Raw genomic sequence first — 56033 nt, 5'->3', positions numbered from 1 at the left:
ACGGTGATGGGGACGACGGACCTGCACGGGAACGTCTTCAACTGGGACTACTTCACGGATGCGGAGTTCGACGACAAGGCGCACAACGATGTCGGTCTGGCGAAGATCTCGACGTTGGTGGATCGGGTGCGGGCGGAGAAGGGGCGGGGGAACACGCTGCTGATCGACGCGGGTGACACGATCCAGGGCACGCAGTTGTCGTACTACTACGCGAAGGTGGATCCGATCACGGCGCGGCGTGGGCCGGTGCATCCGATGGCGCAGGCGATGAACGCGATCGGTTATGACGCGGCGGCGCTGGGGAACCACGAGTTCAATTACGGGATACCGGTGCTGCGGAAGTTCGAGGAGCAGTGTGATTTTCCGCTGCTGGGGGCGAACGCGCTGGATGCGAAGACGCTGCGGCCGGCGTTCGCGCCGTACAGCATGCATTGTCTGCGTACGCCGTGGGGGCGGGATGTGAAGGTGGCGGTGCTGGGGTTGACGAATCCGGGTATCGCGTTGTGGGACAAGGCGAACGTGCAGGGGAAGATGGTGTTCCCGGGCTTGGAGGAGCAGGCGGCGAGGTATGTGCCGCGGCTGCGGTCGATGGGTGCGGACGTGGTGATCGTGTCGGCGCATTCGGGTTCGAGCGGTACGTCGTCGTACGGGGATCAGTTGCCGTACGTGGAGAACGCGGCGGCTCTGGTGGCGGAGCAGGTTCCGGGGATCGACGCGATCCTGGTGGGGCACGCGCACACGGAGATCGCCGAGTACCGGGTGCGGAACAAGGCGACCGGCAAGGACGTGGTGTTGTCGGAGCCGCTGAAGTGGGGGCAGCGGCTGACGCTGTTCGATTTCGAGCTGGTGTGGGAGAAGGGCCGCTGGTCGGTGGCGAAGGTCGCGGCGAGGGTGCTGAACTCGAACACGGTGGCCGAGGATCCGAAGATCACGCGGCTGCTGGCGGACGAGCACCGCAAGGTCGTGGCGTACGTGAACCAGGTGATCGGGACGTCGACGCGGGCCATGTCGGCGGCGGAGGGTCCGGTCAAGGACGTGGCGATCATCGATCTGATCAACCATGTGCAGGCGGAGACGGTGAGGGCGGCTCTGGCGGGTACGGAGTGGGCGTCGCTGCCGGTGCTGTCGCAGGCGTCGTGCTTCTCGCGGACGGCGGCGATCCCGGCCGGGGAGGTGACGATCAGGGATGCGGCGGGTCTGTACCCGTTCGAGAACACGATGGAGGCGCGGCTGTTGACGGGTGCGCAGTTGAAGGACTACCTCGAGTACTCGGCGCGGTACTTCGTGCGGACGGCGCCGGGTGAGGCGGTGGATCCGGCGAAGCTGACGAATGCCGAGGGCATCCCGGACTACAACTACGACGCCGTGTACGGGCTGGCGTACGACATCGACATAGCGCAGCCGGCGGGTTCGCGGATCTCGGGGTTGTCGTTCCGGGGGAAGGCTGTGGATCCGGCGGCGCAGTTCGTGCTGGCGGTGAACAACTACCGGGCGTCGGGCGGGGGGAACTTCCCGCACGTGCCGCAGGCCAGGCAGTTGTGGGCGGATTCGGACGAGATCCGCAACACGATCATCCAGTGGGTGAAGGCGAAGGGGACGATCGACCCGGTGCAGTTCGCGTCGGTGGACTGGCGGCTGACGCGGGCGGGCGTGCCGGTGTTCTAGTCGTCCGTTGGCGGGGTGTGCGGCCGGGGTCTGCTGTGGCGGGTCCCGGCCGTCTGCGTGGGGGCTGGGGGCTGCGGGGTGGGTGCCGCGGCCGGGTGGGGCGGGTGGGGTTGTGGGGGCGGGCGGTCAGGGGTGGTCGACGAGCGGGAGCAGTTCGCCTGCGGGGCGGGGGCGGGCGGGTTCCCGCTGGTCGAGGCCGAAGGTGGTGAAGGCGGTGCGGGCGGGCTGGGGGTAGGGGTTCTTGCCGGTGAGGGTGTTGAGGATGGCGGCGCTGCGCCAGGCGGCGAGGCCGAGGTCGGGGGCTCCGACGCCGTGGGTGTGGCGTTCGCCGTTCTGGACGAAGATGCTGCCGGTGACGGCGGGGTCGGTGATCATCCGGTAGCGGTCGTCGATGCGGGGGCGGCCGGAGGAGTCCTTGCGCAGGTAGGGGTCGAGGCCCGCGAGGAGGTGGGTGTGGGGGCGTTCGCGGTAGCCGGTGGCGAGGACGACGGCGTCGGTGGTGAGGCGGGAGCGGGTGCCCTGGTCGGTGTGTTCGAGGTGGAGTTCGACTTGGGTGGTGGCGACGCGGCCGGCGGTGCGGACGGTGACTCCGGGGGTGAGGACGGTGTCGGGCCAGCCGCCGTCCAGGGTGCGTCGGTAGAGCTCGTCGTGGATGGCGGCGATGGTGGCGGCGTCGATGCCTTTGTGGAGTTGCCATTGGGCGGGGACGAGCTTGTCCCGGACGGGTTCGGGCAGGGCGTGGAAGTAGCGGGTGTAGTCGGGGGTGAAGTGTTCGAGGCCGAGCTTGGAGTACTCCATGGGGGCGAAGGAGGGGGTGCGGGCGAGCCAGGTGAGGCGTTCGCGGCCGGCGGGGCGGGCGCGCAGGAGGTCGAGGAAGATCTCGGCTCCGGACTGGCCTGATCCGATGACGGTGACGTGTTCGGCGCCGAGGATGCGCCGGCGGTTGTCGAGGTAGTCGGCGGAGTGGATGACGGGGACGGCGGGGGCTTCGGCGAGGGGGCGCAGGGGTTCGGGGATGTGGGGGGTGGTGCCGATGCCGAGGGCGAGGTGGCGGGTGTGGGTGCGGCCGAGGGCTTGGGCTTCGCCGTCGGGGTCGAGTTGGGTGAAGTCGACTTCGAAGAGGTCGCGTTCGGGGTTCCAGCGGACGGCGTCGACCTGGTGGCCGAAGTGGAGTCCGGGGATGCGGCCGGCGACCCAGCGGCAGTAGGCGTCGTATTCGGCGCGTTGGATGTGGAACTGCTCGGCGAAGTAGAAGGGGAAGAGCCGTTCCTTGTGTTTGAGGTAGTTGAGGAAGCTCCAGGGGCTGGCGGGGTCGGCGAGGGTGACCAGGTCGGCGAGGAAGGGGACTTGGAGGGTGGCGCCGTCGAGGAGGAGTCCGGGGTGCCAGCGGAAGTCGCGGCGCTGGTCGTAGAAGGCGGTGGCGAGTTCGGGTGCTCCTTGTTGCGGTAGGCCGTGGGCGAGGGCGGCGAGGGAGAGGTTGGAGGGGCCGATGCCGATGCCGACGAGGTCGTGGGGGGTTTCGGGGTGGGCGGCGGTCATGGGTGGGTGCTGCCTTCCAGGTGGGCGATGAGGGTGTCCAGGTCTGCCGCGGTGGTGTGCGGGTTGAGCAGGGTGGCTTTGAGCCAGAGGCGGCCGTCGGCGTGGGTGCGGCCGAGGACGGCGCGGCCTTGGTGCAGGAGGGTGCGGCGCAGGGTGGCGACGTGGGTGTCATCGGCGTGGGTGGGCCGGAAGAGCACGGTGGTGAGGGTGGGGTGGGAGTGGAGGGTGAAGCGGGGGTGGTGGTGGAGGCGGTCGGCGAGGTGGTGGGCGAGGGTGCAGGTGTGGTCGATGAGGTGGATGAGGCCGTCGCGGCCGAGTGCGCGCAGGGTGGTGGCGATTTTGAGGGCGTCGGGGCGGCGGGTGGTGCGCAGGGAGCGGCCGAGGAGGTCGGGTAGGCCAGCTTCGGTGTCGTCGGGGGCGTTGAGGTAGTCGGCCTGGTGGGCGAGGGGGGCCAGGTGGGCGGTGTCGGGGACGGCGAGGAGTCCGGCGGCAACGGGCTGCCAGCCGAGTTTGTGCAGGTCGACGGTGAGGGTGGCGGCGCGGTGGAGGCCGGCGACTTTGTGGCGGTGGCGGGGGGAGAGGGCGAGGAGCCCGCCGTAGGCGGCGTCGACGTGGAGGTCGGCGCGGTGGTGGTCGCAGAGGTCGGCGATGGGGTGGAGGGGGTCGACGAGTCCGGCGTCGGTGGTGCCGGCGGTGGCGGTGACGAGGACGGGGCCGGGGGTGGCGGCGAGGGTTCGGGCGAGGTCGGCGGGGTGGAGGGTGCCGGTGGGGGTGGGGATGGCGATGGCCGGGGGGAGGCCGAGGAGCCAGGCGGCACGGGGGATGGAATGGTGGGCGTTGGCGCCGTGCAGGACGGTGAGGCGGGGGCCGTGGCGTTCGCGGGCGAGGAGCAGGGCGAGTTGGTTGGCTTCGGTGCCGCCGGTGGTGATGAGGGCGTCGGCGTGGGGGGTGGGGTGGAACTCGCGGGCGAGGGCGCGGGTGAGGAGGGCTTCGAGGGCGGAGGCGGCGGGGGCCTGGTCCCAGGAGTCGAGGGAGGGGTTGAGGGCGCTGGCGGCGAGGTCGGCGGCGGCCGCGACGGCCAGGGGCGGGCAGTGCAGGTGGGCTGCGCAGAGGGGGTCGGCGGGGTCTGCGGCGCCGGCGGCGAGGGTGTGCACGAGGGCGCGGAGCGCTTCGTGCTCCCCGGTCCCCTGTGACGGCAGTACGTCGCCCAGTGCGGCCCGGACGCGGGCCGCGAGGGTGTCGGGGCCGCCGGCCGGAAGTGGCCCGCCGCGCTCCTCGGCTCCGGTGCGCAGGGCTTCGAGGACGGTGTCGAGGAGAGGCCGCATGGCTGCGGGGCCGCCGGTGCCGCCGGCGAGGGGCGGGATGCCCGTGCCGGGGCGCGGGCTTGTGCCTGTGCCTGTGCCTGTGCCGGGCGGCGGGGTCATCGGGCCTCCGGGGCTGGGAGGGGTGCCGGGGCGGGTGCACCCGACCGGTACAACGATCAGACCCGAATGGGGTAACCGCCGGGGTTTGTCCGGGATCGATTTCCGGCCGGTTCCCTCCCAGGGGGCAGGTGCGGGTGCGGCCGGGGCGGAGGCGGGGCGGAGCCGAGCCGGGTTCGCCACCGGGCGGGGGGCCCGACGGGCCTGCCCGGCTGCTCCCGGGTGCGGCCGGTGGTGGTCCGGGCCGGGCGGTGTGCGGGCCGGTCCCCTCCCGGGGGAGGCGCCGGGGCGGAGCCGAACCGGGTGCGCCCCCGGGCGAGCCTCCCTGGCGGGGGCCTGCCCGGGCTGCACCGGGGCGGGGCCAGGGGTGGTGCGGGCCAGTTACCTCCCGGGGGCTGGCCGCCGGGGCGGAGCCGAGCCGGGTGTGCCCCCCCGGGCGGGGGCCTCCCCGGGCGGGGCCTGCCCGGGGTGCTCCCGGGGTGCTCCCGGGTGGGGCCGGTGGTGGTGCGAGTTGGCGGTGTGCCGGAGAGCGGCCGGGAGTCGGTGGCACAGGCGGGGCGGGGCGGGGTGCGGGTGGGGCCGGGTGAGTCCCTGGAGGGGACTCCCCCGCCGGGCTCCCCGGCCGGAACCTGTCCTTCCCCCGGCCGGGACCGGCCGTGTGCGGGCCGGCACAGGTGCAAGCCGGGGGCCGGGCGGGGTTCCTGCGCGGGTGGGGGGTGTGTGCGGGGTGGAGGTCGGCGCAGGCGGCCCTTGGGGTCAGGCCCCGCGGACCTTGAGGGCGCGGGCGAGGTCGTCGAGTTGGTCGACGAGCTTGCGGCGCAGGAGGGGGAGGATGTCGGGGTCGGCGAGACAGGCGTGGCCGGTCCGGAGGTGGGCCTCGTCGATGGCGTGGACGGGGAACGCCCAGCGGCCGGCGGCTTCGCCGATGGCGGGGCCGCGGCGGGCGGCGAGGGCGACGGCGTCGGGGTAGAAGCGGGGCACGTACTCCTGTACGAGGTCGGCCTGTTCGGGCTGCCAGAAGCCTTGGGCGGTGGCGCTGAAAAGGTAGTTGGACAGGCTGTCGTCGTGGAAGAGGAGGTCCCAGGCGGCGGCCTTGGCCTGCGGTGTGGGCAGTGCGGCGCGGCAGCGGGCGGCGCCTTCCCGGCCGGTGGCGCTGGGGTCGGCGGCGAGGGCGGCGTCGATGTCGCCCTCGGAGACGGCGCCGAGGACGGCGAGGCGGGCGAGGATGCGCCAGCGCAGTTCGGGGTCGAGGGCGGGGCCGCCGGGGACGGTGTCGTCGGCGAGCCAGGCGGCGATGGTGTCGGGCCGGGTGGCGCTGTCGACGAGGGTGCGTACGGCGGTCAGCCGCAGGCCGGGATCGCAGCCGTCCTCGGTGCGCCGCAGCAGTTCGTGGGCGAGGCCGGTGAGCGTGTTGAGGGCGGCGGTCCGCTCTTCGGGGGCGAGGTAGCGCACGGCGACCTGGGTGCGGGCGAAGGCGAGGACGCCCTGGACGAGCGCCAGGTCGCGTTCGTCGGGCAGGTGTGCCTCGGCGGTGGCCAGGTACGCCACGGGCGGGAGTTCCCCGTCGCGGACCATGTCGCGCAGGGCGTTCCACACGACGGTGCGGGTGAGGGCGTCGGGGATGGCGGACAGGCCGCGCAGGGCGGTCTCGAGGGAGGTCTCGTCGAGGCGGACCTTGGCGTAGGTGAGGTCGCCGTCGTTGAGGACGAGGAGGGCGGGGCGCGGGCCGCCGACGGAGAGGACCTCCTCGGAGGGGATGTCGAGGTGGAGGAGGTCGGTGCGGTGCAGGGTGCGGCCGTCGGCCGGGTCGCGGTGGTAGACGCCGGCGGCGATGCGGTGGGGGCGGCTGCCGTTGCGGTCGACGGTGAGGGTCCAGCCGGTGGGGCCTTCCGTGCTCTCCTCGATGTGCGGGGTGAGGGTGTCGGTGCCGGTGGTGCGCAGCCAGTCCCGGGCCCAGGCGTGGACGTCGCGTTCGGTGTGGGCGGCGAGGGAGTCGACGAAGTCGGCGAGGGAGGCGTTGGCGAACTTGTGGCGGGTGAAGTGGGTGTTGATGCCGGCGAGGAAGTCCTTCTCGCCGAGCCAGGCGACGAGCTGGCGCAGGGCGGAGGCGCCCTTGGCGTAGGAGATGCCGTCGAAGTTGAGGAGGGCGGAGGCGGTGTCGGGGACGTCGTCGGGGTCGGGGGCGACGGGGTGGGTGGAGGGGCGCTGGTCGGCGTCGTAGCCCCAGGCCTTGCGGGAGACGCCGAATTCGGTCCAGGTGTCGGTGAAGCGGGTGGCTTCGGTGAGGGTCTGGTAGCCCATGTACTCGGCGAAGGACTCGTTGAGCCAGATGTCGTCGAACCAGGCGAGGGTGACGAGGTCGCCGAACCACATGTGGGCCATCTCGTGGGCGATGACCATGGCGCGGGTCTGGCGTTCGGTGTCGGTGACGGCGGAGCGGTAGATGAACTCGTCGCGGAAGGTGACCAGGCCCGGGTTCTCCATGGCTCCGGCGTTGAACTCGGGTACGAAGGCCTGGTCGTAGGAGTCGAAGGGGTAGGGCTCGGTGAACTTCTCCTGGTACCGGTCGAAGCAGGCCCGGGTGAGGGAGAGGATCTCGTCGGCGTCGGTGTCGAGGTGGGGGGCGAGGGACTGGCGGCAGTGGATGCCGAAGGGCAGTCCGGCGTGTTCGGTGGTGACGCTGTGCCAGGGGCCCGCGGCGACGGCGGCGAGGTAGGTGGAGATGAGGGGGGTGGGGGCGGACTGCCAGATGCCGGCGCCGTCGGTGTCGCGGTCGGCGAGGCGGGTGGTGACGCCGTTGGCGAGGACGGTCCAGTGGGCGGGGGCGGTGACCTTGAACTCGAAGACGGCCTTGAGGTCGGGCTGGTCGAAGGCCGGGAAGACGCGCTGGACGTCGTCCATGAACATCTGGCTGTAGACGTAGGTCTCGTCGTCGGCGGGGTCGGTGAAGCGGTGCAGGCCCTCGCCGGTGCGGGAGTAGCGCATGCGGGTGTCCAGGCGCAGCTCGTGGGGGCCTTCGCCGAGGCCGGTGAGGGGGAGCCGGTTGTCGGCGAGGGCGGCCGGGTCGAGGGGGTGGCCGTCGAGCGTGGCGGAGCGCAGTTCGTCCGGTTTCAGCTCCAGGAAGGTGTCTCCGGCGGTGCGGGCGGTGAAGCGGATGACGGTGGTGGAGTCGAAGGTGTCGTCGCCGGTGGTGAGGTCGAGGGCGACGGTGTAGTGGTGGACGTCGAGGAGCTGGGCTCGGAGCTGCGCTTCGTTGCGCGTCAGTGCGGACATGGGGCCATGCTGCCGCACGGGGCGGGCGGGTCCCAGGGGGGTCGGCCGGGGGTGGCCGGGGCCGGCCGGGAAGGTGCGCGGCCCGCGGGGCACGGGTGTGCGGGGGCCGGGGGTGTACGGGAGGCCGGGGGTGTGCGGAGGCCGCGGCTGTGCGGGGCCGCGGCTCGGCTGCGTCCCTCAGGCCTGGTCTTCGCCGGCCGCGATCGTCTCGTGGTGGCGGATGACCTCGGCGATGATGAAGTTGAGGAGCTTCTCGGCGAAGGCCGGGTCGAGTTTGGCGTTCTCGGCGAGCTGGCGCAGCCGGGCGATCTGGCTGGCCTCGCGGCCCGGGTCGGCCGGCGGGAGCTGGTGCCTGGCCTTGAGGTGGCCGACCTGCTGGGTGCACTTGAACCGCTCGGCGAGCATGTGGACGACGGCGGCGTCGATGTTGTCGATGCTGTCCCGCAGACGGGCGAGTTCGGCGGCGACGTGGTCGTCGATCCCGTGGTCGAGCCCGGCGGCGGTCCCGTTGTCGATGGCGTCGCTGTTGTTCATGGTTCCCGAGAATACGTGGCCGGGGCGGGTGGTTCGCCGGGCAGCCGATCAGTGAGACGGGAACCCGTCGGGTACCGGCCGCGAGGAGGTCGCGAACCGGCCGCGAACCCGCCGCACACCGGCTGCCGCCCGGCCGGGAACGGGTCGAAGGCGCTGGTCACGGGTCCGGTCACAGGGGCAGGAGCACGGTGACCAGCCAGCCGCCCTGGGGGGTGGGGCCCGCGGTGAGGGAGCCGCCGAGGGCTTCGGCGCGTTCGGCCATCCCGGCGGGGCCGTAGCCGCCGCGGGCCTTCTCGGAGAGTGCGGCGGGGCGGCCGCCGCCGTCGGCGGACCGAGCGGGCAGCGACACCGCGGAGCGGGACGGCGGCGGTCGGATGCGCAGGGCCCGCGGTCTCGGCGGGCTGCGGTACGACGGCCGCACCGTTCCGCGGGCGGCGGACGCCGTCGTTCGGCCGGCCCCGGGTCACGCCGTGCTGGCGGCCGGGCCGCTTTCCCAGGCCCAGGCGGCGATCTCGACCCGGGTGCGGGCGTCGAGTTTGGTCTGGACGTTGGCCAGGTGGGTCTTGACCGTGGACAGGGAGACGAAGAGCTCCGCCGCGATCTCGGCGTTGGTGAGGCCGCGCGCGAGGCAGCGTACGACGTCGCGTTCGCGTTCCGTCAGGGGCTCCGCGGGCCGCCGGGCCTGCGAGGCGGGCATCCTCGGGGCCATCTCGCCCAGGAGCCGCACCGTGATGGCGGGCGAGACGAGGGAGTCGCCGACGGCCGCGGCGCGTACCGCTTCGACCAGCATGGCGGGGCTGGCGTCCTTCAGGAGGAAGCCCGACGCTCCCCCGTGGAGCGCGGCTGGACGTACTCGTCGAGGTCGAAGGTGGTGACGATGACGATGTGCGGGGTGTCCCGGCCGGAGAGCCGGCGGGTGACCTCCAGGCCGTCGAGCTTCGGCATGCGGATGTCGAGGAGCAGGACGTCGGGCCGGTGCGCGGCGACGGCCGCGAGGGCCGCCTCGCCGTCGACGGCGTCGGCGACGACCTCGATGTCCGGCTGGCTCCCGAGGATCATCCGGAATCCGGTCCTGACCATCTCCTGGTCGTCCGCGATGACCACGCTGATCGCCATGCGCTGCCTGCCCACTCGCGCCCGCTGCCGCCTCGGCCTGCCTCCCATGGGACCGGTGCGTGCGGGGGCCCGCAACCGCACGGGGGGTCATCGGGCGGTACTCCCGTCGGTGATCCGTACGCGGCCGGCGCGGGGCCTCGCCCTTCCGGCCGGGATGCCGGGGGCCGGAAGGGCGAGGGGGTGGGGAGGGGGCCGGTGCAGCGGCGTCGGCTCCGTCGAGTGCCGCGCCGACCCCGTCGGCCGCTGCGCCGACCGCTACATCGACGCGGCGGCGCTCTTGATCGCGGCGGCGAAGGTGGAGACCTCGGTGTAGACGCCGGGGTAGTCGGGGCGGGCGCAGCCTATGCCCCAGCTGACGATGCCGACCTGGAGCCAGGCTCCGGCGTCGTCGCGGCGGAACATGGGGCCGCCGGAGTCGCCCTGGCAGGTGTCGACGCCGCCCTGGTCCAGGAAGCCGGCGCAGATCTCCTCGCTCGGGACGAGGTCGCTGTAGGCGGCCTGGCAGCTGGCGTCCGAGACGAAGGGGACGGTGGCCTTCATCAGGTAGCGCTGCTGGCTGCCGCCCTCGCGGGTGGCGCCCCAGCCGGCGACGGTGAAGGTGCCGTTGTCGTACTGCTTGGTCTCGGCGATCTTCAGGGTGGGCAGGTTGATGGGCTTGGCGAGCTTGATGAGGGCCCAGTCCTTGCCCGTGCCGTTGTAGCCGGGGGCGCGCAGGACCTTGGTGGACTTGACCTTGATGGCGCTGGCGCTGTTGAGGTCGACGACTCCGGCGGTGGCGGTGATGGAGGTGTTGTTGCCGGAGCTGCCCACGCAGTGGGCGGCGGTGAGGACGATCTGCTGGGTGTAGAGGGCGCCGCCGCAGCCCATGGAGAGGCGGACCATGAAGGGGAACTCGCCCTGGGCGGCGCGGGTGCCGCCCACGACGGGGGCGGTGCCGGCGCTGGCGGCGCCGGGCTGGAGGCTGACGGCCGCGAGGGCGACGGCGCCGACGGCGAGGGTGCGCTTCATGAACCGCACGAGGGTAGACACAGTCAACACACTGCCTTTCGTGGGGGGTTGGGCCGTGCGTGTCATCGGGTGAATGACACGTCCATGACACATCCGATGTACGGCGGACATCAAGAACGTGTTTTCGGACAACTTCTCGCCCCGGGGCCCCCGTGACGGAGAACAGCGGGCGCGGCAGCCCGATGAAGCGCGGATTTCCGCATCCGGAGACGGCCCGCGCCTCGGCCCCGGCCCTCTCCTGCCGCACTGTCTGGACCTGCGCTTCCCGCCACCGAGCGGAACGAGATCCCCACCGACACCGACATCGACACCGACATCGACACCGCCGTCGCCTTCCGCGGCGCGGGCGGGCTGCCGTTCGCCGCCCACCGCGAGGACGCGCTCGGCCACAGCAAGCTCGACGATCTCGCCCAGGAGGAGTTCGGCTGCGTCCTGGCCCGGGGGTGCCCGGCACCTTGATCGCTCGCGGTTCACCGCCCGGCTTCGAAAAGTTTCCTACCGGCCAGTAGACACCGGGGCGGATCTGGCCAACTCTGGTCGCATCCCAGCCCGTTGCGACCCGAGGAGCGCCCCCACATGCTCACCACCCGCCGCACCCGCACCTCCCGCACCGCCGCCGTCGGCGCGGCCGCCGCCGCCGCGGTCCTGACCCTGCTGCCCGCCACCGCCGCCGAGGCGACCCCGGCACCGGCACCGGCACCGGCACCGGCACCGGTCACCGTCGCCGCATCGGCACCCGCCCCGGCACCGGCCGCCGCCGCGCCCGGCGGCAACGCGGCCCTCCTCGGCATCGACTACGCCACCTGGCAGCGGGACGTCGCCACCGCCGTCGACGCGGCCCGCCCCGCCATCGAGCGGCGTATCGCCGCCTCGCCGGCCGGCGAGCGGCCCGCGCTCGTGCTCGACATCGACAACAGCTCGCTGGAGACGGACTTCCACTGGTTCTGGACCTTCCCGACCCCCGCGATCTCCAAGGTCCGCGAGTTGACCCGGTACGCGGACGAACGCGGCGTGGCGATCTTCTTCGTCACCGCCCGCCCCGGGATCATCCACTCCCTCACCGAGCGGAACCTCGCGTCCGTCGGCTACCCGATCACCGGCCTGTACGTGCGCGACCTGCCCGACCTGTTCAAGGAGGTGAGCGCGTACAAGACCGCCAAGCGCGCCGAGATCGAGAGCCGCGGCTACACGATCATCGCGAACATCGGGAACAACCAGAGCGACCTGGTCGGCGGCCACGCCGAACTGACCGTCAAGCTCCCCGACTACGGCGGCAAGCTGTCCTGACCCGCGGCGGCCGGCGGGGCGGGACCGGTGCGGCGCCCTCGCGGAGCGCGCCGCCCGGCACCCGCCCCGTCGACCCCGCGCCGCCCGGAGGCTCCGGCACCCGCCCCGTCGACCCCTTCACCCGCCCCCCTAGCCGTCGGCCCCGTACACCGGGAGCGGTGGTTGCGCGGCGGTCAGGAGTTTCAGCGCGGCTTCGCCCGCCTCCGCCGGGGTCCACCTGGCTTCGCGGTCGGCCGTGGGACCGGGCCGCCAGCCCTCCATCACGGTGATCCGGCCGCCCTCCGTCTCGAAGACCCGGCCGGTGACCCCGGCCGAGGGCTCGGAGCCGAGCCACACCACCAGCGGGGAGACGTTCTCCGGGGCCATGGCGTCGAAGGCGCCCGCGGCCGGCGCGGCCATGGTCCGGGCGAAGGTGCGCTCCGTCATCCGGGTCCGCGCCGCCGGGGCGATCGCGTTGACCTGCACCCCGTAGCGGCCCAGCTCCGCCGCCGCGACCAGCGTGAGCCCGAGGATCCCGGCCTTGGCCGCGCTGTAGTTGCCCTGCCCCACCGAGCCCAGCAGGCCCGCGCCGGAGGAGGTGTTGACCACCCGCGCCGCCACCGGGCGGCCTGCCTTCGCCTCCGCCCGCCACCACGCGGCCGCCGCCCGCAGGGGCAGGAAGTGGCCCTTCAGATGCACCCGCACCACGGCGTCCCAGTCGTCCTCCGCCAGGTTGACCAGCATCCGGTCCCGCAGGAACCCGGCGTTGTTGACAAGGGTGTCCAGCCGGCCGAACGCCGAGAGCGCGCACTCCACCAGCGAGGACGCCCCCTCGCCGGTCGCGATGTCCTCGCCGTGCGCCACCGCCTCCCCGCCGCGCGCCCGGATCTCGGAGACGACCCGCGCGGCCGGGGACCGCGGCCCCGCCGCCCCGTCCAGGCCGACCCCGAGGTCGTTGACGACGACCTTGGCCCCCTGCTCCGCGAACGCCAGCGCGTGGGCCCGGCCCAGCCCCCGCCCCGCGCCCGTCACGATCACGACACGCCCCTCGGCGATACGGGTCATCTCAGCCCTCCTTGTTGACGGTTGCCGCATCCAGAAACGCGGGGCGTTCCCCGCCCCCGTGCACGAGCAGGCTCGCCCCGCTCACGTACCCGGCCCGGCCGGAGGCCAGGAACACCGCCGCCTCCCCCACGTCCGAGGGTTCCGCCAGCCGCCCCAGCGGTACGCTCGCGCCGACCGCCGCGACCCCGGCCTCGTCCCCGTAGTGCAGGTGCGCCAGTTCGGTCCGCACCATGCCGAGGACCAGCGAGTTGACCCTCACCTCGGGGGCCCACTCCACGGCCATGGAGCGGGCCAGGTTCTCCAGTCCCGCCTTCGCCGCCCCGTACGCCGCGGTCCCGGGCGAGGGCCGGGTGCCGCTGACGCTGCCGATCATGACGACCGAGCCGCGGGCGGCGCGCAGGGAGGGGTAGGCGGCCAGGGAGGCCGTCATCGGGGCCAGCAGGTTCAGCTCGACGACCCGGGCGTGCCGGTGCGCCTCACCCTCCCCCAGCAGCCGGTACGGGGTGCCGCCCGCGTTGTTGACCAGGCAGTCCAGGCGCCCGTACCGCCCGGCGAGCGCCTCGAAGAACTCCGCCACGGCCGCCGGGTGGCGCAGGTCGAGCGCGGTGAAGGACGCGTCGCGGCCCTGCGCCGACACCGGTTCGGGCGGCGGGCGGCGGGCGCAGACGACGACCTCGGCGCCGGCCGTGAGGAACGACCGGGCGATTCCGGCGCCGACGCCCCGGGTTCCGCCGGTGACGACGACGACTCTCCCGTCCAGCTCCATGGGCTGCTACCTTCCTCACCTAACAAATGTTTGGTGGAAAGGTAGCTGATCCTCTCATGGGTGTCTCCACCTCCAGCCCGGACCAGGGCATCGCACTCGTCACCGTCGACTTCCCACCCGTCAACGCGCTCCCCGTGCGGGGCTGGTACGAGCTGGCCGACGCGGTGCGGACCGCCGGCCGCGACCCCGGGGTGCGCTGCGTCGTCCTGGCCGCGGAGGGCCGGGGCTTCAACGCGGGGGTCGACATCAAGGAGATGCAGCGCGACACCGGGCACACCGCGCTCCTCGGCGCCAACCGGGGGTGCTACGAGGCCTTCGCCGCGGTGTACGAGTGCGAGGTGCCGGTCGTGGCGGCCGTGCACGGCTTCTGCCTGGGCGGCGGCATCGGCCTGGCCGGCAACGCCGACGCGATCGTGGCGAGCGAGGACGCCACCTTCGGCCTGCCCGAGCTGGACCGGGGCGCGCTCGGCGCCGCCACCCACCTGGCACGCCTGGTCCCCCAGCACCTGATGCGCGCGCTGTACTACACCTCGCGCACCGCGACCGCCGCCGAACTGCACGCGCACGGCTCGGTCTGGAGGGTGGTCCCCCGTGAGGAACTGCGGCCTGCCGCGCTGGAGTTGGCCGCCGAGATCGCCCGCAAGGACGGCGCGCTGATCCGGCTGGCCAAGGCGGCCATCAACGGCATCGACCCGGTGGACGTGCGCCGCAGCTACCGCTTCGAGCAGGGCTTCACCTTCGAGGCCAACCTCAGCGGGGTCGCCGACCGGGTCCGCGACACGTTCGGGAAGGGAGCGCGTCCATGACCGACAAGACCATGACCCCGGAGGAGGTGGTCGCGCGGCTGCGCAGCGGGATGACGCTGGGCATCGGCGGCTGGGGTTCGCGGCGCAAGCCCATGGCCCTGGTGAGAGCGGTGCTCCGGTCCGAGATCACCGATCTCACGGTGGTCTCGTACGGCGGCCCCGACGTGGGGCTGCTGGCCGCCGCGGGTCGGATCCGCCGGCTCGTCGCCCCTTTCGCCACCCTCGACTCCATCCCGCTGGAACCGCACTTCCGGGCCGCCCGCGAGCGCGCCGCCTTCACGCTCACCGAGCTCGACGAGGCCATGTTCATGTGGGGCCTGCACGCCGCCGCCAACCGGCTGCCGTTCCTGCCCGTCCGGGCCGGCCTCGGCTCCGACGTGATGCGGGTCAACCCGGAACTGCGCACCGTCACCTCCCCCTACGACGACGGCGAGGAGTTCGTCGCCGTCCCCGCCCTGCGCATGGACGCCGCCCTGGTCCACCTCAACCGCGCCGACCGCCTCGGCAACGCCCAGTACCTCGGCCCGGACCCCTACTTCGACGACCTGTTCTGCGAGGCCGCCGACGCCGCGTACGTCTCCTGCGAACAGCTGGTGGAGACCGCCGAGTTCGCCAAGGCCGGCCCCCCGCAGTCGCTCCTGGTCAGCCGGCACTCGGTCACGGGGGTGGTGCAGACGCCGAACGGCGCGCACTTCACCTCCTGCGTTCCCGACCACGAGCGCGACGAGCCCTTCCAGAAGCTCTATGCGACCACCCCCTGGCCCGAGTTCTCGAAGCGCTTCCTGTCGGGGTCGAGCGAGCACGACTACCAGTCCGCCGTCCGGACCTGGCACGAGGAGCAGCAGCGGTGACCGGTCCCTCCCCCTTGCGGCCGGCCGGCCGGGCCGAGTACTGCGTGATCGCGTGCGCCGAGGCATGGCGCGGCAACGGTGAGGTCCTGGCCAGTCCGATGGGCCTGATCCCCTCCTTCGGCGCCCGGCTGGCGAAGCGGACCTTCGCGCCCGACCTGCTGCTGACCGACGGCGAGGCCATGGTCGTCGGGCTCGACGGCACGGTCGAGGGCTGGCTGCCCTACCGGCGCCACCTGACCATGGTCACGGGCGGCAGGCGCCACGTGATGATGGGCGCCTCCCAGATCGACCGCTTCGGCAACCAGAACATCTCCTGCATCGGCGACTGGGCCCGACCCGCCCGCCAGCTCCTCGGGGTGCGCGGGGCGCCGGTCAACACGCTGAACAACCCGGTGAGCTATTGGATCCCCAAGCACTCCACCCGGGTCTTCGTCGAGCGCGTCGACATGGTCAGCGGCGTCGGCCACGACCGGGCCGAGGCGGCCGGGGTGACCCGCTTCCACCGCCTCCCCCGGGTGGTCAGCGACCTCGGTGTCTTCGACTTCACCGGCCCCGGCCGCTCGATGCGGCTGGTATCGGTCCATCCCGGGGTCGGCGTCGAGGAGGTCCGGGCGGCCACCGGCTTCGAGCTGGCGGTCGACGGCGAGGTCCCCTGCACGCGGGAGCCGACCGCCGAGGAGCTGCGGCTGATCCGGGAGGTCATCGATCCCGGTGGGCTGCGCGAGCGCGAAGTGCGGGCCTGACGTGGGGGCGGACCGGAAGGACACGGACCGGACGGGGACCCCGGGCGCGGGCACCGCCGGCGCGGCGAGCGTCAGGCTGGAGACGGCGTTCACACGGCTCGTCGGGGTGGCGCACCCGATCGTGCAGACGGGCATGGGCTGGGTCGCCGGCCCCCGGCTGGTCTCGGCCGCGGCGGGCGCGGGCGCCCTGGGGATCCTGGCCTCGGCGACGATGACCCTGGAGCAGCTGCGGTCGGCGGTCCGGGAGGTCAGGTCCCGGGTGCCGGAGGGCACCCCCTTCGGGGTCAACCTGCGCGCGGACGCCGGGGACGCCGCCGAACGCGCCCGGCTGATCATCGACGAGGGCGTGCGCGTGGCCTCCTTCGCCCTGGCGCCGTCCAGGGAGCTGATCGCGCGGCTCAAGGACGCGGGGGTGGTCGTCATCCCCTCGGTCGGAGCTCGGCGGCACGCCGAGAAGGTGGCCGCGTGGGGTGCGGACGCGGTGATCGTGCAGGGCGGGGAGGGCGGCGGGCACACCGGGGACGTGGCCACGACCGTACTGCTGCCCCAGGTCGTGGACGCCGTGGACGTCCCGGTGGTCGCGGCGGGCGGTTTCGCCGACGGCCGCGGTCTCGTCGCCGCCCTGGCCTACGGGGCGGCCGGCATCGCCATGGGCACGCGCTTCCTGCTGACCTCCGACTCCACCGTCCCGGACGCCGTCAAGGCCGAGTACCTGAAGGCCACCGTCCGGGACGTCACCGTCACCACGGCCGTCGACGGGCTGCCGCACCGGATGCTGCGCAGCGAGCTGGTCGCGTCCCTGGAACGGGCGGGCCGGGCCAGGGCCCTGGCCCGGGCCGTCCGGCACGCGGCGGGCTTCCGCGAGGTGTCCGGGCTGAGCTGGCGGGCGATGGTGCGCGACGGGCTGGCGATGAAGCACGGCAAGGACCTGTCGTGGAGTCAGGTGCTGCTCGCCGCGAACACCCCCATGCTCCTCAAGGCGTCCATGGTCGAGGGCCGTACGGACCTCGGCGTCATGGCATCGGGCCAGGTCGCGGGGGTGATCGAGGACCTCCCGTCCTGTGCGGAGCTCGTCTCCCGCGTCATGGCCGAGGCACACCAGGCACTCGAAGCCCTGCACTCGCTCCGCGACCTGCCACCACCACGGTGATCCCCCTTGTCCGTCACGGGAGTTGACTTCATGAGCCGTGCCCGCATACGCCTCGCGACCGCGGCGGCCGCCGCCTCCCTCGCCATCGGCGCCCTGCCCGCCACCTCCGCCACCGCCTCCACCGCCGCCCCCTCGGCTCCCGCGTCCCGCGCGGGCGCCCACCCGTACGCGTGGGGGGCCGAGACGATCCGCCGGATCCCCCTCCAGGGTGCCGTCAACGTCCGGGACGTCGGCGGCTACCGCACCTACACCGGCGGCCAGGTCCGCCAGGGGCTGGTCTACCGCTCCGACGCGCTGGGCAAGCTGACCGCCGCCGACCTGACGGCCGTCTCCGGTCTGGGGCTGACGAAGGTCGTCGACTTCCGCATCCCGATGGAGGTCCAGTACGACGGCGCCGACAAGCTGCCGCCCGGACTGTCCGCGACCGCGCGGCCGGTCAGCGACCTCGGCCTGTACGGGACGCTCGTCGGCGCGATCTCCAGCGGCGACCCGGTCACCCAGGAGCGGATGCTGGGCGGCGGCCGCGCCGAGGCCTACATGCGCGACATCTACCGCACGTTCGTGACCAGCGCGGAGAACCGGGCGCAGTTCGCGGCGACGCTGCGGGAGATCGCGGACGGCGGGCAGGGTCCGCTCCTGTACCACTGCACCTCGGGCAAGGACCGTACCGGCTGGGTGAGTTACGTCCTGCTGCGCGCGCTGGCCGTCCCCGAGGCGTCCGCCGAGCGCGACTACCTGGCGTCGAACACGTTCCGCGCGGCGTATGACGCCCAGCTGCGGGCGGGCCTGAAGCAGTCGGGGCGGATGCAGAACCCGGACCTGCTGATCCCGCTACAGGAGGTCCGCCAGGACTACCTGGACTCCGCGACGGCGCAGATGGAGGCCGACTACGGCGGCTTCTACGGCTATCTCACCGACGGCCTGGGCCTGGACCTGCGGACGCTGTCCCAACTCCAGCGGAAGATGGTCCGCTAGCGGACGCGCCCGCGCCGGGCCGTGCGGGGAGCACGGCCCGGCGCGGGCGGGTGGCTGGGGCGGCGTCCGTACGGTCAGACCGCGCGGCGGCGGCCCTGCCCCGCGGAGCCGACCCGGCTGCGCGCGGAAGCGGCGGCGGCGCCTCCGGAGGCGCCGCCCCCGGTGCGGCGGCCCTGTCCGGCGGAGCCTGCGGCGCCGCCGCCCTGGCCGCGACGGGCCTGGCCCGATGCGGCGGGCGCCGGGGCCTGCCCGGAGCCGCTGCCGCCCGTGCGGCGGCCGCGGGCACCGGCCGCCGGTGCGCCGGCGGTGGCGGCGGCGGTACGGGGGCCTGCCGAGCGGCGGCGCGAGCCGGAGCCCGCACCGGAGCCGCTGCGCGCCTTGGGCGCGGTCGGCTGCGGCACCTCGAGGACCACCGGGATGCCCGAGGGCTCCTTGGCTCCGGTCAGCCGGGCCAGTTCCGCGTCGGAGGACTTGATCTGAGCGGTGCGCGGGGAGATCCCGGCGTCCGACATGAGACGGGTCATGTCCCGCTTCTGGTCGGGCAGGACCAGGGTGACGACGCTGCCGGACTCACCCGCGCGGGCGGTACGGCCGCCGCGGTGCAGGTAGTCCTTGTGGTCGGTCGGCGGGTCCACGTTGACGACGAGGTCGAGGTCGTCGATGTGGATGCCGCGGGCGGCGACGTTGGTGGCGACCAGCGCGGTGACCTCGCCGGTCTTGAACCAGTCCAGGGTGCGGTTGCGCTGCGGCTGCGAGCGCCCGCCGTGCAGGCCGGAGGCGCGCACGCCGTCCGCGAGGAGCTTCTTGACCATGCGGTCGACCCCGCGCTTGGTGTCGACGAACATGATCACCCGGCCGTCGCGAGCCGCTATGCGCGTCACCACGGCCTTCTTGTCGGTCTCGTCCATGACGTACAGGACGTGGTGCTCCATCGTGGTGACGGCGCCGGCCGAGGGGTCGACGGAGTGGCCGACCGGGTCGTGCAGGAACATCTTGACGAGCTTGTCGATGTTCTTGTCCAGCGTCGCCGAGAACAGCATGGTCTGGCCCTCGGGCCGTACCTGCTTGAGCAGGGCGGTGACCTGCGGCATGAAGCCCATGTCGGTCATCTGGTCGGCCTCGTCGAGGACGGTAATCGCGACCTGCGAGAGGTCGGCGTCACCGCGGTCGATGAGGTCCTTCAGACGGCCGGGGGTGGCGACGAGCACCTCGGCGCCGCGGCGCAGGGCGCCGGACTGCCGGTTGATCGACATGCCGCCGACGACGGTCGCGATGCGCAGGTTGACGGCGGTGGCGTAGGGGGCCAGGGCGTCGGTGACCTGCTGCGCGAGCTCACGGGTGGGCACGAGGACCAGGGCGAGCGGCTGCTTGGGCTGGGAGCGGTGACCGGCGGTGCGGGCCAGCAGGGCCAGGCCGAAGGCCAGCGTCTTGCCGGAGCCCGTGCGGCCGCGGCCGAGCAGGTCGCGGCCGGCGAGGGAGTTCGGCAGCGTGGCGGCCTGGATGGGGAACGGCTCGGTGACGCCCTGGGCGGCGAGGGTCTTCAGCAGCGCCTCGGGCATGTCCATGTCCTCGAACGCGGCGACCGGCGGCAGCGCCGGAGCGGCCGGCTCGGGCATGGTGAATTCCTGCGGCCGGGGGGCGGGGGCGGACTTCTGCCGTCCCGCGCCAGTCTTCGGACGTCCCTGGGCCGCACCTCGGCCCCGGGCGGGGCGGCGGCTGGGTCGTGCGGAGCTGGAGCTGGTCATGCGAGAAAGCCCTCCTGGGACCGGCAGGTACAACAAAAGTCGAGACAGCAGACAAGCCGGGGCCCGCACCTCGCGGTGCGGACCCCGGCATGCTGGAAAACTTAGGCGGGGAGGATGTTCTCCGCCTGGGGGCCCTTCTGGCCCTGGGTGACGTCGAAGGACACGCGCTGGCCCTCGGTGAGCTCACGGAAGCCCTGGGTGGCGATGTTCGAGTAGTGGGCGAACACGTCCGGACCGCCACCGTCCTGCTCGATGAAGCCGAAGCCCTTTTCCGAGTTGAACCACTTCACGGTGCCAAGTGCCATGTTAAATCTCCTGAATAGGCGGCAAGGGCCCCATCCGGAGACTCCGGCAAAAACAATAAAAACGCCTGCGGAACATTCCCGTCAGGCGCCACATAAAGTTCATGGGTACCACAACTGCAACGAGCTCTAAGCTAGCACACCTTTCCCCGGCCCTGTCCAATCGAAGAATGTGACCTGTGCCCCGGATGTCGGGAAGGCCCGGACCCCGCAGGAGCCGGTCCGGGCCATCCTCGAGCGGAACTACAGCCTCTCGATGATCGTCACATTGGCCTGGCCGCCGCCCTCGCACATGGTCTGCAGGCCGAAGCGCCCCCCGGTGCGCTCCAGTTCGTGCAGCAGCGTCGTCATCAGCTTCGCGCCGGTCGCGCCCAGTGGGTGCCCGAGGGCGATCGCCCCGCCGTTGACGTTGACCTTCTCCGGGTCGGCCCCGGTCTCCTTCAGCCAGGCCAGGACCACCGGGGCGAAGGCCTCGTTGATCTCCACCAGGTCGATGTCGGCCAGCGCCATGCCGGTCTTCTTCAGCGCGTGGGCCGTGGCCGGGATCGGGGCCGACAGCATGCGGATGGGGTCCTCGCCCCGGACGGAGAGGTGGTGGACGCGGGCCCGCGGCCGCAGGCCGTGTTCCCGCACCGCCCGTTCGGAGGCGATCAGCAGGGCCGCCGCGCCGTCGGAGACCTGTGAGGAGACGGCCGCGGTGATGGTGCCGCCCTCGACCACCGGCCGCAGCCCCGCCATCTTCTCCAGGGTGGTGTCCCGGCGGGGGCCCTCGTCCACCGCGACGCTCCCGTAGGCCACCGTCTCCCCGGCGAACCGGCCCTCGTCGATCGCGCGGACCGCCCGCCGGTGGGAGCTGAGCGCGAACTCCTCCATGTCGCGCCGCGAGATCCCCCATTTCTCGGCGATCAGCTGTGCGCCGTGGAACTGGTTCACCGGGGCGTCGTCGTACCGGGCGCGCCAGCCCGACGATCCGGCGTAGGGGCCCTCGGTGAGGCCGAGCGGCTCGGCGGCCTGCCGGGAGGCGAAGGCGATCGGGATCATCGACATGTTCTGGGTGCCCCCGGCGACCACCAGGTCCTGGGTGCCGGAGAGCACGGCCTGCGCGGCGAAGTGCACGGCCTGCTGCGAGGAGCCGCACTGCCGGTCGACGGTGACGCCCGGCACCTCCTGCGGCAGCCCGGCCGCGAGCCATGCCGTGCGGGCGATGTCGCCGGCCTGCGGGCCCACCGTGTCGAGGCAGCCGAAGACCACGTCCTCGACGGCGGCCGGGTCCACCCCGGAGCGTTCGACCAGCGCCTTGAGCACGTGTGCGCCGAGGTCGGCGGGGTGGACGCCGGACAGGCCGCCGCCGCGCCTCCCCACGGGGGTGCGTACGGCGTCGACTATGTAGGCCTCGGGCATGGCGACTCCTCGGGGGTTTCAGGGGCGTACGGCGATCCCGTCCAGCACCATCGACAGGTACTGCCGGGCGATCTCCTCGGGACTGTGCTGGCCGCCCGGCCGGTACCAGGAGGCCGCCACCCACACCGTGTCGCGTACGAAGCGGTAGGTGAGGCGGATGTCGAGGTCGGCACGGAAGACCCGCGCGGCGACCCCCCGCTCCAGCGTCCCCAGCCAGGCCTTCTCGAACTTCTGCTGCGAGTCGGAGAGGTAGTGGAAGCGGGGCTGCGCGGACAGGGTGCGACTCTCCTTCTGGTAGATCGCGACGGCGGCGCGGTGCCGGTCGATCTCCCGGAAGGACTCGGTGACCAGGGCCTCGATGGTCTCCCTGGGGCCGAGCCCGGCGGCCAGGACGGCGTCGTAGCCCTCCCAGAGCTCGGTGAGGAAGGCGGAGAGGATCTCGTCGAGCATCGACTCCTTGGAATCGAAGTGGTAGTAGAGACTGCCGGCGAGCATCCCGGCGGCGTCGGCGATCTTGCGGACGGTCGTGGCGTTGTAGCCCTGGGCGGCGAAAACCTCGGCCGCCGTGTCGAGGAGCTCGCGCCGCCGCTCGGGGGAGGGCGTCACCTGCGCCTTCTTCTTCGGGGCCGGGCCGGCCGCCGGCTGGTTCGTCGACTTGTTCGTAGGCACGGGCCCATTGTGCTGCCAGGCGTGTCTTTCGAATCAGGCCGGATCAGTCCGCGGCGTCCGGTGCCGTGCATCGCAAGGCCGAGGAGGGAGCCGATGCGGAGCATCGGCGACCGGCGAGAACGCCTCGAGGTGGGGTGCCGGACGCCGCGGGCCCGGCGCGATCCGAAAGACACGCCCTAGCAGTGCTGGCTGCTGACGGAGACCGTCTCGCCCGTCATGTAGGACGAGTAGCCGCTGGCCAGGAAGACGATGACATTGGCGACCTCCCAGGGCTCGGCGTAGCGGCCGAAGGCTTCCCGGGCGGTGAGTTCGGCGAGCAGCTCCTCGCTGGTGACCTTCACCAGGTGCGGGTGCATGGCCAGGCTCGGCGCGACGGCGTTGACCCGTACCCCGAACGCGGCGGCCTCCAGCGCGGCGCAGCGGGTCAGGGCCATGACGCCGGCCTTGGCGGCGGCGTAGTGGGCCTGGCCGGTCTGGGCGCGCCAGCCGACGACGGAGGCGTTGTTGACGACGACGCCGCCCCGGCCGGCCGCCTTCAGCGAGCGCAGCGCGGCCCGGGTGCAGCGGAAGGTGCCGTTGAGGGTGACGTCGAGGACGCGGGACCACTGCTCGTCGCTCATGTCGACGAGGTCGGCGGTGCCGCCGAGGCCGGCGTTGTTGACGACGACGTCGAGGCCGCCGTGGGCCTGCTCGGCGTGCGCGAACAGCGCCCGCACCTGTTCCTCGTCGGTGACGTCGCAGGGCAGGGAGGTGACGCGGCCGGCGCCGAACTCGGCGGCGAGCGCCTCCTCGGTCTCCTTCAGGCGGCGGGCGTGGGCGTCTCCGATGACGATCCGGGCGCCCTCCTCCAGGAAGCGGCGGGCGGTGGCGCCGCCGATCCCGGCCCCGGCGGCGGCGGTGATGACGGCGGTGCGGTCCTTCAGCAGGTGGTGGCCGGGGGTGTAGCGGGGCTCGTTCACGCGAACTCCTCGACGCTGCTCATGGCCGTACGTTAACCTACCAAACACTTGTTAGGGAAGCGTGGGGCGTCGTCCCGCGCCGGCGTCCAAGGAGGCGGGCACGCGCGATGGACCTGACCCAGACGGCGGAGGTGGCGGCCTTCCGGGCCGAGGCACGGGCCTGGCTGGCCGCCCACGTCCCCGCCTCCCCCCTGCCCTCCCTGGAGACGGCGCGGGGGTTCGCGGCGCACCGGGAGTGGGAGGCGCTGCTGCACGCGGACCGCTGGGCGGTGGTGTCCTGGCCCGAGGAGTACGGCGGCCGGGGCGCGGACCTCGTCAGGTGGCTGGTCTTCGAGGAGGAGTACTGGGCGGCGGGCGCGCCCGGCCGCGTCTCGCAGAACGGCATCAGCCTCCTCGCCCCCACCCTCTTCGACCACGCGAGCGACGAGCAGCGGGCGCGGGTGCTGCCGTCGATGGCCGGCGGCGAGGTGGTCTGGGCGCAGGCGTGGTCGGAGCCGGAGGCGGGCTCCGACCTCGCCTCGCTCACCTCCCGGGCGGTGCGCACCGACGGCGGCTGGCTGCTGTCGGGGCAGAAGACCTGGTCCTCGCGGGCCGCCTTCGCGGACCGCGCCTTCGGCATCTTCCGCACGGACCCGGACGCGCCGAAACCGCACCAGGGGCTGACGTATCTGATGTTCGACCTGCGGGCGCCGGGCGTGACCGTGCGGCCCATCGGCCGCCTGGACGGCAAGCCCGCCTTCGCGGAACTCTTCCTGGACGGGGTCTTCGTACCGGACGAGGACGTGATCGGCGAACCGGGGCAGGGCTGGCGGATCGCGATGTCGACGACGGGCAACGAGCGGGGTCTGACACTGCGCTCCCCGGGCCGCTTCCTGGCGGCCGCGGAGCGCCTGGTCGCGCTGTGGGAGTCGGCCGGCGACCCCGCGGACACCGCGCTGCGGGACCGGGTGGCGGACGCCGTGGTCGGGGCGCGCGCCTACGAGCTGTTCACCTGGGCCGCCGCCTCCCGGTTCGCGGCGGGGGGTGCGAGCGGCGCCGAGTCCAGCCTGAACAAGGTGTTCTGGTCGCAGTACGACATCGCCCTGCACGAGACGGCACTGGACCTGCTGGGCGCGGACGCGGAGCTGGCGCAGGGCGCGTGGGCCGAACCGTGGGTCTTCTCGCTGGCCGGGACGATCTACGCCGGGACCAACGAGATCCAGCGCGACATCATCGCCGAGCGGCTGCTCGGCCTGCCGAAGGGCCGCCGCTGATGCGCTTCCTGCCGACGGACGAGCAGTCGGACTTCGCCCGTACGCTGCGCTCGCTGCTGGCGGGCGCGGACGTGCCGGCCGCCGTCCGGGCCTGGGCGGACGGCGAGCACGGGCCCGGGCTGGCGCTGTGGTCCCGCCTCGCGGACGCGGGCCTGTTCGCACCGGCCGCGCCGGAGGAGTGGGACGGCGCGGGCCTGCTGCCGGTCGAGCTGTCGCTCGGTTTCGTGGAGCTGGGCCGGGCCGGGGTGCCGGGGCCGGTGGTGGAGACGGCGGCCGCGTCGGTGCTGCTGTCCGGTCTGGGGGACGAGGCACTGGCGAAACGGTTCGTCCCGGGGTTGGTGTCGGGCGCGAGCCGGGCCGCGCTGACCCTGCCCGGCGGCGGCCCCTACGCCCTGGACGCCGACGCGGCCACGCACGTGTTCACGGTGTCGGCGGCGGGCGGCCTGCACCTGTCGCCGCGGGCGGCGGACAACTTCGTCCTGGCCTCCCTGGACCCGGCCCGCCGGCTCTTCGTCCCGGCCCCCGGGGAACTCCTCGCGGCGGGTCCGGCCGTGAGGGCGGCGGCGGAGCGGGCCGCCCGCTGGGCGCGGCTGCTGACGGCGGCCCAATGCCTGGGGGTGGGCGAGGCGCTGCTGGCGAGCACGGTGCAGTACGCGAAGCAGCGCACGCAGTTCGGTGTGCCGATCGGCTCCTTCCAGGCGGTCAAGCACCGGCTGGCGGACACCTTGCTGGCACTGGAGTTCGCCCGGCCCCTGCTGTGGGCGGCGGCGCTGTCGACGGACCCGGGGGACGTGGCCGCGGCGAAGCTCGCCACGGGCGAGGCGGCGTACGCGGCGGCGCGGACGGCCCTGCAGGTGCACGGGGCGGTCGGCTACACGCAGGAGCTGGACCTGTCGCTGTGGCTGCGCAAGGCCCGCCCGCTGCGTGACGCGTGGGGCGCGCCCGCGGCCTGCCGGGCGGAGGTGCTGCGAGCACGGCGGCGCTGACCGGGCAGTGCGCACCACCCGCCCGCGGCCTTGCGTTCAGCTCGCGCTCCGGGCCACGTGCAGGGTGACGACGTAGGACTCCTCGACCGCCCCGTCGGGGAAGAGGCCCAGCAGCCGCTCCCGCTCGGCCGCCAGGAACTCCCCCGTGCCGTCCGCGCCGAGGAGGAGGAACGCGGAGTGGCTGGCGTGGTTGGCGAGATGGACCTCCAGCGGGACCCGACGCGACCAGCGGACCTCCCGGGTGGTGACGTCGATCCCGGCCAGGGACTCGCGGGCGGGCAGCCCGACCGCCGCCACGCGCTCGCGGATCCGGGCGTCCTGGGCGGCGATCCACGGCACGCGCAGGTCCGGGTCGTTCCACCACAGGGCGAGCGCGCCGCCGGGGCGCAGCACCCGGCGCACCTCGGGGACGGAGCGTGCGGGGTCGGTCCAGTGCCAGGCCTGCGCGTAGGTGACGAAGTCGAAGGAGGCGCCCGCGAGCGGCAGCCGGTCGCCGTCGCCGCGCACGACGGGGATCCGCGGGTGGGCCCGCCGGAACTCGGCGGCCATCCCGTCCCCCGGCTCGACGGCGACGACCTCGGCCCCGCGGGCCCGCAGCAGCCCGGTCGCGATCCCGGTCCCCGCTCCCACGTCGGCGACCCGTGCCCCGGCGAGGGGCCGGCCGGCGACCTCCTCGACGGCGTCGAAGAGGGCGGGGGGATAACCGGGCCGGTTCGCGGCGTACAGCGCGGCGGCGGCGTCGAAGGACCGGGCACGTGGCGTCATGCGGCCATGGTGCGCGCAGGCTCGTCCGAAGCCAACGCGCTGAACGGGCAGGGGATGTGATGGGATCCCGGGGTGCGCACGACGCAGGACGCACGACGAAGCGCGAAGCACGAACGGTGAGGTACGGGAACCATGCGAAGGACGACGACCGGGATGACGCTGTGCGCCGCGGCGGCCACAGCGGCGCTGCTCACCGGCTGCGGGGGTGCGGCCGAGCCGGCGGCGGACGGCGGAAAGCCGGCGGCTTCGTCCCCCGGCCCGGCCTCGTCCGCACCGTCGGCGCCGCCGGCGAAGACCGGCGGCGCGACCCACCAAGTGACCCTGGAGGTCGGCGGTACGGGCAGGACGGCGGTCATGTACAGCGGCGTCGACAGCGGCTTCGAGCAGCAGACCCTGCCCTGGACGAAGAGCGGCACGGTCGAACTCACCGCCGCGGAGCAGAAGGTGGGCTACCTGGTGAACGTCGTGCCGGGCACGATCACCGGCGCCGGGGGCAAACTCCAGCAGGCCCCGTGCGTCATCAAGGTCGACGGCAAGAAGGTCGCGGAGAGCGACGGCGTCACGAGCACGAAGGGGTGCTCGTACACGATCAAGTAGCCCTGCCTCCCGGCTCCTCCCTGCCCCGCCCCCGCCCTGCCGGCCGGATCCCGGGAGGGGGCAGGGCGCGGGCGCCGAGGGTTCGAGGAACCGGGCGGCCCGAACCCGCGGCCACCGCCGGCCCGGCGCACCCACCCCGGTCACCGCTTCCCTCGCGCGGTGTACCGGCCGTCACAGAGAAGAGCGGAAGGCCCGCTGCACGGCGCGGTCGCGGCCCGATCTCGCCGCACCGACCACGGAGCCCGTCAGGCACCCGTAGTCTCGGCGCCATGACGGGCAGCGCGATCAGCCTCCGCAAGGTCGAGGAGACGGCCCCGGCTCTCGTGAGCCTGTACAAGAGCGCAGGGGCCTCCCTGCGCAAGTACGGCCTGGAGGGCGGGCGTGCCGCGGTCTACCTGGTCCTGGACTACTCCGGTTCGATGCGCCCCTACTACGAGGACGGCAGCGTGCAGGCCCTCGCCGACCGGGTGCTGGGCCTGTCCGCGCACCTGGACGACGACGCCGTGGTGCCGGTGGTCTTCTTCTCCACGGACATCGACGCACTGGAGGAGATCTCCCTCGCCGGGTACGAGGGGAGGGTCACCGAGATCGCCTCGCGCCTCGGCCACATGGGCAAGACGTCCTACCACGTGGCGATGGACGCGGTGATCGACCACTACCTCGACTCGGGGTCCACCCACCCGGCCCTCGTCGTCTTCCAGACCGACGGCGGACCGGTCAGCAAACACGCGGCGGAGAAGTACCTGTGCAAGGCGGCCCGGCTGCCGCTCTTCTGGCAGTTCATCGGCTTCGGAGACACGCGCAGCACGCAGTTCGACTTCCTGCGCCGACTGGACGAACTGCCGGTTCCGTCCCGGCGCGTCGTGGACAATGCCGGCTACTTCCACGCGGGCCGCGATCCGCGCGCGGTCCCCGCTCCGGAGCTGTACGACCGCCTGCTCGGCGAGTTTCCGGCCTGGCTGGTGGCGGCACGCGGCGCGGGCATCGTGCGCGTCTGAAGCGGCGGGCGTCGGTGGCTGCGGCTTTGATGGACGCATGACGACGACGAACAACTGGGCAGCGTTCGAGAAGGCGGAGCCGGAGCTCGCGGCGGCCGTCCGGGACCGCTTCCTGCAGTACCCGCACCACGTCCTCGCCACCCTCCGCAAGGACGGCTCCCCGCGTGTGACCGGGCTGACCGTGGACATCCGCGGCGGGGAGCTGTGGTTGGGGATGATGCCGGGCTCGATGAAGGCCAAGGACCTGCAGCGCGACCCGCGCTTCGCGCTGCACGCCAATCCGGGTGCGGGCGACGCGATGCCGGACGGGGACGTACGGATCTCCGGGCGGGCGGTGGAGGTGGTCGACCCGCCCGAACTGCACCGGTACGCGGAGGAGGCGGACACCCCGCACCCCTTCCACCTCTTCCACGCCGAGCTCACGGAAGTCGTCCGCACCGACGTGGACGGCGATGAGCTGGTACTGCGGTCGTGGACCCCGGCGGGCGGCCTGCGCACGGTCCGCCGGGGCAACGACGACGAGCCCCCGCGCGTGGACCCGCCCGCCGGTCCTAGCTGAGCGGGAGGATCCCGCCGGTCCCCAGGGCCGCGCGATCCACGTCGACCCAGTTGCGGTCGATGGTGAGGGTGACCCCGCCGTAGGTGGCGTCGTGGTCGCCGCGGAACTGGTGGGCGCGCCGCCGGCCGGCCCACCGGGGGGTGCCGGCGGGCAGCCCATGTCGGCGTCGGTGACGGAGGCGGCCCCGTTCCAGCGGGCGACCCACAGCACGTCCGGCACCTCCTCGGGGGCCTGGCGGTGGTGGGCGCTCAGCGCCTTGGCACCGGAGCCGGCCGAGACGTAGGCGGCGGAGCGGTAGCCGAGCTCGTGCAACCGGACCGTCCAGGCGGTCAGGTAGGCGACGACCGGGGCGTCCCAGGTCTGGCGGTCGGAGTAGTTCTCCACGTCGTTGTAGAGGACCGTGTCGTGTCCGCGGGCAGGCCGAGCGACGCGGCGGCGGCCACGGTGCCGTCGGCGGCGGACCGGCCCTGGTCGGCGGCCTCGGCGGGGTCGGTGGACAGGCCGGTGGCGGCGCTGCGCCAGGGCTGCGGGCCCACCCAGATGGGCATGAGGTGCCAGCCCGCCCCGGCCTCCCGCCGGACCCAGTCGGCGGTGAGCTGCGGCTGGGCGCAGGCCCGGGCGCGGCCGCCGATGTAGAAGCCGACCGCCTGGCCGCCTGGAAGGGGGAGGCGGCGCGCCAGGCGTCCATGGCCTTCTGGGTGGGGGCGGTGCAGGCGTCGAAGCCCTCGCCGGTGAGGGCGCGCTGGGCGTCGCGGGGCGCGGCGCCGTCGGCGGCGGGCTCGGCGGGGGGTGCGGCCGGGCCGGGGCCGCGGGGGCGCCGGCCGGCACGGCACGGGCACGGGCCAGGACCCGGCGGACGGAGTCGGGCGCGGCCCCGTACGACAGGGTGGCCATGATCCCGCGCCGGAGCAGGGCGTACCGCAGTTCGTTGCTGTCGGTCCCGGGCGGCGCGTCGGGCAGTGTGCTCCCGGAGTACACGGCGAAGGTGGGGACGTCGGCGCGCGGCGGCGCCCCGTCGAGGGGTTCGAGGTGCAACGTGTCGGCCCGGCCGGTGCATTCCCGCTGCGTGGAGGCCGCTCAGCAGCGTTCGCACGGGGGGCATGATCCGGATGGGTACCAGACGGCGGCGCGCGCAACCGGAACCAGCCGAACGCCGCGTGCTCCGAACGGCCCATCCCCCGCGCCGGCCACCCCGACCCCCAACCGAAGCCCGCCCGGACCCGCGAAACCCCCCACCCCGTCCCCGACACCTCACCCGCACGAGCGATTCCACCCCGGCCCCGTCCCCCGACGAACACCGGGCCCTGAACGACCCGCCGCCACACGCCACCGCGCCCGCCATCCCTGGTCGGGGACATGGCGGGCGCGGTGTCGAATTCCGCACCACGTTGTGCGGACCGTATGAGGGGTCCTCCCCGCAGGGAGGGGTACTGCCGCGACCTGAGCCGCGCACCGACGGCCGGAGGCCGGCGCAGCCGGGCGAAGCCCGGAAGGCCGCCCACGGCCGAGCGGTGCGAGCACGGCGTCAAGAAGGAGTCGTGGCGGGCGCGGTGTCGAATTCCGCACCACGTTGTGCGGACCGTATGAGGGGTCCTCCCCGCAGGGAGGGGTACTGCCGCGGCCTGAGCCGCGCACCGACGGCCGAAGGCCGGCGCAGCCGGGCGAAGCCCGGGAGGCCGCCCACGGCCGAGCGGTGCGAGCACGGCGTCCGGTCGGCGTGGTGCGCCGGTCCGTTACACCGTCAGGGAGCGGTCCGTCGGCTTGACCGGGTACGGGAGGGCGCTCGTGCCCGTCAGGAAGCGGTCCACCCCGCGGGCGGCCGAGCGGCCCTCCGCGATGGCCCAGACGATGAGCGACTGGCCGCGGCCCGCGTCGCCCGCGACGAACACGCCGTCGACGTTCGTCGCGTAGGAGGCGTCGCGCTCGATGTTGCCGCGGGCGTCCATCGCCAGGCCGAACTGCTCCACCAGGCCGTTGGCCCGGTCGGTGCCCGTGAAGCCCATCGCCAGGGTGACGAGCTGCGCCGGGAGGACGCGCTCGGTGCCGGGCTTCTGGACGAGCTTGCCGTCGACGAACTCGACCTCGACCAGGTGCAGGGCCTGGACGTTGCCGTCCTCGTCGCCCTCGAAGTGGGTGGTGGAGACGGAGTAGACCCGCTCGCCGCCCTCCTCGTGCGCCGAGGTGACCTTGTACAGCATCGGGAACGTCGGCCACGGCTGGTTGGCGCTGCGGTCCTCGCCGGGCTTCGGCATGATCTCCAGCTGCGTGACCGAGGCCGCGCCCTGGCGGTGGGCGGTGCCGACGCAGTCCGCGCCGGTGTCGCCGCCGCCGATGACGACCACGTGCTTGCCCTCGGCCGTGATGGGGGGCGCCATGAAGTCGCCCTCCTGGACCTTGTTCGCGAGCGGCAGGTACTCCATCGCGAAGTGGATGCCGTTCAGCTCGCGGCCCGGGACCGGCAGGTCGCGCGAGACGGTGGCGCCCGCCGCGATGACCACCGCGTCGAACCGCTTGCGCAGGTCGGTGGCGGTGATGTCGCGGCCGACCTCGATGCCGGTGCGGAACTTGGTGCCCTCCGCGCGCATCTGCTCGATGCGGCGGTTGATGTGCACCTTCTCCATCTTGAACTCGGGGATGCCGTAGCGCAGCAGCCCGCCGACGCGGTCGGCGCGCTCGTACACCACGACGGTGTGCCCGGCCCGGGTCAGCTGCTGGGCCGCGGCGAGACCCGCCGGGCCGGAGCCGATGACCGCGGCCGTCTTGCCCGACAGCCGCTCCGGCGGCTGGGGGGTGACGTTCCCGTTGTCCCACGCCTTGTCGATGATCGAGACTTCGACGTTCTTGATCGTCACGGCCGGCTGGTTGATGCCCAGCACGCACGCCGACTCGCACGGGGCCGGGCACAGCCGCCCGGTGAACTCCGGGAAGTTGTTCGTGGCGTGCAGCCGCTCGGAGGCCGCCGACCAGTCCTCGCGGTACGCGAAGTCGTTCCACTCGGGGATCAGGTTCCCCAGCGGGCAGCCGTTGTGGCAGAACGGGATGCCGCAGTCCATGCAGCGGCCGGCCTGCTTGCTGATGATCGGCAGCAGCGAGCCCGGGGCGTAGACCTCGTTCCAGTCCTTCAGCCGTTCGGCCACGGGACGGGAGCAGGCGGTCTCGCGCGGGGTGGTGAGGAAGCCCTTCGGGTCAGCCATGGGTCGCCGCCTCCATCATCTTCTCGGTGGTCTCGGACTCCGAGAGTCCGGCCAGCTCAGCGGCGTCCTTGGCGGCGAGCACTGCCTTGTACGTGGTCGGGATGATCTTGCTGAAGCGGTCCGCCGCGGCGGTCCAGTCAGCGAGGAGCTTCGCGGCGACGGTCGAGCCGGTCTCCTCCTCGTGGCGGCGCACCACATCGTGCAGCCACTGCTTGTCCGCGTCGGACAGCGCGGTCTCGACGGCGCCGGCGTTGCCGACGTTGACGTTGGCCGGGTCCAGGTCGATGACGTACGCGACGCCGCCCGACATGCCGGCCGCGAAGTTGCGGCCCGTCTCACCGAGGACGACCGCGGTTCCGCCGGTCATGTACTCGCAGCCGTGGTCGCCCACGCCCTCCGAGACGACCAGGGCGCCGGAGTTGCGGACGCAGAAGCGCTCGCCGGTGCGGCCGCGCAGGAACATCTCGCCGCCGGTGGCCCCGTAGCCGATGGTGTTGCCGGCGATGGTGGAGTACTCGGCGAGGTGGTCGGCGCCGCGGTCGGGGCGGACCACGATCCGGCCGCCCGACAGGCCCTTGCCGACGTAGTCGTTGGCGTCGCCCTCCAGGCGCAGGGTGATGCCCTTGGGCACGAAGGCGCCGAAGGACTGGCCGGCGCTCCCGGTGAAGGTCAGGTCGATGGTGTTGTCGGGCAGGCCCGCGCCACCGAACTTCTTGGTGACGTGGTGGCCGAGCATCGTGCCGACGGTCCGGTTGATGTTGCGGATCGAGACCTGCGCGCGGACCGGCAGGGCCGCCTCGGCGGACTCGGCGTTCAGCGCGTCGGCCGCGAGCTCGACGAGCTCGTTGTCGAGGGCCTTCTCCAGACCGTGGTCCTGCTCGATGAGGGCGTGGCGGACCGCGCCCTCGGGCAGCTCGGGCACGTAGAAGAGCGGCTCCAGGTCGAGGCCCTGCGCCTTCCAGTGCGAGACGGCCTTGGTGGTGTCGAGCAGCTCGGCGTGGCCGACGGCCTCCTCGATCGTGCGGAAGCCCAGCTCGGCGAGGAGCTCGCGCACCTCCTGCGCGATGAACTCGAAGAAGTTGACGACGAACTCGGGCTTGCCGGAGAACCGGTCGCGCAGCACCGGGTTCTGCGTGGCGATGCCGACCGGGCAGGTGTCCAGGTGGCAGACGCGCATCATGACGCAGCCGGAGACGACGAGCGGCGCGGTCGCGAAGCCGAACTCCTCGGCGCCGAGCAGCGCCGCGATGACCACGTCGCGGCCGGTCTTGAGCTGGCCGTCGGTCTGGACGACGATGCGGTCGCGCAGCCCGTTGAGCAGCAGGGTCTGCTGGGTCTCGGCCAGGCCGAGCTCCCAGGGGCCGCCCGCGTGCTTGAGCGAGGTGAGCGGGGAGGCGCCCGTACCGCCGTCGTGGCCGGAGATCAGGACGACGTCCGCGTGCGCCTTGGAGACACCCGCGGCGACCGTGCCCACGCCGACCTCGGAGACCAGCTTCACGTGGATGCGGGCGGCCGGGTTGGCGTTCTTGAGGTCGTGGATCAGCTGAGCGAGGTCTTCGATGGAGTAGATGTCGTGGTGCGGCGGCGGGGAGATCAGGCCGACGCCCGGGGTGGAGTGCCGGGTCTTGGCGACCCACGGGTAGACCTTGTGGCCGGGCAGCTGGCCGCCCTCGCCGGGCTTGGCGCCCTGCGCCATCTTGATCTGGATGTCGTCCGCGTTGACCAGGTACTCGCTCGTGACACCGAAGCGGCCGGAGGCGACCTGCTTGATGGAGGAGCGGCGCGCCGGGTCGTACAGGCGGTCCGGGTCCTCGCCGCCCTCGCCGGTGTTGGACTTGGCGCCCAGCTGGTTCATGGCGATGGCGAGGGTCTCGTGCGCCTCCTTGGAGATGGAGCCGTACGACATGGCGCCGGTGGAGAAGCGCTTGACGATCTCGGAGACCGACTCGACCTCGTCCACGGGGATGGAGGGGCGGTCGCTCTTGAAGCCGAACAGGCCGCGGAGCGTCATCAGGCGCTCGGACTGCTCGTTCACGCGGTCCGTGTACTGCCGGAAGATGTCGTACCGGCGGTTGCGGGTGGCGTGCTGGAGGCGGAAGACCGTCTCCGGGTCGAACAGGTGCGGCTCGCCCTCCCGGCGCCACTGGTACTCGCCGCCGATCTCCAGCGCGCGGTGCGTGGCCGCGATGCCCGAGGCGGGGTACGCCTTGGCGTGGCGCGCGGCCACCTCCTTGGCGATGACGTCCAGGCCCGCGCCGCCGATCTTGGTGGCGGTGCCGCTGAAGTAGGTCTCGACGAACTCGTCGTTCAGGCCGACGGCCTCGAAGACCTGGGCGCCGCGGTAGGAGGCGACGGTCGAGATGCCCATCTTGGACATGACCTTCAGGACGCCCTTGCCGAGCGCGTAGATCAGGTTCTTGATGGCCTGCTCCGGCTCCAGGCCGGAGAGGAAGGTACCGGCGCGCAGCAGGTCCTCGACGGACTCCATGGCGAGGTACGGGTTGACCGCGGCCGCGCCGTAGCCGATGAGCAGGGCGACGTGGTGGACCTCGCGGACGTCACCGGCCTCGACGAGCAGGCCCACCTGGGTGCGCTGCTTGGTGGCGATGAGGTGGTGGTGCACGGCGGAGGTGAGCAGCAGCGACGGGATCGGCGCGTGCTCGGCGTCCGAGTGGCGGTCCGAGAGGACGATCAGGCGGGCGCCGGCCGCGATGGCGGCGTCGGCCTCGGTACGGATCTCGGCGATCCGCGCGGCCAGCGCCTCGGCACCGCCCGAGACCCGGTACAGGCCCGAGAGGGTGGCGGCCTTCATGCCCGGCATGTCGCCGTCGGCGTTGATGTGGATGAGCTTGGCCAGCTCGTCGTTGTCGATCACCGGGAACGGCAGCGTGACACTGCGGCAGGACGCGGCGGTCGGCTCCAGGAGGTTGGACTCCGGGCCGATCGAGGACAGCAGCGAGGTGACGAGCTCCTCGCGGATGGCGTCCAGCGGCGGGTTGGTGACCTGCGCGAAGAGCTGGGTGAAGTAGTCGAAGAGCAGCCGGGGGCGCTCGGAGAGGGCCGCGATCGGGGAGTCGGTGCCCATGGAGCCGAGCGGTTCGCCGGCGGTACGGGCCATCGGCGCGAGGATGACGCGCAGCTCTTCCTCGGTGTAGCCGAAGGTCTGCTGGCGGCGGGTGACCGAGGCGTGGGTGTGCACGATGTGCTCGCGCTCGGGCAGGTCCGACAGCTCGATCTCGCCGGTCTCCAGCCAGTCGGCGTACGGCGCGGCGGCGGCCAGCTCGTCCTTGATCTCGTCGTCCTCGATGATCCGCTTCTGGGCGGTGTCGACGAGGAACATCCTGCCGGGCTGCAGACGGCCCTTGCGGACGACCTTGGCCGGGTCGATGTCGAGCACGCCGACCTCGGAGCCGAGGACGACGAGGCCGTCGTCGGTGACCCAGTAGCGGCCGGGGCGCAGACCGTTGCGGTCCAGGACCGCGCCAACCTGGGTGCCGTCGGTGAAGGTGACGCAGGCCGGGCCGTCCCAGGGCTCCATCAGCGTGGAGTGGTACTTGTAGAACGCGCGGCGGGCCGGGGCCATCGAGGTGTGGTTCTCCCACGCCTCCGGAATCATCATCAGCACGCTGTGCGGCAGCGACCGGCCGCCGAGGTGGAGCAGCTCCAGGACCTCGTCGAAGGAGGCCGAGTCGGAGGCGTCCGGGGTGCAGATGGGGAAGATCCGGTCCAGGACGCCGTCGCCGAACGCGTCGGACGCCAGCTGGGACTCGCGGGCCTTCATCCAGTTGCGGTTGCCCTTGACCGTGTTGATCTCGCCGTTGTGCGCGACGAAGCGGTACGGGTGGGCGAGCGGCCAGGACGGGAAGGTGTTCGTCGAGAACCGGGAGTGGACCAGGGCGAGCGTCGAGGCGAAGCGCCGGTCGGACAGGTCCGGGAAGAAGGGCTCGAGCTGGCCGGTGGTCAGCATGCCCTTGTAGACGATGGTGCGGGCGGAGAGCGAGGGGAAGTACACCCCGGCCTCGCGCTCGGCGCGCTTGCGCAGCACGAACGCCTTGCGGTCCAGCTCGATGCCGGTGGCGCCCGCCCCCGACACGAAGAGCTGCGAGAAGGCCGGCATGGTGGCGCGGGCGCCGTTGCCGAGCAGGTCGGGCGTGACCGGGACCTCGCGCCAGCCCAGGACCGTCAGGCCCTCCTCGGCGGCGGCGGCCTCGATCTGCTCCACGGCGACGGCCTGTGCGGTGCCGTCGGCGGGGAGGAAGGCGATGCCGACGGCGTACGCGCCGGCCTCGGGCAGCTCGAATCCGGCCACCTCGCGGAGGAAGGCGTCCGGCACCTGGGAGAGGATTCCCGCGCCGTCGCCGGAGTCCGGCTCGGAGCCGGTGGCGCCGCGGTGCTCGAGGTTCCGCAGAACGGTCAGGGCCTGCTCAACGAGCGTGTGGGTGGCCTCGCCGGTGAGGTTCGCCACGAATCCGACGCCGCAGGCGTCCTTCTCGTTGCGCGGGTCGTACATGCCCTGCTGGGCGGGGCGACCGTCCATGGGCGACCAGGCGGTGGTGCTGGGGCCGGTCGCGGAGTGCGTGGATGCGGAACGCATCGGCTCTCCCGTCGTCGTCGTGGCATATGTGCATAACCGAGGGACGACGTTGGCCCTCCGCGAAATTTCGTGCAGATTACATGATGACGACAATCCCGCGAAGCGGATATGCCATTCCAGCATGCGGACACTGCACGGGGCAGAAAAGGGGGACCTTCACGGGCTCTCAAAGGGTCCGGGGACGCGATGACGGGTGGAAGGTCCCGGCAAGGGGGCGGGCATCGTTGCCCGCAGCCCTGTGGTGGTACCCGCCGGACACCTGAGCGAAACCGACGGGTAACGGACTACTTATGTTGCGCGGTGCATAGTGTCTCACTCCCTGCGCGGTCAGCCTACGGCTCCGCCGATCCAGGTTCCCAGGATGTACGTCACACCCGCGGCGGCGCCACCCAGGAGGAGCTGGCGCAGGCCGCTGTACCACCAGGAACGGGCCGTCACCCGGGCGACGACCGCACCACAGGCGAAGAGTCCCGCCAGCGCCAGCAGCACCGCGGGCCACAGCGAGGTGGCACCGAGCAGGTACGGCAGCACGGGGAGCAGCGCGCCCAGGGCGAAGGAGCCGAACGAGGAGACGGCCGCGACCAGCGGCGAGGGCAGGTCGTCGGGGTCGATGCCGAGTTCCTCGCGGGCGTGGATCTCCAGTGCCTGCTCGGGGTCGCGCGACAGCTGCATGGCCACCTCGCGGGCGAGCGGGGGCTCGACGCCGCGCGAGACGTACAGCTCGGCCAGCTCCTCCATCTCGTCGACCGGGTGCTTGCGCAGCTGCTGGCGCTCGATGTCCAGTTCGGCGAGGACGAGCTCGCGCTGCGAGGCGACGGAGGTGTACTCGCCGGCCGCCATGGAGAAGGCGCCGGCCGCGAGGCCGGCCAGGCCCGTGATCACGATGGCGTGCGGGGCGACGGCGCCGCCGGCGACGCCGGTCATGAGGGCGAGGTTGGAGACGAGCCCGTCCATCGCACCGAAGACGGCCGGCCGCAGCCATCCACCGTTGACGTCGCGGTGGGTGTGGTTGTCGCGGTGGGCGGTGTGCAGCGGCGCTTCGACATCGATGATGGACATGCGGTGTATCTCCCCTTTTGTGCGAACGAGCGTCAAACGGCGTCCCGCTCCCCCGGAACACCTCGAAAGTACGCACGAATTCGGCTCCCCGCCAGCAAGGAAGGCCGTACTTACCTGGGGTTTTGCGGGGCGGCGACCGGGTGACGGGGGCGTGTGCGGGGTGTTTCGCGACGAGCGACAAACCTCCTGACATGGCACAAATCCCCCAGGGGCTCTTGACGAGTCCCCCCAAGTGGAGAGGCGCGCCATGGAGCTGGTCGCATGCAATCCGCAGGTCCTCCTCGAACGGGCCAGGGGCGCGCTGCTGGGACTCGCGGTGGGCGACGCGCTGGGCGCCCCCGCGGAGAACATGAAGCCGTCGCAGATCCGGGCGCGGTGGGGCCGGATCGAGGGGTTCGTGTCGGAGGACCCGGCGGGCACGGACGACACCGAGTACGCGATCTTCTCGGGACTGCTGCTGGCCCGGCACGGCTCCGCGCTCACCGTCTCCCACGTGGAGCGGGCCTGGCACCACTGGATCGCGGACCTGGACGAGGGCCCCTTCCGCGGCGCGGGCTTCTCCGAACGCGGGACCCTGGAGAACCTGCGGCGCGGCCTGGCGGCCCCGATCTCGGCGCAGCACCGGCACGCGTGGTCGGACGGCCTCGCCATGCGGGCGGCGCCGTTCGGGGTGTTCGCGGCGGGCCGCCCGGCGGAGGCGGCTCGGCTGGTCGCCATCGACGGCTGCGTCAGCCACGACGGGGAGGGCATCTACGGCGGTCAGGCCGTCGCGGCGGGAGTGGCCGCGGCGATGGGGGGCGCGGGGCCGGCGTCGGTGGTCGCGGCCGCGCTGTCGGTGATCCCGGCCGACTCCTGGACGGCCCGCTCCCTGCGCCGGGCCGTCACCGCCGCCCCGCGCGGGGAACGGGCGGTGCGCTCGGCGGTGGTCATCGGGGGCTACCCCTGGACGGACCTCGCCCCGGAGGCGGTCGGCCTGGCGTTCGGCGCCTTCGCCGCCTGCGCCGGCGACTTCGGCTCCTCCGTCCTGACGGCCGTGAACATGGGCCGCGACGCGGACACCACGGCGGCGGTGGCCGGCGCGCTGTCCGGCGCCCTGTCGGGGGCCGCCGCGATCCCCGCCGCATGGTCCTCGGCGATCGGCCCGGTCCGCGGCAGCTGCCTGCCGTCGATGCGCGGCTACCACGTCCTGGACATCGCGGACCTCCTCACCCCGGAATACGAGGCCCCACGATGACCCAGCCTCCCGGCCCCGAACCCCACGCCCCCCGCCGACCCGACCCCCCGCACCCCCTGGCCCCCGCGGCGAACGCGGCCCCGCCGGCCGCGGCCGTCCCGGCGCTTCCGGCGCTTCCGGCGCTTCCGGCGCTTCCGGCGGGTGTGGCGGGTGCGGCGGCCGGGGTGCGGCTGGTGGCCGATCACGGTCCGGCGGTCATCCCGGGCTGGACCCTGGTGAGCACGGCGATCCCCCCGGCCCCCGCCGGACGCGCCGCCCCGGCCGACGGGGCGGGCCCGGTGGCCCGGGTCGCCGCTCGGCCTCCGGCCGCCCCGGCGCACCCGGCGAACCCGGCGAACCACGTGAGCCCCACGGACCGCGTGAGCCCGGCGAACCATGTGAGCCCCACGAACCACCTGAGCCCGGCGAACCATCCAAGCCCCGCGGACCGCGTGAGCCGCACCGGCCACGCGGACCGGCGGCGGATCGAAGGGCTGCTCATCGGGCTCGCCGCAGGCGACGCGGCCGGCTGGCCCGCCGCCCGGCACCGGGCCAGCCGGATGCCCGAGTGGACCCGCCGCCTCACCCGCGAGCTGGACACCTTCGCCGAGCAGAACGCCACCACCACCCTCCCCGTCCCCATCGCCCTCAACCAGCCGCCCGAACCCCTGCGCCTGGGCCCCTCCGACGACGCCGAGTGGGCGGCCTTCGTCGCCGAGTCCGTTCTCACCGCCTCCGGAAGTCTGCTCAGCGACCTCTCCCGGTCCCGCCGCATGCGCGCGGCCATCGACCTGGCCTGGAACGCCCTCGCCTCGGAGGTCGCGGCCGCGGCGGAACGCGCCCCCGAAGTCGAGTCCGCCGTACTGCCCCTGCGCGCCCGGATCTCCGTACGCGCCGGCCTCGGCAACCTCGCCGCCGGCCTGCGCCCGCCCGCCACCGGCCACGACAACCCGCACTTCTTCGACGACGCCGCCTGCGTCCGCGCCTGCGTGCTCGCCGTCGTCCACCCCGGCGACCCCCGCGCCGCCGCGGACCTCGCCGAGTTCGACGCCCGCTACACCCAGGACGGCGACGGCGTCCACGGCGCCCGCGCCATGGCCGCCGCCCTCGCGGCCGCCCTGGCCGGCGCCGGGGTCGACACCGCCGTCGACGCCGCGCTCGCGCAGCTCCCCGCGTCCACCGAGATCGGGCGCAACGCCCGGCACGCCGTCGGGCTCGCCCGTGCCCACACCGGCGCGGGCGGCCCCGGCGGCGCCTTCGCCATCGTCCCCACCCTCGAACACGAGATCGTCGACCACGTCTACAGCTACGGGATCGCCGCGGCCGAGACCGTCCCCGTCGCCCTCGCCCTCGCGACCGCCGCCCGCGGCAAGGCGGCCGAAGCCGTCCCGGCCGCCGCCTGCCTGTCCCGCGTCGCGGATTCCGCGCCCGCCCTGGCCGGCGCGCTCACCGGCGCCCTCGGCGGCGGCGACTCGATCCCCGCCGCCTGGCGCGGAGCCTGCCGCACCCTGTCGGGCTGCGTCCTGCCCCGCCTCGCCGGCACGGATCTCGTCGAACTCGCCGCGCTCCTCGCTCGCACGGAACTCGCCTCGTACAAGGGATGATCCAGACATGACGCTCACGTTGGAGGACCGGGCCGCAGGCGCTCTGGTCGGAGCCGCCGTCGGCGACGCGCTCGGCGGCCCGGTGGAGGGCTGGAGCCCCGACCAGATCGTGGAACGGCACGGCGGCCGGGTCCACGGCATCGTCGGACCCTGGTACGAGGACTGGCGCACGGCCCGCCCCATCGCCCCCTACCACAAAGGGGACGGGCACGTCACCGACGACACCCTCATGACGCACGCCCTGGTACGGGTCTACGAGGCGGTCCGCGACCACCTCGACGCCTACGCGGTCGCCGAGCACCTGGTGCCGGACCTGATGACCACCCCGCGGTGGATCCCGGAGCTGGAGGCCGAGGCGCTGCCCCTCCAGCGGATCTTCCTCGCCGAGAAGTGGATCGTGGCCCGGCTGCACTACGGGCACGTCGACCCCCGCGAGGCAGGCAGCGGCAACATCGTCAACTGCGGGGCGGCGATGTACATGGCCCCGGTCGGCATCGTCAACGCCGGCAATCCGGAGGGCGCGTACGCCGAGGCACTGGACGTCGCCGGGGCCCACCAGTCCTCCTACGGCCGGGAGGCGGCGGGGGTGTTCGCGGCGGCGGTGGCGGCCGCGTGCCGGCCCGGGGCGACGGCCGCCTCCGTGGTGGACACCGTGCTGGCCCTGGCCAAGGACGGCACGCGCGCGGCCGTCGCCGCCGTCGCGGAGGTCGCCTCCCGGCACCGGGACTTCGAGTCGGCCCTGGCCCCGCTGCGGGCGGCGGTCGCCCCCTACGACACGGTCGGCCCCGACTACCGGGCCCCCTCCCTCGGCGCCCGCCGCCCCTCCCGCCTGCACTCCATCGAGGAGCTCCCGATCGCGCTCGGGATGCTGCTGATCGCGGACGGGGCGTACGAGGGTTCCGTACTCGGCGCCGTCAACTACGGCCGGGACTGCGACTCCATCGCCACCATGGCGGGGGCGCTCGCCGGCGCCCTGGGCGGCGAGGAGGCGGTTCCGGCCGCCTGGTCCAAGCAGGTCGCCGAGTCCAGCCGGCTGGACCTGCACGCCCCCGCCCGGGCGCTGGCGGCGGTGGCCCGCGAGGTCTTCACCCGGGACCGGACCCGCCGCCGCGCCCACGAGTCGGCCTTCGCCGCGATCACCAGCACCGCACGATGACCCCGGCCCGCCGGGCGCCCGGCCGGGGCGGCGCGGCCGCCGGCCGGGGGGACCCCCGCCCCGCGGCGGGAGGGCAGCCGCCGGCGGACGGCGCCGGCCCCCCGGCCGAGCCGGCCGCGCCGCTACGGCTCACCTGGGCCCAGCCGGAGGACCTCGTCGGGCACGAGCTCCGCCAGGCGGCCGAGGATGGCCGGGATCCCGGGCCGGCGCTGCGGACGTGGCTGGCGGCGGGCGGCCGGCCGGCTCCCGCCCGGGCCGGCGCCTCCCCCGTCCCGGCCCCGCCGGCCCTCCGCGCCCTGGCGACCCGTCTCCTGGACGAGCTGGCCGACCTCCCCTCCCCGTTGTCCGCCGCGGAACCGCACTCCTGGCCCGCCATCCGCGCGACCTGGCCCCCGCCCAGCCCCGCCCCGGGCCGGGAGCCGGCCCGCACACCGCCACCGGGCCCTCCCCGCGCCCCGTACCCCCCGCCCCCGCCCGCTGCACGCGCGCCGGGCAGCCCGGCGCCGGGAGGGCCGGTCGGTCCCTCATCGGAGGACGGGCGTCGGCGACTGGAGGCCGCGTGGACCGGGCGGGCCGTGGGGTGCCTGCTGGGCAAGCCCGTCGAGAAGCTGCCGCTCGCCGGCATCCGGGCACTGGCCCGGGCCGCCGGGAACTGGCCGCTGGACGACTGGTTCACCGCCCGCGGGGTCCCGCCGCGGCTGCTGGCCGCCCACCCCTGGAACCGCCGCTCCGCCCCCACCTCCCTCGCCGAGAACATCGACGGCATGCCCGAGGACGACGACCTCAACTACCCCCTGATCGGCCTGCTCCTGCTCCAACGGCACGGCCGGGACTTCACCACCGCCGACGTCGCCCGCCTCTGGCTCGACGAACTGCCCGCGGGGCGGACCTTCACGGCCGAGCGCGTCGCCTACCGCAACCTCCTGCTCGGGCTGGAGCCGCCCGCCACCGCCACCCACCGCAATCCGTTCCGGGAATGGATCGGCGCGCTCATCCGCGCCGACGTCCACGGCTGGACCAACCCCGGCGACCCGGCCGCCGCCGCGGCCCAGGCCTACCGCGACGCCGCCCTGACCCACACCGGCAACGGCGTCTATGCCGCGCTGTTCGTCGCCGCCGCCACGGCCGCCGCCGCCACCGGCCGCGCCGACGTCCACACGGCGCTGCGGGCCGGGCTGGCCGTCGTGCCGCCCCGCTCCCGCCTCGCCGAGGCCGTCCACTGGGGCATCGGGGCCGCCCGGGAGGAAGCCGACTTCGAGCGTGTCGTCGACCGCCTGCACGCCCGCTACGGCCACTACCACTGGGTGCACGCCGTCCCCAACACCGCCCTGATCACGGCCGCCCTCACCCACGCCGACGGCGACTTCACCCGTTCCGTCTGCTCCGCGGTGGCCGGGGGCTGGGACACCGACTCCAACGGCGCCACCGCGGGCGCCCTCTGCGCGTTGATCACCGGGGAGGTCCCGCACCGCTGGTCCGCCCCCCTCAAGAACCGGCTCTCCACCTCCGTACCCGGCTTCGACGGCATCGGCTTCGACACCCTGGCCCACCTGACCCACCGGCTCACCACACAGGAGGCAGCACGCTCATGACGGCCATCGCCGTGCTCGGCAGTACGAACATGGACCTCGTCGCCTACGTCCCCAAAGCCCCCCGCCTGGGCGAGACCGTCACGGGTCGCGCCTTCCGCACCGTCCCCGGCGGCAAGGGCGCCAACCAGGCCGTCGCCGCCGCCCGCTGCGGCGCGCGGGTGGTGATGATCGGCGCCGTCGGGGCCGACGAGTTCGGCGTACGGCTGCGCGCCGCGCTCACCGCCGACGGCATCGACACCTCGGGCCTGCGCACCGCCGAGGGCGCCAGCGGCACCGCCCACATCACGGTGGACGACGAAGGCGGCAACAGCATCGTCGTCATCCCCGGCGCCAACGCCCGCGTCACCGGCCTGGAGGCGGGCGACGAGGGCAGGATCGCCGCCGCCGACGCCCTGCTCCTGCAGCTCGAACTCCCCCTGGAGGCCGTCCTCGCCGGCGCCCGCGCGGCCCGTGCCCACGGCGTCCGTACGGTGCTCACCCCGGCGCCCGCCCAGACCCTGCCCGCCGAACTGCTGTCCTCGACCGACCTGCTGGTGCCCAATGAGCACGAAGCCGCCGCTCTCACCGGGCTCACCGACCCGGGCCGGTGCGCGGCGGCCCTGCTGGAGGCCGTACCGGAGGTGGTGGTCACGCTCGGCGCGGCCGGGGTGCTGTACGCGGCCCGCGGCCGGGAGCCGCTGTCCGTGCCCGCGCCCCGGGTCCGTGCCGTGGACACCACCGCTGCCGGGGACACCTTCGTCGGCGCGCTGGCCGTGGCCCTCGGCGAAGGCCGTCCGATGGCCGGGGCGCTGCGCTGGGCCTCCGCGGCGGCGGCGCTGTCCGTGCAGCGGCCCGGCGCCCAGGACTCGATGCCGACCCGCGCCGAGACCGAGGCGGCGGTCCTGGCCGAACGGGCTCCGCACGGCGCGGACGCCTCCGGATCCGCATCCGGAGCCGCGTCGTGAACCCCGGCCCGCAGCCGGGCGCGACGCCGGAGCCGGGGCGGGGGCAGGCGGGAGGTCACGGCCAAGGGCACGGCCATGGGCACGGCCCCCTGCTGGGGCTGCGCGTCCTCGACCTCGCCACGCTGTTCGCCGGACCGCTGGCCGCCACCCTGCTCGGCGACTTCGGCGCGGAGGTCGTCAAGGTCGAGCACCCCCTGCGCGCCGACCCCTCCCGCGGCCACGGCCCCGCCAAGGACGGCATCGGCCTGTGGTGGAAGCTGCTCGGGCGGAACAAGCGGACGATCACCCTCGACCTGTCCACCGCCGGCGGCCGGGACACCCTGCTGCGCCTCGCGGCCACCGCCGACGTGGTCATCGAGAACTTCCGCCCCGGCACCCTGGAGAAGTGGGGGCTGGGCTGGCCCGAGCTGTCCACGGCCAATCCGCGCCTGGTCCTGGCCCGCGTCACGGCCTTCGGCCAGCACGGCCCGTACGCCCACCGCCCCGGCTTCGGCACCCTCGCCGAGGCGATGAGCGGCTTCGCCGCGATCACCGGGGAGCCGGACGGGCCGCCGACTCTGCCGCCCTTCGGGCTGGCGGACTCCATCGCCGGGCTGACCTGCGCCTACGCGGTGATGACCGCTCTAGCGGGCCGGGACCGCACCGGGCACGGCCAGGTCGTGGACCTGGCCATCGTCGAGCCGATCCTCACGGCGCTGGGGCCGCACCCGCTCTGGTACGACCAGCTCGGCTTCGTCCAGCCGCGCACCGGGAACCGCTCCACCAACAACGCCCCCCGCAACACCTACCGCAGCGCCGACGGCCGCTGGCTGGCGGTCTCCACCTCCGCCCAGTCCGTCGCCGAGCGGGTGGTGCGCCTGGTGGGGCGGCCGGAGCTGATCGCCGAGCCCTGGTTCGCCACCGGTTCCGGGCGGGCCGCCCACGCGCACGTCCTGGACGAGGCGGTGGGCGGCTGGATCGCCTGCCGCAAGGCCGAGGAGGTGGTCGCCGCGTTCGAGGAGGCGCAGGCGGCCGTCGCACCGGTCCACGACATCCGGGACGTGATGGCCGATCCGCAGTACGCGGCCCTGGACACGGTCACGGAGATCCAGGACCCGGAGCTCGGCCCGCTGCGGATGCAGAACATCCTCTTCCGGCTCTCCGAGACCCCCGGCGGCATCCGCTGGGCGGGCCGCCCGCACGGCGCGGACACCGACCAGGTACTGACCGAGCTGGGTCTGACCGGGGCCGAGATCAGCGCCCTGCGCACCGAGGGGGCACTGTGATCCTGACCTGGCTCTACGCGCCGGGCGACCGGCCGGCGGTGGTGGCCAAGGCCATCGCCTGCGGGGCGGACGCGGTCATCGTGGATCTGGAGGATGCAGTTCCGGCGTCCCGCAAGGAGTACGCCCGCGCCGCCACCGCCGAGCTCCTCGGTGAGCGGCCGCCCCTGCCCGTCCACGTCCGCGTCAACGCGCTGGACTCCCCCTGGGGTGGCGCGGACCTGACCGCGCTGGGCGGGCTGCACGGCCTGGCCGGTCTGCGGCTGCCCAAGATCAACTCTCCCGAGCAGGTCGTCGCCGCCGCCGCCCGCACCGCCGGGGTCGGGTTGCACGCCCTGCTCGAATCGGCGCTGGGCGTGGAGCGCGCCCATGAGATCGCCCGTGCGCACCCCGCGCTGCGCGGCCTCTCGCTCGGCGAGGCCGACCTGCGGGCCGACCTGGCGGTCAGCGCGGAGCCGGGGCTGGACTGGTGCCGTTCCCGCGTGGTGGTGGCGGCCCGCGCCGCGGGGCTGGCGCCTCCGACCCAGTCGGTGTTCCCCGACATCCGGGACCTGGAGGCGCTGGCCGTGTCCTGCGCACGGGGCCGCGCGCTGGGCTTCCTGGGGCGGGCGGCGATCCATCCCCGCCAGTTGCCGGTGATCGAGCGGGCGTACCTGCCGGCTCCGGCGGAGGTGGCAGCGGCGCAGGAGGTGCTGACCGCGGCCCGGGCCACGCCGGGGGCGCTGGCGCTGCCGGACGGACGCTTCGTCGACCCGGCGGTGGTGGCGGCCGCCCACCGCACCCTCGCCCTGGCCACCCGCATGGCCGCGCGCTGACCGGCGCTGCGGGCGCGCGGACCGGGCCGCGCCGGGCCGAGATCCTGGTACGCGCGGAGGGGTGCCGCGCTCGAGCACGGCACCCCTCCGCGTGACCGTTGCGGTCAGAGCTTCTTGGCCTGCGGAGTCCCGGTCTTGGGCTCGGCGCCTTCCGGGCCCTCGGGCTTCGCGCCCGCTCCGGGCTCGGCTGCGGCACCCCGTCCGGCCTCGGCCGCTGCGCCCGGTGCGGCCTCGGGCTCCGCCGCAGAGGACTTCGCGTCCACGTCGGAGGACTTCGCGTCCGGGTCGGCCGGAGCCGCACCCTCGGCGTCCTTGTCTCCCTTGCCGCCCTTGTCGCCGGGGGCATCCGGCTCGACGACGCCCTCGCGGCCCGGCCGCAGCTTCGCGGACAGGACGAAGTAGACGACGGCCAGAACGAAGACGACGATCGAGGTCCACACGTTCAGCCGCAGGCCGAGGATGTGGTGCGCCTCGTCGACCCGCATGTACTCGATCCAGCCGCGGCCGGTGCAGTACGCGGCCACGTACAGGGCGAAGGCCCGCCCGTGGCCGAGCGTGAAGCGCCGGTCGGCCCAGATGACCAGCAGCGCGACGCCGACGCACCACAGCGACTCGTACAGGAACGTCGGATGGTAGGTGCCGGCGTCCCGGTTCGGGCCCGCGCTGATCTCCACCGCCCACGGGAGGTCGGTGGCCCTGCCGTAGAGCTCCTGGTTGAACCAGTTGCCCCAGCGCCCGCAGGCCTGGGCCAGTGCGATGCCCGGGGCGAGGGCGTCGGCCCAGGCCGGCAGCGGGATGCCGCGCAGCCGGCAGCCGATCCAGGCGCCCACCGCGCCGAGCGCGATCGCCCCCCAGATGCCGAGGCCGCCCTCCCAGATCTTGAAGGCGTCGACCCAGTTGCGGCCCTCGCCGAAATACAGCTGGTAGTCGGTGATCACGTGGTAGAGGCGACCGCCGACCAGGCCGAACGGCACCGCCCACACGGCGATGTCCGCGACCGTGCCCGGCTTTCCGCCGCGCGCGACCCAGCGCCTGTTGCCGAGCCAGACGGCGACGAAGACGCCGATGATGATGCAGAACGCGTAGCCGCGCAGCGGGATCGGTCCGAGATGGATCACGCCGGTCGACGGACTGGGGATGTAAGCAATGTCCATGGCAGAGGCGACGCTACCCTGCCGGGCGGTGCGGACCGCAACCCGCCCGGCAAGCGATACCGAATCCACACACGGGACGGCTGGTTCAGTTCCCCGCGGATCCGTCCGACCCGCCGCGCGCGGCCGTCCTCGACGGCGACGCCGACGGCTCCCGCGAAGCCCTCGCGCTCGCGCCCGGGGTGCCGGCCCTGGCCGTGGACCCGGTCGTGGCGCCCGCCGTGGCCCCGGTCGACGGGGCCTTCCCCGCCGTCGGGGACGCCGGGCCGCCGCCGGAGGCGCCGGCCGCCGCCTCGACCTGCTCCTTCAGCTTCTGCGGGGTCACCGGATCGGCCTGGTCGGAGAAGATGTCCTTGCCGTTGAGCAGCACGGTCGGGGTGCCGCGGAACTTGCCTTCGCGGAAGGCCTCCTGCGACTTGGCGACCCAGCTGTTGTGGGTGCCGTCCTCGACGCAGGAGCGAAAGGCGGGGGTGTCCAGTCCGTCGACCTTGGCGGCCAGTTCCAGCAGCTTCGCGTTCTTGCCGTAGGCGTCGTCGACCTCCTCCGGCTGGTTCTGGAAGAGGATGTCGTGGTAGGCGGCGAACTTCCCGGCGTCCTGCGCGCAGGCCGCCGCGTTCGCCCCCTTGAGCGAGCCGCTGCCGCCCATGTTGCCGTCGATGAGGGTGACCAGGTGGTAGTCGACCTTGAGCAGTCCCTTGGCCTCGAGCTCGTGGACGGTGTCCCGGTAGTTGTCCTCGAAGGACTTGCAGGCGGGGCAGCGGAAGTCCTCCCACACCGTCAGGGTGGACTTGGCCTCGTCCTTGCCCGTCCGGATGGCCAGGGCGTCCTTTCCGGTGGCTCCGGAGGGCGCGACCACCGGGCCCGCGGCGCCCCCGCCGTCCTTGCCGGTGTTGGCCGCGATCAGACCGACGACGGCGGCCAGGCCGAGTACGCCGACCACCGCCGCCGACACGATGAGCGTCCGCCGACGCCTGTCCCGGGCCTTCTGCCGCTCGCGCTCCACCTGGAGTCGCTCGCGGGCCGATCGTTTCGTCGCATCGCGGTTCGCACCGTCGTTCTTCTCGCTCACGCTCGGCCAAACGAAGCGGGGAGGCACTCGCGTGCCTCCCCGCTCCCACTTCCACCCGATCGGGCTACAGAACCCGTTCGGGTGTGCGCTTCCCGTCAGCTCCTGCGTACGCCTTCCGCAAGCTCGCCCGCCAGCGACCGCACGGCGGCCAGCCCGGCCCCCAGGTCCGGCGCGTCCAGCAGCAGCTTGACGAAGGCCGACCCGACGATCACACCGTCCGCGAAGCCGGCGACCTCCCTGGCCTGCGCGGCGTTGGAGACGCCCAGCCCGACGCAGACCGGAAGCCCGCGGCGGGCGCCCTCCGTGGCGCGGGTGCGCCGCACCAGGTCCTGTGCCTCGTCGCCGACCGATTCGCGGGTGCCGGTGACGCCCATCAGGGAGGCCGCGTAGACGAAGCCGGAACCGGCTTCCGTGATGGTGGCCAGGCGTTCGTCCCGGCTGCTGGGGGCGACGACGAAGACGGTCGCCAGACCGTGCTTGTCGGCGTGCTCCCGCCACAGCGCGGACTCCTGGACCGGCAGGTCGGGCAGGATGCAGCCGGCGCCGCCCGCCGCCGCCAGCTCGGCGGTGAACCGCTCGACGCCGTAGCGGTCGATGGGGTTCCAGTACGTCATCACCAGGATCGGGGCCCCGGTGGCCTCGTGCGCCTCGCGGACCGTCCGCATCACGTCGGCGATCTTGACTCCGCCGCGCAGGGCGATGTCGTCGGCGGTCTGGATGACCGGCCCGTCGAGGACCGGGTCGCTGTGGGGCAGGCCGATCTCGACGACGTCCGCACCGCCCGCGACGATGGCCTTGACCGCCTCGATGGCGCCGTCGACGGTCGGGAAGCCGGCGGGGAGGTAGGCGACGAGGGCCGCGCGGTCCTCGGACTTCGCCTTGGCGAGGGTGGCGCTCAGCAGCTCGATGTTGCCGCGCCCGTGTGTGGAGCTCACTTGTCGTCCCCCTCGGAGAACTCGTCGCGGGCGACTTCACCGTCGGTGTCGTACAGCCCGAAGTAGCGGGCGGCGGTGTCCATGTCCTTGTCGCCGCGGCCGGAGAGGTTGACCACGATCAGGCCGTCCTCGCCCAGCTCCTTGCCCAGGTCGAGGGCGCCGGCCAGGGCGTGCGCCGACTCGATCGCCGGGATGATGCCCTCGGTGCGGGACAGCAGCCGCAGGGCCTGCATCGCGGCGTCGTCGGTGATCGCGCGGTACTCGGCGCGGCCGGTGTCCTTGAGGTAGGAGTGCTCCGGGCCGATGCCCGGGTAGTCCAGACCGGCCGAGATGGAGTACGGCTCGGTGATCTGGCCCTCCTCGTCCTGCAGGACGTAGGAGCGGGAGCCGTGCAGGATGCCGGGCTCGCCCGCGGTCAGCGTGGCCGCGTGCTCGCCGGTCTCGACGCCGTGCCCGGCCGGCTCGAAGCCGACCAGGCGGACCTCGGTGTCGGGGATGAAGGCGTGGAAGAGGCCGATGGCGTTGGAACCGCCGCCCACGCAGGCCGCGACGGCGTCGGGCAGGCGCCCGGCGCGCTCGATGACCTGGCGGCGGGCCTCGACCCCGATCACCCGGTGGAAGTCGCGGACCATGGCCGGGAAGGGGTGCGGGCCGGCGACCGTGCCGAAGAGGTAGTGGGTGCGGTCCACGTTGGCGACCCAGTCGCGGAACGCCTCGTTGATGGCGTCCTTCAAGGTCCGCGAGCCGGACTTCACGGCGATGACCTCGGCGCCCAGCATCCGCATCCGGGCCACGTTCAGTGCCTGGCGCCGGGTGTCGATCTCGCCCATGTAGATGGTGCAGTCGAGGCCGAAGAGGGCGCAGGCGGTGGCGGTCGCCACGCCGTGCTGGCCGGCGCCGGTCTCGGCGATGACGCGAGTCTTGCCCATGCGCCGGGTGAGCAGTGCCTGGCCCAGCACGTTGTTGATCTTGTGCGAGCCGGTGTGGTTGAGGTCCTCGCGCTTGAGGAAGATCCGCGCCCCGCCGGCGTGCCCGGCGAACCGGGGCACCTCGGTGAGGGCGCTCGGCCGGCCGGTGTAGTCGACCATGAGATCGCCCAGCTCGGCCACGAAGGCCGGGTCGCCCTTGGCCTTCTCGTACTCGACCGCGACCTCGTCCACGGCGGCGACGAGCGCCTCCGGGATGAACTTGCCGCCGAAGTCGCCGAAGTACCCCTCGGCGTCGGGGATGTGACCCTCCGGGTCCGGGATGAAGAATTGGCTGGACATGCCGGTGCTCCTACGGGAACGGGATGCGACGGGTGGTCTTCACCGTATGGCGCCGCCCGTCCGCGACACGCGCGCCGTGCGTACCCGGACCCCCGGGGAGTTCACGGGGCCGGGGCGGTCGGCGCTGCGGCGGACGGGGACCCGCTCGCCCGGACCCGCGGGGCCCGGACGGCGGACCGCACGGGACCGCCGGGAGGCGGCGCGGTACGTCTCGTACCGACCGGTCCGTGGGGTCTCGTTACGGCGCGTCGCCGGGGCGCCATCGCATGCCGTTGACCTGGCCGGGCTCGGAGCCGATCACGTACCGGACCCGCCGCCCGTGCACGCGCCGGGCCGGGGCGCGGCAGCCGCGGGGGCGGCAGCCGCGCGCCAGGGGCGCGTGCGCCGTCGGCACGCCGACCGGGCCGCGGCGGGAGGCCGGCGGGCGGTGCAGCGTGCTGACGGAAGGGCGGTGGCGGGCCATGGAGCGGTCAGCTCCGCCCGTGGCGCAGGGCGGGGTGGGCGCCCGCGGCGACGAGATCGGCCACGGCCGCCTTCGGGTCGCGGCCGGTCACCAGGGACTCCCCGACGAGGACGGCGTCGGCGCCTTCGTTGGCGTAGGCGATCAGGTCGTGCGGACCGCGGATGCCGGACTCGGCGATCTTGACGATGTGGGCGGGGATCTCGGGGACGACGCGCTCGAAGGTGGAGCGGTCGACCTTGAGGTCCTTGAGGTTGCGGGCGTTGACGCCGATGATCTTGGCTCCGGCGGCGACCGCGCGCTCCACCTCCTCCTCGTCGTGGACCTCGACGAGCGGGGTCAGGCCGATGGACTCGGCCCGCTCGATGAGGGAGACGAGGGCCTCCTGCTCCAGGGCCGCGACGATCAGCAGGACGAGGTCGGCGCCGTAGGCCCGCGCCTCCCACAGCTGGTACGCCGTGACGATGAAGTCCTTGCGCAGGATCGGGATGTCCACGCGGGCGCGGACGGCCTCCAGGTCGGCGAGCGAGCCACCGAAACGGCGCTGCTCGGTGAGGACGGAGATGACCGCCGCACCGCCTGCCTCGTAGTCGGCGGCGAGTCCGGCGGGATCGGCGATCGCGGCCAGCGCGCCCTTGGACGGGCTGGAACGCTTCACCTCGCAGATCACCTTGACGCTGTCCCCGCGCAGTGCCGCGACGCCGTCCTTGGCCTGGGGCGCCTTGGCGGCACGCTCCTTGAGCTCGTCGAGGCTCACGCGCGCCTGCCGTTCGGCAAGGTCTTCGCGGACCCCTTCGATGATCTCGTCGAGCACACTCACGCGAGCGGCCCCCTTCCGGGTCGATGACGTTCGGCCGCCTTGCGGACACGTACAACTGCAAGGTCAGCAATCAAATGGTATCCGCAGCGGGCCTGACCCTCCGCACGCGGTTGACGCCGTCCCAGTGACTGGACATCCGGAACCGGGGCTTCGACCAAGCCCCGCACGGGCCTCAGGGCGCCAGCGCGGAGCCGAAAGAGAGATTCCGGACGACCGCGAAGAGCAGGGCCGCGCCGCCGATACCCCACCAGTACAGGGGCCGCAAGGCCACCCGGGGCACCGGCCCGCCGCGGAAGGCGCGAACCAGCCACAGGAGAACGAAGCCTGCGAAGACGAAATACCCCGCGACGGCGAGGGCATTTGCCCCGAAAGCAGTGGTCAGATCGCCGTGGGCGAACGCGTACGCGCTGCGCAGCCCGCCGCAGCCGGGGCACAGGATGCCGGTCAGCCGCAGCAGCGGACAGACCGGGTAATGGCCCGGTTCGTTGGGATTCACGGTGCCTACGTACGCAAACGCGGCGACGGCGGCGGCCAGCGTGAGCGCCGGTGCGCGCAGCCGCCGGGCCCGGGTCACCGGTACGGCGGGCGGGAGCTGCGGCGAGGGGGCATCGGGGGTGCGGGGGGCGTCCACCCGCTGATTGTCACCGGTCATGACAAAAGGCGCAGCCCGACGGGCCGCGCCTTTCGGATCCCGGTGCGCCGCGCTCAGACCTTGGCGGGGACCTTGGAGGCCGCGATGACCTCGGCGAGGTCCTTGTGGGCGCCCTTCGGGGCTCCCATGCCGGCCGCCTTCATCGCCAGGCCGACGACACCGCCGACCGCGACCACGACCAGGCCGGCCCAGAAGCCGATCGGGTTCGCGAGCACCATGAAGGCGCCGGAGACGCAGAAGCCGATGAAGGCGATGATGACACCGGTCCAGGCGGCCGGGGTGTGTCCGTGGTCTGTGCCCGCCATGAGTTGCTCCTCGTTGCTCTGTCGCGGTGCTCTGTCGAGCGCGCGGTGTGTCACGGTGTGTCGAACGCTCGGTGCCCATTGTCCCGCACCCGGCGGGGGCGCCGTCCACGGGGGTCCGTCAGTCGGTCGGGTCCTCGCCGCGGTCCAGAGCCTTCCACAGATCTTCCGGCCGGTCCGGATCCACCGCGAGCCGCCGGGGCGCGCGGGGGCTGCCGTCGCGCTCGTAGCGGCCGCCCATGGCGGGCCAGCTCCTGCCGAAGCGCAGGGCCAGCAGCCCGGCGGCCAGGATCAGGGCGCCCCCGGCGGCGGTGACGTACGGCCACGCCGTCTGGGACAGTCCCGCCACCTGGGCGGCGGTGTCCGCGGTGGTACGGGCGGCCTCCGCGTCCAAGGCGCTGCGGCCGTCGGCTGCGAGGACCGCCGACAGGGCGGCGCCCAGGCCGCTGAGCGCCAGCAGCCCCGCCACCAGCAGCCGGCTCCGGCCGCGCACGGCGAAGACGGCGACCAGGGCGGCGAGGCCGACGATGGCCAGGGCCGCGGGCAGGCCGGTGACGGCCCGCCCGTCCGCGGTCAGCGCGAGGGAGTCGCCGCCGACGGCGGCGGTGCCCCGGGCCCAGACCCGGCCGGAGGCGAGCAGGACGACGGTGGAGCCGAGGGTGCCGAGCAGCAGGGCGACGGCCACGCTGCGGCGGCTGCTCCGGCTGTCGGGGGCGTCGGCGGCATCTGCGGCGGGGGGCGGGGGTACGGCGCTCACGTACCCCACTATCCCCTACGCCCTCAGGAGCGGTGGAGGCGGTTCGCCGCTCCCACCGCGCGCAGCACCGCGGCGGCCTTGTTGCGGCACTCGTCGTCCTCCAGCGCGGGCACCGAGTCCGCCACGACCCCGGCGCCCGCCTGGACGTAGGCCGTGCCGTCGCGCAGCAGGGCGGTGCGGATGGCGATGGCCGTGTCGGAGTCGCCGGCGAAGTCCAGGTAGCCCACGCAGCCGCCGTACAGGCCGCGGCGGGAGGGCTCCAGCTCCTCGATGATCTGCATGGCGCGGGGCTTGGGCGCACCGGAGAGGGTGCCCGCGGGGAAGCAGGCGGTGAGCACGTCGAAGGCGGTCCTGCCTGCGGCGACCCTTCCGGTGACGGTGGAGACGATGTGCATGACGTGCGAGTACCGCTCGATGCCCATGAAGTCGACGACCTCGACGGAGCCCGGCTCGCAGACCCGGCCCAGGTCGTTGCGGCCCAGGTCGACGAGCATCAGGTGCTCGGCGCGCTCCTTGGGGTCGGCGAGCAGTTCCTCGGCGAGGTCGTTGTCCTCCTGCGGGGTGGCACCGCGGTGCCGGGTGCCGGCGATCGGGTGGACCATGGCCCGCCCGTCCTCGACCTTGACCAGCGCCTCGGGGCTGGAGCCGACCACGTCGAAGCCGTTCTCGAAGCGGAAGAGGTACATGTACGGGGAGGGGTTGGTGGCCCGCAGCACCCGGTAGACGTCCAGCGCGGAGGCCTCGCAGGGCATCTCGAACCGCTGGGAGGGCACCACCTGGAAGGCCTGGCCGGCCCGGATGCGCTCCTTGATGTCCTCGACGGCCGCCCGGTAGGCCGCGCCGCCCCACCGCGCGGAGAACTCCGGCAGCTCGGAGGCGGGCAGCGGGGTCGGGGTGTAGGGGGCGGGGCGGGCGAGATCGGCCTCCATGGCGTCGAGGCGCGCCACCGCGTCGGCGTACGCCTCGTCCACACCGGTGTCGAGGTCGTTGTGGTTGATCGCGTTGGCGATCAGCAGGACGGTGCCGTTCCAGTGGTCCATGACGGCGAGGTCGGAGGTGAGCAGCATGGTCAGCTCGGGGAGCCGGAGGTCGTCGGCCGTGTGGTCCCCGATGCGCTCCAGGCGGCGCACGATGTCGTAGCCGAGGTAGCCGACCATGCCGCCGGTGAAGGGCGGCATGCCGCCCGCCAGGTCCCGTGGGGTGTGCAGGGCCTCGACGGTCGCGCGGAGGGCGTCCAGGGGGTCGCCGGCGGTGGGGACGCCGACGGGCGGGGTCCCGATCCAGTGCGCCTGGCCGTCCCGCACCGTCAGGGTGGCGTCGCTGCGCACGCCGACGAAGGAGTACCGGGACCAGGAGCGGCCGTTCTCGGCGGACTCCAGGAGGAAGGTGCCGGGGCGTTCGGCGGCGAGCTTGCGGTAGAGCCCGACGGGGGTGTCCCCGTCGGCCAGCAGCCTGCGGCTCACGGGGATGACGCGGCGGTCGGCCGCGAGCTTGCGGAACGTATCGAGATCCATGTGCGTGGGGCCTACCTAGTCGGCGTCGCGGAGGAGGACATCGTCGTCGAAGCAGGTGCGGGCGCCGGTGTGGCAGGCGGCGCCGACCTGGTCGACCTTGACGAGCACGGTGTCGGCGTCGCAGTCCAGGGCGACGGACTTCACGTGCTGGACGTGGCCGGAGGTGTCCCCCTTCACCCAGTACTCGCCCCGGCTGCGGGACCAGTAGGTGCAGCGGCCGGTCGTCAGGGTCCGGTGCAGGGCCTCGTCGTCCATCCAGCCGAGCATGAGCACCTCACCGGTGTCGTACTGCTGGGCGATGGCCGGTACCAGGCCGTCGGCGGAGCGCTTGAGGCGTGCGGCGATGGCGGGATCGAGGCCGCCGGGGCGGGGGGACGTACTCATGGGGACATTGTGCCGGGCCGCGCCGCCCGGCACGGGCGCCCGTCCGCCTGATGGTCGGGCACGCGCCGCGTTCCGGCCGTAGGCTGGTCCGCATGTCTACCCATGCGAAGCGTGAACGACTGCTGCTGGCCGACCTGTTGGAGGCGGCCGGGCCGGAGGCTCCGACGCTGTGCGACGGCTGGACCTGCCGGGAGCTGGCGGCGCACGTGGTGGTGCGCGAGCGCCGCCCGGACGCGGCGGGCGGCCTGCTGCTGAACGTGCTGAAGAACCGCCTGGACGCGGCGATGGCGGAGTACGCGGCCAAGCCGTACGAGGAGCTCGTCCGGCTGATCCGCACCGGGCCGCCGAAGATGTCGCTGTACGCACTCAAGCAGATCGACGAGGCGGCGAACGCGGTGGAGTTCTTCGTGCACGCGGAGGACGTGCGGCGGGCCCAGCCGGACTGGTCGCCGAGGGAGCTGGACCCGGTGTTCTCCGACTCCCTGTGGTCCCGCCTGGAGAGGCTGGCCCGCCTGACGGGCCGCCGTTCCCCGGTCGGCCTGGTCCTGCGCCGCCCCGACGGGCGGACGGCCGTGGCGCACAAGGGCACGCCGGTGGTCACGGTGACGGGCGAGCCGGGCGAGCTGACCCTGTTCTGCTTCGGCCGCCAGGAGTCCGCCGCGGTCACCCTGGACGGCGAGAAGGAGGCCGTGGCGAAGCTGACGGTTGCCAAGCTGGGCATCTGACCGCCGGGCCCGGGGGGGGGGGGGGGGGGGGGGGGGGGGGGGGGGGGGGGGGGGGGATGGGGGGGTGGGGGGGGGGGGGGGGGGTGGGGGGGGGGGGGGGGGGACGGTGCCCGGCCCCATGTACTCCCCCCAAACGAACAAGAAGAAGCTC

Annotated in this window: 50 protein-coding genes and 2 pseudogenes (1 of these 52 only partly in view); 20 read left to right on the top strand and 32 right to left on the bottom strand. The window is 73.7% G+C overall.

Annotated elements, in window-relative coordinates; all coding sequences use genetic code 11:
* Window positions 1-1665: the 3' portion of a bifunctional metallophosphatase/5'-nucleotidase gene (locus tag AC07FY_RS03425; RefSeq protein ID WP_478999636.1), read on the top strand. The gene continues 141 nt to the left of window position 1, outside the view; only the last 1665 of its 1806 coding nucleotides appear in the window; its start codon lies beyond the left edge, outside the window; its stop codon occupies window positions 1663-1665.
* A gap of 126 nt (window positions 1666-1791) precedes the next feature.
* Here the strand turns inward: AC07FY_RS03425 and AC07FY_RS03420 are convergent, their stop codons facing one another.
* The 7 genes and pseudogenes from AC07FY_RS03420 to AC07FY_RS03390 form a co-directional block, all read right to left on the bottom strand.
* Window positions 1792-3204 (bottom strand): lysine N(6)-hydroxylase/L-ornithine N(5)-oxygenase family protein, encoded by a 1413-nt coding sequence (locus AC07FY_RS03420; RefSeq protein ID WP_478999634.1) that lies wholly within the window; start codon window positions 3202-3204, stop codon window positions 1792-1794.
* Window positions 3201-4529 carry a pyridoxal phosphate-dependent decarboxylase family protein gene (locus AC07FY_RS03415; RefSeq protein ID WP_478999632.1) on the bottom strand — a complete coding sequence of 443 codons (1329 nt, stop codon included), beginning with the start codon at window positions 4527-4529 and terminating at the stop codon, window positions 3201-3203. Before AC07FY_RS03415 ends, AC07FY_RS03420 begins: the two co-directional genes overlap by 4 nt.
* Window positions 4530-5381: 852 nt before the next feature.
* Window positions 5382-7898, bottom strand: a complete 2517-nt coding sequence (pepN, locus tag AC07FY_RS03410) for an aminopeptidase N (RefSeq protein ID WP_478999630.1) — start codon at window positions 7896-7898, stop codon at window positions 5382-5384.
* 177 nt (window positions 7899-8075) lie between these two features.
* Window positions 8076-8432: a chorismate mutase gene (locus tag AC07FY_RS03405; RefSeq protein WP_478999628.1), complete on the bottom strand. Its 357-nt coding sequence runs from the start codon at window positions 8430-8432 to the stop codon at window positions 8076-8078.
* Window positions 8433-8601: 169 nt separating this feature from the next.
* Window positions 8602-8781, bottom strand: coding sequence for an ATP-binding protein (locus tag AC07FY_RS03400; RefSeq protein WP_478999626.1), 180 nt, complete (start codon window positions 8779-8781; stop codon window positions 8602-8604).
* A gap of 114 nt (window positions 8782-8895) precedes the next feature.
* Window positions 8896-9548 (bottom strand): annotated as a pseudogene (locus tag AC07FY_RS03395) (response regulator).
* A gap of 255 nt (window positions 9549-9803) precedes the next feature.
* A complete protein-coding gene (locus tag AC07FY_RS03390; protein ID WP_478999624.1) occupies window positions 9804-10556 on the bottom strand; it encodes a serine protease in 753 nt (250 codons plus the stop codon).
* Between the two features lie 576 nt (window positions 10557-11132).
* Between AC07FY_RS03390 and AC07FY_RS03385 the strand changes: the two genes are divergently transcribed.
* Entirely contained in the window at window positions 11133-11843 is a 711-nt protein-coding gene (locus AC07FY_RS03385) for an HAD family acid phosphatase (protein ID WP_478999622.1), read from the top strand.
* A gap of 129 nt (window positions 11844-11972) precedes the next feature.
* On the opposite strand, the gene AC07FY_RS03380 is transcribed toward AC07FY_RS03385, so the two are convergent.
* Window positions 11973-12887, bottom strand: a complete 915-nt coding sequence (locus tag AC07FY_RS03380; protein ID WP_478999620.1) for an SDR family oxidoreductase — start codon at window positions 12885-12887, stop codon at window positions 11973-11975.
* Between the two features lies 1 nt (window position 12888).
* Window positions 12889-13653 carry an SDR family oxidoreductase gene (locus tag AC07FY_RS03375; protein ID WP_478999618.1) on the bottom strand — a complete coding sequence of 255 codons (765 nt, stop codon included), beginning with the start codon at window positions 13651-13653 and terminating at the stop codon, window positions 12889-12891.
* 56 nt (window positions 13654-13709) lie between these two features.
* Between AC07FY_RS03375 and AC07FY_RS03370 the strand changes: the two genes are divergently transcribed.
* The 5 genes from AC07FY_RS03370 to AC07FY_RS03350 are packed head-to-tail and all read left to right on the top strand — an operon-like array spanning window position 13710 to window position 18178.
* Complete coding sequence (locus AC07FY_RS03370) at window positions 13710-14459, top strand: enoyl-CoA hydratase family protein (RefSeq protein ID WP_478999616.1); 750 nt, start codon at window positions 13710-13712, stop codon at window positions 14457-14459.
* On the top strand, window positions 14456-15310 hold the full coding sequence (locus AC07FY_RS03365) for a CoA transferase subunit A (RefSeq protein WP_478999614.1): 855 nt from the start codon (window positions 14456-14458) through the stop codon (window positions 15308-15310). The genes AC07FY_RS03370 and AC07FY_RS03365 overlap by 4 nt, the downstream gene beginning before the upstream one ends.
* A complete protein-coding gene (locus AC07FY_RS03360) occupies window positions 15307-16053 on the top strand; it encodes a CoA-transferase subunit beta (RefSeq protein WP_478999612.1) in 747 nt (248 codons plus the stop codon). Before AC07FY_RS03365 ends, AC07FY_RS03360 begins: the two co-directional genes overlap by 4 nt.
* 1 nt (window position 16054) lies before the next feature.
* Window positions 16055-17203: an NAD(P)H-dependent flavin oxidoreductase gene (locus AC07FY_RS03355; RefSeq protein WP_478999610.1), complete on the top strand. Its 1149-nt coding sequence runs from the start codon at window positions 16055-16057 to the stop codon at window positions 17201-17203.
* A gap of 30 nt (window positions 17204-17233) precedes the next feature.
* Window positions 17234-18178, top strand: coding sequence for a tyrosine-protein phosphatase (locus tag AC07FY_RS03350; protein ID WP_478999608.1), 945 nt, complete (start codon window positions 17234-17236; stop codon window positions 18176-18178).
* A gap of 74 nt (window positions 18179-18252) precedes the next feature.
* On the opposite strand, the gene AC07FY_RS03345 is transcribed toward AC07FY_RS03350, so the two are convergent.
* The 5 genes from AC07FY_RS03345 to AC07FY_RS03325 all read right to left on the bottom strand — a co-directional run bounded on the left by AC07FY_RS03345 (window position 18253) and on the right by AC07FY_RS03325 (window position 23254).
* Window positions 18253-19923 carry a DEAD/DEAH box helicase gene (locus AC07FY_RS03345; protein WP_478999606.1) on the bottom strand — a complete coding sequence of 557 codons (1671 nt, stop codon included), beginning with the start codon at window positions 19921-19923 and terminating at the stop codon, window positions 18253-18255.
* A gap of 101 nt (window positions 19924-20024) precedes the next feature.
* Window positions 20025-20228, bottom strand: coding sequence for a cold-shock protein (locus AC07FY_RS03340; protein WP_008743912.1), 204 nt, complete (start codon window positions 20226-20228; stop codon window positions 20025-20027).
* Window positions 20229-20468: 240 nt separating this feature from the next.
* Window positions 20469-21626, bottom strand: coding sequence for an acetyl-CoA C-acetyltransferase (locus tag AC07FY_RS03335; protein ID WP_478999604.1), 1158 nt, complete (start codon window positions 21624-21626; stop codon window positions 20469-20471).
* Window positions 21627-21644: 18 nt separating this feature from the next.
* Window positions 21645-22295: a TetR/AcrR family transcriptional regulator gene (locus tag AC07FY_RS03330; protein ID WP_478999602.1), complete on the bottom strand. Its 651-nt coding sequence runs from the start codon at window positions 22293-22295 to the stop codon at window positions 21645-21647.
* A 176-nt stretch (window positions 22296-22471) separates the two neighbouring features.
* Window positions 22472-23254: an SDR family oxidoreductase gene (locus AC07FY_RS03325; RefSeq protein WP_478999600.1), complete on the bottom strand. Its 783-nt coding sequence runs from the start codon at window positions 23252-23254 to the stop codon at window positions 22472-22474.
* Window positions 23255-23361: 107 nt separating this feature from the next.
* On the opposite strand from AC07FY_RS03325, the gene AC07FY_RS03320 reads away from it, so the two are divergent.
* Together AC07FY_RS03320 and AC07FY_RS03315 are read left to right on the top strand one after the other, a co-directional pair.
* Window positions 23362-24507 (top strand): acyl-CoA dehydrogenase family protein, encoded by a 1146-nt coding sequence (locus tag AC07FY_RS03320; RefSeq protein ID WP_478999598.1) that lies wholly within the window; start codon window positions 23362-23364, stop codon window positions 24505-24507.
* On the top strand, window positions 24507-25493 hold the full coding sequence (locus AC07FY_RS03315) for an acyl-CoA dehydrogenase family protein (protein WP_478999596.1): 987 nt from the start codon (window positions 24507-24509) through the stop codon (window positions 25491-25493). Before AC07FY_RS03320 ends, AC07FY_RS03315 begins: the two co-directional genes overlap by 1 nt.
* 36 nt (window positions 25494-25529) lie before the next feature.
* On the opposite strand, the gene AC07FY_RS03310 is transcribed toward AC07FY_RS03315, so the two are convergent.
* On the bottom strand, window positions 25530-26258 hold the full coding sequence (locus tag AC07FY_RS03310) for a class I SAM-dependent methyltransferase (RefSeq protein ID WP_478999594.1): 729 nt from the start codon (window positions 26256-26258) through the stop codon (window positions 25530-25532).
* A gap of 132 nt (window positions 26259-26390) precedes the next feature.
* Here AC07FY_RS03310 and AC07FY_RS03305 point away from each other — a divergent pair, with 132 nt between their 5' ends.
* The 3 genes from AC07FY_RS03305 to AC07FY_RS03295 all read left to right on the top strand — a co-directional run bounded on the left by AC07FY_RS03305 (window position 26391) and on the right by AC07FY_RS03295 (window position 28412).
* Window positions 26391-26855 (top strand): hypothetical protein, encoded by a 465-nt coding sequence (locus tag AC07FY_RS03305; RefSeq protein ID WP_478999592.1) that lies wholly within the window; start codon window positions 26391-26393, stop codon window positions 26853-26855.
* Window positions 26856-27124: 269 nt separating this feature from the next.
* Entirely contained in the window at window positions 27125-27853 is a 729-nt protein-coding gene (locus AC07FY_RS03300) for a VWA domain-containing protein (RefSeq protein ID WP_478999590.1), read from the top strand.
* 37 nt (window positions 27854-27890) lie between these two features.
* Window positions 27891-28412, top strand: a complete 522-nt coding sequence (locus tag AC07FY_RS03295; RefSeq protein WP_478999588.1) for a pyridoxamine 5'-phosphate oxidase family protein — start codon at window positions 27891-27893, stop codon at window positions 28410-28412.
* On the opposite strand, the gene AC07FY_RS03290 is transcribed toward AC07FY_RS03295, so the two are convergent.
* From AC07FY_RS03290 to AC07FY_RS03265, 6 genes and pseudogenes are all read right to left on the bottom strand, one after another.
* Entirely contained in the window at window positions 28405-28617 is a 213-nt protein-coding gene (locus AC07FY_RS03290; RefSeq protein WP_478999586.1) for a hypothetical protein, read from the bottom strand. The genes AC07FY_RS03295 and AC07FY_RS03290 overlap by 8 nt on opposite strands.
* Window positions 28618-28637: 20 nt before the next feature.
* Window positions 28638-28796: pseudogene (locus AC07FY_RS03285) on the bottom strand (glycoside hydrolase domain-containing protein); the annotation flags it as partial.
* Window positions 28742-29587 (bottom strand): glycoside hydrolase domain-containing protein, encoded by an 846-nt coding sequence (locus AC07FY_RS03280; protein WP_478999584.1) that lies wholly within the window; start codon window positions 29585-29587, stop codon window positions 28742-28744. The pseudogene AC07FY_RS03285 and the gene AC07FY_RS03280, both read right to left, overlap by 55 nt.
* A 558-nt stretch (window positions 29588-30145) precedes the next feature.
* Complete coding sequence (locus AC07FY_RS03275) at window positions 30146-31606, bottom strand: glutamate synthase subunit beta (RefSeq protein WP_478999582.1); 1461 nt, start codon at window positions 31604-31606, stop codon at window positions 30146-30148.
* Entirely contained in the window at window positions 31599-36143 is a 4545-nt protein-coding gene (gene gltB, locus AC07FY_RS03270; protein ID WP_478999900.1) for a glutamate synthase large subunit, read from the bottom strand. Before gltB ends, AC07FY_RS03275 begins: the two co-directional genes overlap by 8 nt.
* Window positions 36144-36527: 384 nt before the next feature.
* Window positions 36528-37259, bottom strand: a complete 732-nt coding sequence (locus AC07FY_RS03265; RefSeq protein WP_478999580.1) for a VIT1/CCC1 transporter family protein — start codon at window positions 37257-37259, stop codon at window positions 36528-36530.
* A 247-nt stretch (window positions 37260-37506) separates the two neighbouring features.
* Between AC07FY_RS03265 and AC07FY_RS03260 the strand changes: the two genes are divergently transcribed.
* The 7 genes from AC07FY_RS03260 to AC07FY_RS03230 are packed head-to-tail and all read left to right on the top strand — an operon-like array spanning window position 37507 to window position 45845.
* Window positions 37507-38493: an ADP-ribosylglycohydrolase family protein gene (locus AC07FY_RS03260; protein ID WP_478999579.1), complete on the top strand. Its 987-nt coding sequence runs from the start codon at window positions 37507-37509 to the stop codon at window positions 38491-38493.
* Complete coding sequence (locus tag AC07FY_RS03255; protein ID WP_478999577.1) at window positions 38490-40076, top strand: ADP-ribosylglycohydrolase family protein; 1587 nt, start codon at window positions 38490-38492, stop codon at window positions 40074-40076. Before AC07FY_RS03260 ends, AC07FY_RS03255 begins: the two co-directional genes overlap by 4 nt.
* 7 nt (window positions 40077-40083) lie before the next feature.
* Entirely contained in the window at window positions 40084-41232 is a 1149-nt protein-coding gene (locus tag AC07FY_RS03250; RefSeq protein ID WP_478999576.1) for an ADP-ribosylglycohydrolase family protein, read from the top strand.
* Window positions 41229-42824 carry an ADP-ribosylglycohydrolase family protein gene (locus AC07FY_RS03245; protein ID WP_478999574.1) on the top strand — a complete coding sequence of 532 codons (1596 nt, stop codon included), beginning with the start codon at window positions 41229-41231 and terminating at the stop codon, window positions 42822-42824. Before AC07FY_RS03250 ends, AC07FY_RS03245 begins: the two co-directional genes overlap by 4 nt.
* Window positions 42821-43768: a ribokinase gene (gene rbsK, locus AC07FY_RS03240; RefSeq protein ID WP_478999572.1), complete on the top strand. Its 948-nt coding sequence runs from the start codon at window positions 42821-42823 to the stop codon at window positions 43766-43768. Before AC07FY_RS03245 ends, rbsK begins: the two co-directional genes overlap by 4 nt.
* Window positions 43765-45033, top strand: a complete 1269-nt coding sequence (locus AC07FY_RS03235) for a CaiB/BaiF CoA transferase family protein (RefSeq protein ID WP_478999570.1) — start codon at window positions 43765-43767, stop codon at window positions 45031-45033. Before rbsK ends, AC07FY_RS03235 begins: the two co-directional genes overlap by 4 nt.
* Window positions 45030-45845, top strand: a complete 816-nt coding sequence (locus AC07FY_RS03230; RefSeq protein ID WP_478999568.1) for an HpcH/HpaI aldolase/citrate lyase family protein — start codon at window positions 45030-45032, stop codon at window positions 45843-45845. Before AC07FY_RS03235 ends, AC07FY_RS03230 begins: the two co-directional genes overlap by 4 nt.
* Window positions 45846-45949: 104 nt before the next feature.
* Here AC07FY_RS03230 and lgt read toward each other — a convergent pair whose 3' ends face one another.
* From lgt to hisI, 11 genes are all read right to left on the bottom strand, one after another.
* A complete protein-coding gene (lgt, locus tag AC07FY_RS03225) occupies window positions 45950-46999 on the bottom strand; it encodes a prolipoprotein diacylglyceryl transferase (protein WP_478999566.1) in 1050 nt (349 codons plus the stop codon).
* Window positions 47000-47084: 85 nt separating this feature from the next.
* A complete protein-coding gene (locus tag AC07FY_RS03220; protein WP_478999564.1) occupies window positions 47085-48065 on the bottom strand; it encodes a DsbA family protein in 981 nt (326 codons plus the stop codon).
* A 95-nt stretch (window positions 48066-48160) separates the two neighbouring features.
* Window positions 48161-49000 carry a tryptophan synthase subunit alpha gene (gene trpA, locus AC07FY_RS03215; protein ID WP_478999562.1) on the bottom strand — a complete coding sequence of 280 codons (840 nt, stop codon included), beginning with the start codon at window positions 48998-49000 and terminating at the stop codon, window positions 48161-48163.
* Window positions 48997-50268 (bottom strand): tryptophan synthase subunit beta, encoded by a 1272-nt coding sequence (trpB, locus tag AC07FY_RS03210; RefSeq protein ID WP_478999560.1) that lies wholly within the window; start codon window positions 50266-50268, stop codon window positions 48997-48999. Before trpB ends, trpA begins: the two co-directional genes overlap by 4 nt.
* Window positions 50269-50506: 238 nt before the next feature.
* Window positions 50507-50731: a tryptophan biosynthesis modulator TrpM gene (trpM, locus tag AC07FY_RS03205; RefSeq protein ID WP_478999559.1), complete on the bottom strand. Its 225-nt coding sequence runs from the start codon at window positions 50729-50731 to the stop codon at window positions 50507-50509.
* Between the two features lie 7 nt (window positions 50732-50738).
* Complete coding sequence (gene trpC / locus AC07FY_RS03200) at window positions 50739-51548, bottom strand: indole-3-glycerol phosphate synthase TrpC (RefSeq protein WP_215146493.1); 810 nt, start codon at window positions 51546-51548, stop codon at window positions 50739-50741.
* A 172-nt stretch (window positions 51549-51720) separates the two neighbouring features.
* Window positions 51721-52200, bottom strand: a complete 480-nt coding sequence (locus AC07FY_RS03195; RefSeq protein ID WP_478999556.1) for a DUF2752 domain-containing protein — start codon at window positions 52198-52200, stop codon at window positions 51721-51723.
* Between the two features lie 53 nt (window positions 52201-52253).
* Window positions 52254-52505, bottom strand: a complete 252-nt coding sequence (locus tag AC07FY_RS03190) for an HGxxPAAW family protein (RefSeq protein WP_478999554.1) — start codon at window positions 52503-52505, stop codon at window positions 52254-52256.
* 118 nt (window positions 52506-52623) lie between these two features.
* Window positions 52624-53268 (bottom strand): TIGR02234 family membrane protein, encoded by a 645-nt coding sequence (locus AC07FY_RS03185; protein ID WP_478999553.1) that lies wholly within the window; start codon window positions 53266-53268, stop codon window positions 52624-52626.
* A gap of 14 nt (window positions 53269-53282) precedes the next feature.
* Window positions 53283-54773, bottom strand: a complete 1491-nt coding sequence (locus tag AC07FY_RS03180; RefSeq protein WP_478999551.1) for an anthranilate synthase component I — start codon at window positions 54771-54773, stop codon at window positions 53283-53285.
* Between the two features lie 15 nt (window positions 54774-54788).
* Window positions 54789-55157: a phosphoribosyl-AMP cyclohydrolase gene (gene hisI, locus AC07FY_RS03175; protein ID WP_478999549.1), complete on the bottom strand. Its 369-nt coding sequence runs from the start codon at window positions 55155-55157 to the stop codon at window positions 54789-54791.
* A 92-nt stretch (window positions 55158-55249) separates the two neighbouring features.
* Here hisI and AC07FY_RS03170 point away from each other — a divergent pair, with 92 nt between their 5' ends.
* Window positions 55250-55882 carry a TIGR03085 family metal-binding protein gene (locus AC07FY_RS03170; RefSeq protein ID WP_478999547.1) on the top strand — a complete coding sequence of 211 codons (633 nt, stop codon included), beginning with the start codon at window positions 55250-55252 and terminating at the stop codon, window positions 55880-55882.
* Window positions 55883-56033: the final 151 nt, after the last annotated feature.

The organism is Streptomyces sp. NPDC045967 (assembly GCF_056430495.1).
The sequence above is the reverse complement of the archived record's forward strand: the minus strand, read 5'-3'. Positions and strand labels throughout refer to the sequence as shown.

Coding starts and splice junctions, on each gene's coding strand:
- AC07FY_RS03415 (WP_478999632.1), bottom strand. CDS start 4,529: ATGCGGCCTCTCCTCGACACCGTCCTCGAAGCCCTGCGCACCGGAGCC.
- rbsK (WP_478999572.1), top strand. CDS start 42,821: ATGACGGCCATCGCCGTGCTCGGCAGTACGAACATGGACCTCGTCGCC.
- AC07FY_RS03420 (WP_478999634.1), bottom strand. CDS start 3,204: ATGACCGCCGCCCACCCCGAAACCCCCCACGACCTCGTCGGCATCGGC.
- AC07FY_RS03375 (WP_478999618.1), bottom strand. CDS start 13,653: ATGGAGCTGGACGGGAGAGTCGTCGTCGTCACCGGCGGAACCCGGGGC.
- AC07FY_RS03380 (WP_478999620.1), bottom strand. CDS start 12,887: ATGACCCGTATCGCCGAGGGGCGTGTCGTGATCGTGACGGGCGCGGGG.
- AC07FY_RS03305 (WP_478999592.1), top strand. CDS start 26,391: ATGCGAAGGACGACGACCGGGATGACGCTGTGCGCCGCGGCGGCCACA.
- hisI (WP_478999549.1), bottom strand. CDS start 55,157: ATGAGTACGTCCCCCCGCCCCGGCGGCCTCGATCCCGCCATCGCCGCA.
- AC07FY_RS03245 (WP_478999574.1), top strand. CDS start 41,229: ATGACCCCGGCCCGCCGGGCGCCCGGCCGGGGCGGCGCGGCCGCCGGC.
- AC07FY_RS03255 (WP_478999577.1), top strand. CDS start 38,490: ATGACCCAGCCTCCCGGCCCCGAACCCCACGCCCCCCGCCGACCCGAC.
- AC07FY_RS03250 (WP_478999576.1), top strand. CDS start 40,084: ATGACGCTCACGTTGGAGGACCGGGCCGCAGGCGCTCTGGTCGGAGCC.
- AC07FY_RS03180 (WP_478999551.1), bottom strand. CDS start 54,773: ATGGATCTCGATACGTTCCGCAAGCTCGCGGCCGACCGCCGCGTCATC.
- AC07FY_RS03340 (WP_008743912.1), bottom strand. CDS start 20,228: ATGGCACTTGGCACCGTGAAGTGGTTCAACTCGGAAAAGGGCTTCGGC.
- AC07FY_RS03390 (WP_478999624.1), bottom strand. CDS start 10,556: ATGAAGCGCACCCTCGCCGTCGGCGCCGTCGCCCTCGCGGCCGTCAGC.
- AC07FY_RS03315 (WP_478999596.1), top strand. CDS start 24,507: ATGCGCTTCCTGCCGACGGACGAGCAGTCGGACTTCGCCCGTACGCTG.
- AC07FY_RS03345 (WP_478999606.1), bottom strand. CDS start 19,923: ATGACCAGCTCCAGCTCCGCACGACCCAGCCGCCGCCCCGCCCGGGGC.
- AC07FY_RS03320 (WP_478999598.1), top strand. CDS start 23,362: ATGGACCTGACCCAGACGGCGGAGGTGGCGGCCTTCCGGGCCGAGGCA.
- AC07FY_RS03365 (WP_478999614.1), top strand. CDS start 14,456: ATGACCGACAAGACCATGACCCCGGAGGAGGTGGTCGCGCGGCTGCGC.
- AC07FY_RS03385 (WP_478999622.1), top strand. CDS start 11,133: ATGCTCACCACCCGCCGCACCCGCACCTCCCGCACCGCCGCCGTCGGC.
- AC07FY_RS03265 (WP_478999580.1), bottom strand. CDS start 37,259: ATGTCCATCATCGATGTCGAAGCGCCGCTGCACACCGCCCACCGCGAC.
- AC07FY_RS03190 (WP_478999554.1), bottom strand. CDS start 52,505: ATGGCGGGCACAGACCACGGACACACCCCGGCCGCCTGGACCGGTGTC.
- AC07FY_RS03350 (WP_478999608.1), top strand. CDS start 17,234: ATGAGCCGTGCCCGCATACGCCTCGCGACCGCGGCGGCCGCCGCCTCC.
- AC07FY_RS03260 (WP_478999579.1), top strand. CDS start 37,507: ATGGAGCTGGTCGCATGCAATCCGCAGGTCCTCCTCGAACGGGCCAGG.
- AC07FY_RS03335 (WP_478999604.1), bottom strand. CDS start 21,626: ATGCCCGAGGCCTACATAGTCGACGCCGTACGCACCCCCGTGGGGAGG.
- AC07FY_RS03295 (WP_478999588.1), top strand. CDS start 27,891: ATGACGACGACGAACAACTGGGCAGCGTTCGAGAAGGCGGAGCCGGAG.
- AC07FY_RS03280 (WP_478999584.1), bottom strand. CDS start 29,587: ATGGGCCGTTCGGAGCACGCGGCGTTCGGCTGGTTCCGGTTGCGCGCG.
- lgt (WP_478999566.1), bottom strand. CDS start 46,999: ATGGACATTGCTTACATCCCCAGTCCGTCGACCGGCGTGATCCATCTC.
- trpM (WP_478999559.1), bottom strand. CDS start 50,731: ATGGCCCGCCACCGCCCTTCCGTCAGCACGCTGCACCGCCCGCCGGCC.
- AC07FY_RS03275 (WP_478999582.1), bottom strand. CDS start 31,606: ATGGCTGACCCGAAGGGCTTCCTCACCACCCCGCGCGAGACCGCCTGC.
- AC07FY_RS03300 (WP_478999590.1), top strand. CDS start 27,125: ATGACGGGCAGCGCGATCAGCCTCCGCAAGGTCGAGGAGACGGCCCCG.
- trpB (WP_478999560.1), bottom strand. CDS start 50,268: ATGTCCAGCCAATTCTTCATCCCGGACCCGGAGGGTCACATCCCCGAC.
- AC07FY_RS03310 (WP_478999594.1), bottom strand. CDS start 26,258: ATGACGCCACGTGCCCGGTCCTTCGACGCCGCCGCCGCGCTGTACGCC.
- AC07FY_RS03170 (WP_478999547.1), top strand. CDS start 55,250: ATGTCTACCCATGCGAAGCGTGAACGACTGCTGCTGGCCGACCTGTTG.
- gltB (WP_478999900.1), bottom strand. CDS start 36,143: ATGGACGGTCGCCCCGCCCAGCAGGGCATGTACGACCCGCGCAACGAG.
- pepN (WP_478999630.1), bottom strand. CDS start 7,898: ATGTCCGCACTGACGCGCAACGAAGCGCAGCTCCGAGCCCAGCTCCTC.
- AC07FY_RS03405 (WP_478999628.1), bottom strand. CDS start 8,432: ATGAACAACAGCGACGCCATCGACAACGGGACCGCCGCCGGGCTCGAC.
- AC07FY_RS03370 (WP_478999616.1), top strand. CDS start 13,710: ATGGGTGTCTCCACCTCCAGCCCGGACCAGGGCATCGCACTCGTCACC.
- AC07FY_RS03195 (WP_478999556.1), bottom strand. CDS start 52,200: ATGACCGGTGACAATCAGCGGGTGGACGCCCCCCGCACCCCCGATGCC.